This window comes from Cytophagales bacterium, from assembly GCA_033344775.1.
In the GTDB taxonomy this organism is placed as follows: domain Bacteria; phylum Bacteroidota; class Bacteroidia; order Cytophagales; family Cyclobacteriaceae; genus JAWPMT01.
Map to the genome: position 1 here is coordinate 2053946 of JAWPMT010000005.1, position 56055 is coordinate 2110000.

The window sequence follows — 56055 nt, forward strand, 5'->3', positions numbered from 1 at the left end:
TCCTCCAGGATTTGCTCGAAGGCACCGTTGAACACCCCATAGGTTAATTCACCCGCATCGTAATTACTGACCAGATAGAAACCATCCAAAGCGGAAATCTCAAAAAAGGCATTGGACAGTTGATGATTCCCTTTTCCATCGATCAATCCATACTTCAGTTGATTGGACAAGGAACCCTTGGAGCTTACCAGAAAAAGCCCCGAAGAAAAAGGCTCGATGCTGTAGTACCTGGGAGTTGTGAGCTTCTTACCTTCGATATTCATCAGCCCCCATTTTCCGGACTGCCTGTAGCCCAACCACTCACCAATGGGTTCATCTGTGTTCGGGTGCCAGCCTAGTGCTTGAAATTTTGGTGAGATCAGTACGTCACCGAAGCTGTTTTTAAGTCCGAATTGACCATTTTCCTCAAATACTTCATTGGCAGTTTGCGCATGGAGTAGCAGGCCGGAAAACAAATAGCAGATGGTAGAAAAAATGAGCCTTTTAATAGTCCCGTAATTAAGAGTATATGCCAAAGTTAATCAGCGGTACACAGGACCAACGGCATTTTTGATGAAAGGGAATAAATCAGGATTTTGTGACCTCTTCCTGCTCCAGATTGAACAAATCGTTGAGGCTTTCGACCAGGGTTTCCGCCTCACCTCTCTTGCAGGCAGCCTTCAGCTGCAGCACCGGCAAACGCATGACTTTCTGAATGATCCCTTTCGTAGCAGAATCCAACAGTTTCAATTCTGACTCAGAAGCCTTCTTCACGTATTTCGAGATCTCCTTTTGACGGATTTCTTCGAGGGCATTCTTCAATTTCTGGATGGTTGGAGAAACTTCCATCTCCTGCGCCCAATTATGGAATTCATCTACTGAATCCACCAGAATTTGTTCTACAGCAGGAATGGCATTTTTTCTTTCCTGTACAGTTTGCGTGGTTTTCTCCTCGATCTGGTCCACATTGTACAACAGCACATGTGGTAACTCGTCTACTTCAGGTGCCACACTCCTGGGAACCGACAGATCAATGACCAGCTTTTGACCGGATAACTCACTGTCCAGATGCCCTTTGGTAATGATCGGATCATCTACCGCAACTGTTGAAATAATAGCGTCAAAATCTGAAACATTAGCAAGGGCCGCTTCTAATGACAAGGTGTGGTAACCTAATCGGGAAGCCAGGGTTTCTGCTTTTGAAAGCGTCCGATTCGCCAGATAAATGGCTGCCTCTATACCTTCTAAGTTTTCAGCTATATTTTCACCAATCTCTCCTAACCCGAGGAGCAATACCTTAGGCTGTTCGAAATTGGGGATTACTTGCTTCACTAACTCTACTGCTGCGTATGAAGTAGAAGCTGTTCCATCTCTAAATGCTGTCTCCTGCACTACGCGCTTGTTGGCATAGAAGATTGCGTGCATCAACCGGTGAAGAAATGGCCCGGCCATGCCTTCGTCTGCCGAATACTGGTAGGCCTTTTTGACTTGATTAGAGATCTGGATATCGCCAAGTACTTTTGACTCTAATCCCAGAGAAACGCGATATAAATGATTGATGGCCGCATCTCCTGTATAAGACTTGAAATGCGATCTAAAATCCTGAAACTGGAACAAATCTTTCTCAACGCTCAACAAAGACAAGATTTCTTCATCTCTATTACCCTCCGCACTGTAGTAGATCTCCGTACGATTACAGGTAGAAATGATGATAGCCTCTCCAAGGCCGAGTGTATCGCTGAGTACTTTGAGAAACTTGCGATTGGACTCCTCTTCGAGGGTTACTTGCTCCCGCAAATCAACCGGGGCTGACTTGTAAGAGATACCTAAAGCGCGAAAAGTTTGATGCATTTCAATTAGAACGTCTGCAAAATTAAAAAATTCAATGTTTTAATGCCACGATAGTTTCCCAGTATTCTTCTCCCTTGACGGCAATTTTTCCATTTTGGTTGCCTGACCTATATTTAAGGCAACAACTACATGAAACGCTTTAGGGTATACATCATTAACCTGATTGGCTTTAACAAAACAGAGGCCAACGCTACGATCATACTTCTTAGTATCGTCTTACTTGCCGGGATATTGCCCAGGAAATATTTCCGCATGTCGCACTCCACAACCTCTACCGAGCAACAAGACAAACAGTTGCTTAGCGATTGGCTTTTAGAAATTGATAACAGCCTGAAAGCGAAAGATAGTTTTAAGAAACAGCAAAAAAATACTCCAATCTACGAGCCCTTCAAGTTCGATCCTAACCTCGCCTCCGACGCGGATTTGAAAAAACTCGGATTTAAACCATACCTCGCTTCGCGCATCGTTAACTATCGTAAAGCGGGCGGCAGCTTTAAATCGCCGGAAGAATTATTAAAAATTTTTGGGATGGACTCGGCATTGGTCCACAGACTGACGCCCTACATTGCTATTGCTCCTCCTGCGAAAAAAGAGAAAAACCTTTCGACCCCAATCGCCTCCGTAGAAAAGAAAAAAACAGAAAAGAACGCGCCAAAAATCTGGATGGATCTCAATTTGGCAACCAATGAAGAATTACAGGAAATAAGAGGCATTGGGCCTTTTTATGCCAAAAACATCCTGGCGTATCGGAATGAATTGGGTGGGTTCTATTCATACTTACAACTTACTGAAGTCTATCGAATGAAACCGAACGTCATCGATCTGCTAAAAAAACACACCTATATCAGCGAGGCACCTACTCAGAATCTCCCCATCAATTCAGACTCCATGAAGCACCTGGCCAATCACCCGTACCTCAACTGGAATCAGGCCAGGGTCATCGTAAATTACCGCAAACAGCATGGCACATTCACCGATGCGGAGGAGTTACTCAACATAAAGATCATCGACGATAGTCTTTATCAGAAAATATCTCCCTATATTTCTGTGGAACCATAGTTGCTTCATGCATCAAATTCTCCAATCCTACCTCAGACGCCTGACCAATCTCTCCGGGAGTAATAGATCTTTACTGCTTCTAAGGCTGGTTTCCGAACAATGCATTGACCTTCATGATTACAATTTTGCCCTGAATGAACCCAGCTTCAACATCATTAAGCAACTCATCGGGCATGACAGCACCATTGATCTGACGCAGGAAATAGATAGCAGAGACGCGGATGCGAATCGGTTGGGAAAAAAATTGAAGCGGCTGGAAAGAATTGACAAGTTCATTTTCGAGGAGCGCGGAGCCAAAGACCTTTATGTAGGTTGGCCATTTGTTCGGGGAAAGTTTTCCGACGACACCCTGGTACGTGGGCCATTGCTTTTTTTTCCCATCGAATTGATCAATAAGAATAATCTATGGTCACTTAGGCTTAGAAAAGATGTCAACATCACTTTTAACAAGTCTTTTTTACTGGCCTATTCCTTTTTCAACCAAACGCCACTGGATGAAGAGTTGCTAGAGACCACATTCAATGATTTTGATCGGGACCCAACCGTTTTCAGAACCCAGCTGTATGAGCTATTGAAAAACAGCAACCTGGAGATCAATTTCAATCAGGACAATTTCATGGATGAGCTCAAGCCTTTCAAGGACTTTAAGCGAGCTGACTATGAATCACAGGAAAAGACCGGAAGCCTCAAACTCTTCCCGGAGGCTGTGCTGGGAATTTTTCCTCAAGCAGGATCTTACCTTGTTCCTGATTACATCGATCTGATCGAAAATGATAAGATCAAAGACCTTGAAGACTTCTTTTTTCAGCGCCAAAGAGAAGACCTGGAAGACGAGGGTGACACCCGGTTTTCAGACCGTTTGTTAGAAGAAAACACCTTTACCCCTTTTGAGCTGGATGCTTATCAGGAAAGGGCACTCGGTTTGATCAAAAAAGGGAATTCCATGATCGTGCAGGGACCTCCGGGAACCGGAAAGTCCCAGTTGATCTCGAATCTAATCTGCGACTACATTGCCAGAGGCAAAAACATCTTGCTGGTCTGCCAGAAAAAGGCGGCTTTGGATGTCGTGTACGAGCGCCTTAAAAGTAAAGACCTGCACAACTCCATTGGCCTGGTCCATGACTTCAAGAATGACCGAAAGGACATTTTTCAGCAGATCGCAACTCAGATCGATCGAATTGACGAATACAAGCAAAAGAACAATGGCCTGGATGCCATTCAGCTGGAAAGATCCTTTCAGCAAGCCAGCCGAAAAATCGACCAAAGCGTTGAAGAGCTGGAGGAATTCAAAACCATGCTTTTTGATGTGTCAGAATGTGGAAAGTCAATCAAGGAGCTTTACCTCAGTTCTGATCCAACCACGCTGGCCATTCCGCTCAATCAGGAATATCGATCCTTCCATTATCATGATGTTGAGGCCTTCAAAAACAGATTGTCCCTATACTTGAAATATTACCGCGAATTTGAAGGTAAAAAGCACTTTTGGATCGGAGGAAAATCTTTTGCGCAGCACTCGGTAAGTGATCTGGTCAACATCAGGAATACCGTTACCGAGGTGGTAAGGTATGCGGTAGAAATTGAGCAAAAGGCGCATGAGATCATTCACAAACCAGTTGATTTTGAATCTGCCCAACTACTGGCTGATAAGCCTGAAGAATTGGAACGCCTGATCTCGAATCTGGATAACGAACGTGCTTATCGGTATTTTCAGCACATTGTCACTGAAGCGCCAATTTCCAAGTCGGAATGGCTGGCCGAACAAGAACGTCGCATGATGCAGTGTTTCAAAGGCTATGGGCCAGAAAATTCGCTAAAGGCAGCTGAACTAGGTAAATTTCAGCTAGCCCTGGAACACGCCATCAACGCGCAAAAAGGCGTCTTTAGCTGGCTACGCTGGAAGTTATTTTCCGCTGACAGGAATTTCATCAGACAGGTACTGCAAGCGAATGAGCTCAAAGCAAACCGGGAAGGGTTTCAGGTATTGCTCGACAAGATTGACAATCGGTTGAACTACGAGCATGTACTCTCAGAATTACAACAGACCAGATGGCTCAGTGATTTCCCTCAAAGTTTGAAGAAGACAGAGACGCAGAACTGGTTCTTCTATCAGAAACTGGCACTTAATACCTACGAGCTTTTGGATCAACTGCGACCATTGGAGTCGCTCATTCCATTTCACAAAAACGAACGCAAATCCCAACTGAGTACGCTGGCGCAGCTCCAGACATTGGTCAAAGAAATTCCCGTAAACCGAGCCCGTTGGGGTACTTATCTATCAGACCAGCAAATTCGATCCCTCACGTTGAAAAAGGTATCAGTGAATGAAGTGGTTACTGCACTGAACAGGGATTTTGATAAGATCTATGACTACCACGGTTTACGTGATGGATTCTCTCAGATAGAAATGAAGATCATCGAAGACCTGCTGGACGCTTCGAGTGAAGATCTGAATCCGGAAACGATCATGGTACTGTTCAATAACAGCCTGGCACTGGCCTGGATTGACCACATCGAAACGAAGTATCCGATCCTGCGGTCTGTTTCCTCGCATCACCTGGAAACGCTTGAAAAAACCTTGAAAGATGCGGTAGAAGACAAAAAACAAGTCAGCTCCGACATCCTACTCCTGAAATCGCGCGAACGCACCTACGAAGACCTTGAATATAATCGCCTCAACAATCTGGTCACCTACCGCGACCTGTACCATCAGGTGACCAAAAAGCGACGCATCTGGCCTATTCGGCGTGTCGTGACCAACTTCAGCGAAGAGCTATTCAAACTATTGCCTTGCTGGATGGCTTCTCCGGAATCCGCTTCCGCCATATTCCCGATGCAGGAAATGTTTGATTTGGTGATTTTCGATGAAGCTTCTCAGTGTTTTGCAGAAAAGGCCGTTCCGGCGCTGTATCGTGGCAAGCAGGTAGTCATTGCCGGTGATAGCAAACAGTTGAAACCCTTCGATATGTATCGGGTCCGTTGGGAAGAGGAAAATGCGGACGATGTGCCGGAATTGGAAATTGATTCGCTGCTGGACCTTGCCCAACAGTTTTTACCTGACACCAGCCTTGCTGGCCATTACCGCAGCCAATCGCTGGAGCTGATCGACTTCTCTAATCAGCATTTCTATGACGGCAGGTTACACATGCTCCCAGCTTTTGAAGCTCTGAATCAGGCCGAACCAGCCATCTCTTACATGAAAGTTGAGGAGGGGATTTGGGAAAACAACATCAATGAAGCGGAGGCTCTGGAAGTGGTCAACATGATTTTTTCTATTCAGGAAAATGATCCGAAGCTATCTATTGGTGTGGTAACTTTCAATGCCCGTCAACAAAGTCATATTCTCGACCTCCTTGAGACCCGAGCCATAGCACTGGAAAAATCGTTGCCTGACAATCTGATCGTGAAAAACATCGAAAACATCCAGGGCGATGAACGGGATGTGATCATTTTCAGCACGGCCTACGCGCCTGACAAAAAGGGGAAACTGCAAATGCGGTTTGGTCCATTGAATCAACAAGGAGGAGAAAATCGATTGAACGTTGCTGTCACCAGAGCACGAATAAAGATCTATGTCATATCCAGTATTCTTCCTGTACAAATACGCGCCGAAGACACCAAGAATCCCGGACCTCTACTTTTCAAAAAATTCCTGGAGCATGCCTGGTCCGTCAGTAACAAGGATTGGCAACCTGGGGTGACGATGTTTGAACAACACGCTGATCGCTGGTATTTAAGAAATCGCCTACAGTTGCCCCAATTCCACGGCTTTCCTCAATTGGAATTACAAAAAACCTATCAATTTGCAGATCTCACCATTCAAAATGGCCCGGACAACAAAGGCATTGTCCTCACGGATGATGAGGTATTCCATGACAGTCCATCGGTGAAGGATGCCTTCGTTTACTTCCCCAATCTACTGGCCGATAAAAAATGGCCGTACTCCCGTATTTACTCTAGGGCCTTCTGGCTAGACCGGGACACCATTCAGGAACGCATGAAAATGTTTTTGAATCGGGTAGCGGAGGATTAGTGACACCTTAATTTAGATAGAGAAGGTTCAATGATTAATTTCTGGATACAAGCTCAGGAGTGCTTGATCGTTTATGGTTATTAAAGTTTTTGGTTGAGTAAATGCTAGTAGGCGAGGCTTCAATTATCTCGGTAGGTTTTAAATCATCCTAAAAAATTGAATTGAGCCAACCTAATCCTTCACAAATTTCTTTAACATTCCCCCGCCTCCTGATTTATAAAAAGTGTCTCAGTCCCACTTTCCAAAGGGGGTGCCTGAAAGGCGGGGGATTTTATCTATTCAATATAAAATCCCAGTTGCCAGTTTTATTACCAGGTAGGTGCCCTGAGTTTATCGAAGGGCAAAAAAAAGAGCAATCCGATAAAAATCAGATTGCTCCCAAAACAACTAAAGGCTGTAGCCGAGCGGCTACAGTACTGTAAATATATGAAAATTTGACTTATTACGGGTCACGAATTAACATTTCATGTACAGTTTGCATCATTTTACGGATGTTTGTGTGGTAAAAAGTCCTTTCACAGAAGCGCAAAAACACCTAATAAACCTCACCAGATGGCACTTTCCCTACAAATTTTAGCTAAAAACGGGCAAGGAGCCCGATGCAGATTTACCCAAAACGGATCGATTCTTTCCTTTCGGGAAGTTTTGAATCTTTGGCAATTTTCTGTGGAAGCAACCAAGAATTACGTGCAGCAAATCAAAAACCTGGGCTTTGATCAATGCTACTGGGAACACCCTGCCTTAACGCAGGCCACAATGGACTTTCCTTACGAATGCATGATCTTGAAAACAGAGCAGTTCACCAGACGCCAGGTGGACACAGAATCTTTTTCGGCTCATTTGCATCAGGAGAAATCGGTGGCAGTGTTTGATAACCTTGGTCGCAATGCTCGTTTGGTGGTCCCGACGTTAAAATCGGACAAGGAATATTACAAACACTTTGGGATCTTTCTGAACGCTGCCCCTGAAAATCAAGTACTGGCAGTTTTACAAGCCGTAGGAGAAAGTGTGCTGGAAGAAGTAAATCGAGGTAAATGCATATGGCTCTCTACTGCGGGATTGGGTGTCATCTGGCTACACATTCGACTCGATACTGTACCCAAATATTACAAAACAAAAACCTACAAATCCGCGTCGTTCCTAAGTCAATCGCATAATGCAGGGTGAGTACTCCAATTGTCTACTCCATTCGTTTTCGATTCTTGGGATTTTTCCAGACATTTGAATAGGACTTCAGTTCTATGCTTCACCGACTTGCCATTTTATTGCTTACCTGCTTTTGCGGGGTAACTCTTGTCTTTGCCCAAGAAAAGGTTTTCGATATTCCTATTGAAACCCCCAATAAGGAATTCTCTTCCCATTATGTTCAGGACCGAACCCTTAATCAATCTTACCTGCTTCGAGTGGCCTACGATGAAGTAGATGTTTTCGTACTGAATGATTCCATGAAAGTCCAGTTCAACAAGACTTTCAAAATCGGACTCAAAGAAGAAAAATTCTACCTTAACGAATTACTGGGTTTTACAGCTGAGAATGGCGTAATTCACGGCTATTATACGAATTACAATGTCACCATTCCCGGCTACTTGCAATTCAACATGCGTGCCCGCGGGGTAAAGCGAGGACAATTGCCCTTTGATTTGGACAAAAAGGATGAGTACTTATTCCACTTCATCAAAGATGGCGTCTTCTACATGGCGTCGGCCACCCGCAAAAGCAGCGTGATGAAGATCTACAAGATCATGACCCCTAAAAATATCAAGAGGTACTTGTACCGCGTAGACGAATACCGCGACTTCCACGACATGTTCAAAGTCTTCAGTGATCCGAAACCTATGGACGTTGCTGTTATTTACGAGGATGTTCCCTCTGACTTATCCCTGGCCACCAAGAAGATCAAGGCTTATGTTCGTGACGAAACTCTGGACGTGACTTTCGAAAGCAACCTGGGAACGGAATTGATCTCTTTTGATCTTGACAGTGCCATCTACACGGAAAAAGTGATCCCTTACGTAAAGTTGAAGAGCAAGGGATACACGAATAATTCGAATTCATTCATTCATGGAGATCTGCAATTTGTTGCCCGATCTTCTGGCAAGGAAGTATTCTTGTATGTCAAGGAAACAGATGACGCAAGAATCCTGTTTGAAAATCGCTTCACTGCTGAAATGAAAGAAATCCCATTTACCAACGAGTTACCAAGTGGTGAGACCATTTTTACCAGTTCCAGCTTCTATAGAAATACACCACGGGATTTTCTACGCGTGTTGGCCAATCGCAATGTCGGGATTGTAGCAACGGACATGGGAGACCATTACCTGCTTACCCTGGGCAATTATGAAGAGTTGAAACAACCATTATCCAACCCCTACAGCAGTAAATTATCCGGACGTCAACCAGGCACATCTTCTTACATCCAAACCAAGCTTTCAAAGGATTTTGAATGGATGGATGATACGATCAAAAAAATCGAAGAAAATTCATTTGATGACTGGTTTGACGAAAAAGACATCAAAGCAAGATATGTTTACGCCTTCGAACATGCAGGCGAAAAATATGTCAGTTTCCTGGACCGAAAGAAAAAGACTTACAACCTATACGTTTATTAAGGCAACTGGCCTTTTTATAGCAATTCTTTGCTTCATTAGTTGTTCCAGTACTGAAAAGAAGACCGTTGCGCAGATCACCGAGTTGGACTATGCCACGCAATTACAAATTACTGAAAGTACAATTACCGTACAAGAGGCATGGCCGGGAGCATCACCAAAACAATACAACATTCCGAACAAAACACCAGAGCGCATCATTTGTACCTCAACGTCGCATTTATATTGCCTGGAATTATTGGGTCTGGAAAATAAGCTGGTCGGTTTTCCGAATGTGAAGTACATCTCCTCATCCAAGATCCGTGAACAGGTGGAAAAAGGAGAAGTTTCAGACGTTGGGAAAGACGGAAACCTCAATTTGGAATTGATCATTGGGCTTCAGCCTGATCTTGTGATCGGATTCGACGCTATTGGAAACTCTGATGACCTCCAGCGAATATCAGCCGCTGGTATTCCCGTCATTCTGAATGCGGACTTCATGGAAACTTCCGCTTTAGGAAAAGCAGAATGGATCAAGTTCTTCGGGGTGCTCGTAGGCGAAAGTACCCTCGCAGATTCGATATTTGGCCAAATCGAACAGGACTATCAGGCCTTACAGGCATTGACTAAAAATGTCGCCAATCGCCCAACCATACTTAGTGGAAATGTTTATGGTGATACCTGGTTTTTACCCGGAGGCCAAAATAATATGGCGAAGTTTTTTGAAGATGCCGGTGGTAGCTACACCTGGTCCGAAGACAGCACTACCAGCTGGCTGGAGTTGAGCTTTGAAAGTGTCTTTGAAAAAGCCCGGGAAGCCGATCTCTGGATTGGCATGGGGTCGTTCTCTTCTCTGGAAGAAATCGCTACACAAGATGCCAGATACATAGATTTTACAGCCTATCAAAAAGGCAAGGCTTTCAACTACAATAATCGGCAGATTCCCGATGGAGGCAATGATTTCTTCGAGTCCGGCTACATGCGACCCGATCTGGTATTAGCGGACCTGATTCACATCATTCACCCCGAATTACTGCCTGATCACGAGCTTTACTATTTTCGTAAGCTCCCATGATAGAAAGCTATCTTCAACGATCCAAAAAACGCTGGACAATCATTTTTGTCTTGCTCATGCTATTGGTCGTTGTGCTATTCATCACCAATCTCAGTTTAGGGTCAGTTTACATTCCTTTTTCCAATTTCTGGCAATACTTCTCTGATTCGGGAACGGGCAAGGAAAGCTGGGACCTGATCATCCGTAACTTCAGGCTACCCAAAGCATGGACTGCCGTTTTCACGGGTGCAGCACTAGGAGTAAGCGGGCTACAAATGCAAACCCTGTTCCGAAATCCATTGGCTGGACCATTTATTCTGGGCATTAGCTCCGGAGCAGGGCTGGGGGTAGCACTAGCCATCTTCACAGGGATCTATTTCGGGTTCTTTTTTGACCTCACCGGACTTGGGAGAAGCTGGACCACTGTCATTGCTGCTGGTGTCGGAAGTTTTCTGGTGTTGATCACTATTTTGCTCGCCTCCTCGAGGTTGAAAGATGGTGTCAGCCTATTGATTGTAGGTCTGATGTTTGGTACCATCGCCAGTGCAATCGTTGGGATCTTACAGTTTTTCAGTCAGGCCGAAAACATCCAGGCCTATGTGATCTGGTCATTCGGTAGTCTGGGTGGGGTTTCGCAACAGGAGCTCATCGTATTTCAATGGATCATATTTGCCGGACTTATCCTTGCGATGGCATTGTCCAAGCCACTCAACGCCCTGCTCTTGGGTGAACAGTACGCAGCCAGTATTGGACTGAACCTAAAACGGATCCGGTTTCTCGTCATCCTGAACACCAGCTTACTGGCCGGTACAGTTACTGCTTTTTGTGGCCCCGTGGCCTTTATTGGCTTGGCCGTTCCTCACTTAGTTCGGATGCTGTTCAATACCTCGAATCACCTCCAATTGACACCACTGATCATCTTGTTTGGCAGCGGACTGGTTTTGATTTTTGACATCATCAGTCAGGTTCCCGGCTCTGATCTCACACTTCCGCTAAATGCGGTAACAGCTCTATTTGGCGGGCCATTTGTCATTTGGGTATTGCTAAAAAAACGCACCATCAATTTTTCGGGATGAGTTTGCTTTCGACACATGATCTAGCCATTGGCTATCCCGGCAAACCAGCCCTGCAAAAGGATTTGAATCTTGCTGTTAATCAGGGGCAGATCATTTCATTGATGGGGCAAAATGGCGTGGGCAAGACCACCTTCCTGAAAACCATCAATGGACTGCTCCCTGTAATTTCCGGAGAAGTACGCATGAACGGCCAGAGCCTGGAAAAACTTTCCAGGCTGGAGATCGCCAAAGACTGTGCGCTGGTATTGACCGAAAAACCTGCCAATCATCAACTGTCGGTAATCGATCTGGTGGCCATGGGTCGGCACCCCTACTCCAATTGGCTAGGACTTTTATCACAGGAAGATAAAACAGCAGTGGAATCGGCCATTCATCAAACGAAGATCGATTACATCGCCGAACGAAAAATCGGAGAACTGAGTGACGGTCAATTACAAAAAGTGATGATTGCTCGGGCGTTAGCTCAGGATACGAACCTCATCATTTTGGATGAACCTGTCGCCCACCTGGACCTGAACAATAAAATTGAGGTGATGCGACTGCTTCGTGAGATCGCAAAGCAAGGAAAAGGTATTCTGATCTCGACCCATGACATCCAGGTTACGACACAGTTATCCGATGAGTTGTGGTTGTTTGGTTTTGGCACGCAAGTTCAAACGGGCATTCCTGAAGACCTCATCCTCAATGGACAGTTAGAAAAAACCCTCTACCTCGAGCATCACCACTACGATTTTGTGCACCATCGTCTCCTCAATGTAGCATCCGGGCCAGCCATCCAACTGACTGGTGACGAAGATGTGGCATACTGGACGGAACAAGCGTTGGTCAGGGCTGGTTATCAGGTTGGAGCATCAGAAATAGTGGTCGAATGCCAATCAACATCATGGTCCTTACAGAACGAGGATTATTCGACGATTGCAGGATTAATTGAGGGGGTGAGGGGAGTTAGAAACGCGGAAATTTAATGGGTACTCGATGCAATCGAGGGTCACAACCGTAATAAATCCAAGCACCCTAAACCAACCTCCGCTTCATGGCTTCACATCCATCCCGCACTCTTGAGTCGGTTCATGAATGCTTGCTTGTAAGTCTCACCTATCGGCAGGGGCACCTCACCAATGATCACGCGGGCCTTTTCGATTTCTTTGATCTTATCAATTGCTACCACGAATGATTTATGAATGCGAATGAAATTTTTGGCCGGGAGCTTATCCAGCAGGTCATTGAAGGACATGAGTGTTAATACGCGTTCGGCAGTCGTGTGGATGGCCAGGTAATCCTTCATTCCTTCGATGTACTGAATGTCCTTGAGCGCGATCTGTTGCCATTTAAACTCCGTCTTTACGAAAATGAAGTCGTTTTGCTCCGTTTTAGGGGCCGGTGCGGAAGATTTAGCCGTCTTCCCGTTAGAAGCTCTTTCCAGGGCCTTTTGCGAGGATTTCAGAAAACGTCCAAAGGAGATCGGCTTCAGCAAATAATCCGTAATGTCCAGTTCATAGCCCTCCATGGCATATTCACTGTAGGCCGTGGTAAAGATGATTTGAGGCTTTTGCTTCAGTACCTGCACCAATTGCGTCCCCAGTAATTGCGGCATTTGAATGTCTAGAAACAACAAGTCTACTTGTTCATCTTGCAAGAAGGACAAGACTTCCATCCCATCGTCAAACTTGCCTTTCAACTCGAGAAAAGGTACTTGCTCGATATAATCCACAATTTTTTCGAGCGCCAAGGGCTCATCATCAACAGCTATACAGGTTAACTTCATCCTTCTTTAGTTTGAGGTGCTTCAGGTTCTTCCAAATTTACATTAAGCGATACGGTATAATAGCCATTTGCTACATGAGTATTTAACGCGTATCGGTTTTCATACAACAGATCCAGTCTTCGTTCTACATTCTTCAGCCCTATACCCCCTACTTTATCCTTTTGCTCCAAATGATTGGGATCATATGAATTTCTACAATTGAATCGCAACAAAGAATCTTCCATTTCTATGGACACTTCTATGACTCTGCGTCCATCAATGATATTTGCGTGCTTAAAGGCATTCTCCACAAAAACAATGAACAACATGGGTGCGATTTTCTGCCCGGCTACTGGCCCTTTACATTCGAAATTGACCACATCTGTGGCTTTCATCCGAATGCGTTGCAGGTCGAAATAGCTGGACAGGTATTCGATCTCGCTATTCAACAGCACGTGGTTGGCATTACTATCATACAGCATGTAGCGCATGATGGCCGATAGCTTATGAACTGCTTCAGATCCTTCCGGAGACACTTTATAGATCAGTGAATCAATGCTATTCAAGACATTGAACAAAAAATGTGGGTTTACCTGGTTTCGAAGCAAATCCAATTCGCCTTGCATTCTTCTTCTTTCAAGCTCCTTCTTCATTTGCTGATTCTTGAACCAGTCTACGGTGATCCGTACGGCAATCGAAAAAGGAACGAGTCCTAAAATTGTATTGAACCTGCGTGCAAGCTCCTGCCAATGCAAATATTCATGATCCTCTTCCAGGCTGAATTGAACAGAAGGCAAGGATTTTATAGCAAAAAGACTATCAAACCCATATTTCAATGGTGGATAGACCAGCATCAGCAAAATCACCACACCTATAAAAGACCAGGTTTTGCGTCCCAGCCAATTGGGGACCAGATAAGAATAAAAGGTATAGAAGATGGCCAGCTTGACAGGTACATTGATCACCAGCCATCCCAGGTATTCATGCAACTGCATTTGGTCCACGCCGACCATGAGCACACCGATCATGACAAAATAAAACGTCCACCACAGGATATGATAAATGCCCGTTTGTCGGTTTAGCCTGGAAAAAAGGCGATCTCTTAAATTTTCTAATCGATTTGCCATTGATCAAATGTACGTGGCTTTTCAATTCAGGTCGAACACCTGCGCAGCTTCTCGACCAATATGGTGATTGTATCTACCAACAGGGGTATTGAACCGCCCACCTGTTTGAAAGGATAAAAAAGGGTGTTGGTAGATTAGTTTCGGAGGTTTATCCATTCCTTTTTTTAGAGTGTGCAACGATATCTACTTTAGTTTCATCATTTGACTATTAATCAAATGCAATTAGTAAAAATGCCAAAGGTCAAAAACACATTTTTCCTATTTCTATACCTGGTGTCCGCAGGGTTGGTCGCCCAGGATACCAGGTTACTTTCAGGTACCATCTATGACGCGGCTACCGGAGAAACACTCCCCTTTGCCACCGTCAGTCTAAAAGGAACATCGTTAGGTACCGTGTCAAATTCCCAGGGAATTTACAATTTCAGAATTCCCTCTCGATCTCAATATCCTTTAGTTGCCAATTTCATTGGATACGAACCTTTTGAAATTGCGATTGCCGACATCAAAGAAGATCGAATGGACATCAGGCTCAAAAGTTCTTCCATTGAATTAAAAGAATTGACGATCCGTCCACTCACTGCAGCCGAGTATGTGAAACTGGCAGTATCCAAATTCCCTCAGAATTACGCCAATGAACCGTTTCAGACACAAGCTTACTACCGCGAGAAATTCGCTGAAAATGGCAATCCGTTGAAATACACCGAGGGCTACTTCAAAAGCCATTATCCTAACTATGTCAGTGGAGATTCCACACAACATCGATTGCTTCTATATAATGAGGTTGATGATCCGGCTGAACTGGCTTTCATGCTTAGAAAACGCAATAAGAAGGAAGCCAAAAAACGCAAAAAGGCCGAAAAGAAAGGTGAAGAATATGAAGCGGATGAAGGTGGTGAATTGATTCAGGCTTCATTCGGAGGCCCTTCCAGCATCTTATCCGATGATCCTATCAGCTCTACTGAAGACTATCTGGACACGCTGAAATTGCACAAAAAGTTCAAATTTGAATACACCGGAGCAGCCAGCTACCTGGGTCGTCAATTGCTCATTGTTTCCTTCAAAAGCAAGGGCAAAGTGGACCATGTCAAAATGGTCGGTAAAATTTATTTCGACTATGATAGCGATGCCATCGTAGCCATCGAATCATCCGGAAAGATCGTGGTGCCTGCCTGGGCAAGGCCCTTCCTTTTCGCTTTCGGACTGGCCATTAACGAACCTACATTCAAACAAACCATCCGATATCAATTGAGAGGGGAAAAATGGTATCCTGAAAACTTCTTTACTCAGGCCAATATTGGCTTGACCAAACGATACATCATGGCGAAAAATGAGCGGTCAGATTTCGAATTCCAGCACTTGTTGTCTATCCATCAACTTGAGATCAAGGACACACCTATTTTAGAAAAAAATCGATTTGATCCTGACGAAGAAATGAAAGAACAGATCAAGCCGGAAGACGGTCTTTCCTGGGAAAAAGTAAGTACGCTTGTCCCGGAAAGTATTTCAGAAAAAGCGACTGAAATCGAAGAAGAATAAAGAATAAGTTAACCTCTAAGAGAAATGAAACTTTCCATTCAAAATTTATCGAAAACCTACGGTAACGGGGTACAGGCACTGAAAGATGTGAACCTGGAAATTCCGGTAGGCATGTATGGCTTACTGGGCCCTAATGGTGCGGGAAAATCCTCACTGATGCGAACCATCGCTACGTTGCAGGAACCAGATACAGGATCAATCACTTTGGGTGAGTTGGACGTACTGAAGCAAAAGGATGAAGTACGAAAGATCCTGGGCTACTTGCCTCAGGAATTTGGTGTGTATCCTAAAGTATCTGCCGAAGTATTGCTTGATCACCTGGCCGTATTGAAGGGCATTTCGAATAAAAAAGAAAGGAAAGAGCTGGTACATGCCCTGTTGCACAAAACCAACTTATGGCCAGCAAGAAGAAAAAACCTGGGAGGTTACTCCGGAGGAATGAAGCAACGATTTGGGATCGCACAAGCGCTGCTTTCATCTCCAAAGCTCATCATTGTGGATGAGCCAACAGCAGGGCTGGATCCTGCAGAAAGAAACCGATTTCTGAACCTTCTAAGTGAAATTGGAGAAAACACGGTCGTGATTCTTTCCACACACATCGTGGAAGATGTGGTGGAATTATGTACTAACATGGCCATCATCAATAAGGGCGAAGTGTTGTTAAAAGGTAACCCGCTTCAAACCATCGCCGATATCGAGGGCAAAGTCTGGAGCAAAACCATCAATAAATCGGAATTGGAAGATTATCGAAATAATTTCAATGTGATCTCAGACAGGCTGATCGCCGGAAAACCACAGATACACGTTTTCGCGGACCAGCAGCCTGATCCTTCGTTTGATGGCGTCGCTGCGGACCTGGAGGATGTCTATTTCTCTCAAATATTTGCTAAGCAAGAAGCTGCTTTGTCTGCTGCTTAATTGTCCACGATAAACTTGAATACTATGTGGTATCAAATATTCAAATTCGAATTAGAGTACAGAAAAAAGCGGCCGGCAACCTATATCTATTTTGGTATCCTGCTCGTCATGGCTGCTGTGACCATGTCGACGGATGTCATTCAGATCGGTGGAGCTTCCGGGTTGGTGAAAGAAAATTCGCCAGCTACGGTAGCCAACATGATGGGTATACTTACTGCGGCTATGGCGATGATCACTTCCGCCGTGATGGGAGTAAGCATCTTGCGTGATTTTGAGCACGGTACGGAATCCATGATGTTCACAACGCCCATCACCAAGGGTGACTATCTATTAGGTCGTTTCCTGGGTTCGTTCATTGTAGTGGTCCTGATTTTCCTGGGTGTTCCGGTAGGCTTCATGATTGGAGACGTCATTCAACAAATGACTGACCCGGACAAAGTATTGCCATTCAATACCTGGACATACTTACATCCATTCATTTACTTCGTGATCCCCAACCTGTTTTTTACTGGAGTATTATTCTTTTTCACGGGTGCACTTTCACGAAAAATGCTCATTGTATACGTACAGTGGATGATCCTGTTTGTTTTTTATCAAATCGCTCTGACATTAACCAGTGAAGTAGATAATCAAAACATAGCGGCAGTTTTAGATCCGTTTGCTCTTACTACCATTGGGAACACAACGCAATACTGGACCGTAGCGGAACAGAACTCTCAGGTCATACCAATTGAAGGTGTGGTACTACAAAACCGCTTATTATGGATTGCTGTAGGCATCATTTTCGGTATCATCGGTTATTTCGCATTCAGCTTCAATGTGGTTCGAAATAGTTGGTTTAAAAAGAAAAACAAACAAGCGGATGAAGTCTCTGACACTTCCATTGAGCTTCCGAAAGTGAGTCAAAACCTGGGGATTGGCACCTATTTGCAACAAATTTGGACACAAGCCCGATTCTACTTCTGGTTTGTCGTTAAAGGCATTCCTTTTCAGGCCATAGCCTTATTTGGATTCGTCATACTTATTATCAATTCTTTCTTTATCGGAAGAGTTTTTGGAACCTATACGTACCCTACGACTTATCTCATTTTACAACTGATACAAGGAGCCTTTTCACTCTTCTTTATCATCATTGTGGTGTTCTACTCCGGCGAATTGATTTGGCGTGAACGTGATGTGAAAATCAACCTCATTCAGGATTCCTTGCCTTCTCCTGATTTTGTCGGGCTCATCAGCAAGTTCCTGGGGTTGATTCTGGTTTATGCATCGCTCTCCGTCTTATTGATCATTTTCGGAGTACTCGTGCAAGCATTCAAAGGGTTCTATGAATTCAAGCTGGGCCTTTATTTCACAGCCATGTTTACCGAGACCTTCTCGTTCCTGTTACTTTTCACGCTGTTGGCCTTCTTCATTCAGGTCATGGTCAACAACAAGTTCCTGGGACATGCACTCCTCATCTTGTTTTTCATCACCATGGGTGTTCTGGATTCATTGGGATTAGAACACAGTCTCTTCCAGTTTGGAAGTGCAAGCCTCGGTACATATTCAGAAATGAATGGTTTCGGCCATTTTGTGACTGGCTTCAGCTGGTTTGACCTTTATTGGTTGGCGTTCTCCATCTTCTTATTCGCCGTTTCTGTGATGTTCGCCGTAAGAGGTTCGGAAGCTGCCATGAAGTGGCGTTGGAAAGTAGGCGTGCTACGCTTGCAACGACCCTTGATCACTTTTGGGATCACGGCCTTCATGGTATTTGGATTGTCAGGATGCTACATCTATTACAATACCAACGTCCTGAATACCTATGCCAACTCAGAGGACATTGAAGCATTCCAGGCAGACTATGAACGTACCTATAAGAAGTATGAATTCGTAGCTCAGCCTAAGATCACAGACATGAATTTCCGGGCTGAGCTGTACCCAATGGATCGGAACTACAGCATGGAAGGATACTACATGTTGGTGAACATGGAAGATCACCCAATCGACAGCTTGCATATCCAGTTAGATTTCCAGGATGATTTCAAACATGAATACCTTAAGCTGGACAAGCCATCTACAGTAGTCCTGAATGATGAAAAGTTCAAGTACCTCATTTATGAATTTGATCAGCCACTGCAACCAGGAGATTCTCTGAAGTTCAGCTTTAAGCAGGAATACACCTCGACCGGATTCAAAGAATCAGGAAGCAACACAAGCATCGTCTTCAATGGCACCTTCCTGAACAATATTTCATTGCCTCAGATAGGGTATAATGCCGGGTCCGAGCTAGGAACTGATAATACCCGGAAAGACAATGACCTGGAGCCTAAAGAGCGATTACCTGAACGTGATGACCCAATAGGTCTTAGTAGAAATTTCATTTCAGATGACAGCCATGGGATCAATTTCGAGATTGTAATCGGAACGGAGAAGGATCAAATTGCTGTGGCTCCTGGTTACTTGCAACGCGAGTGGATGGAAAATGATCGTAAATACTTCCATTATAAGATGGACAAGCCCATGTTGCCTTTCTTCAATATCGTTTCTGCACGATATGAAGTAATGAGGGATAAAACCACGATCAATATTGATTCTGCTACTACTCAGGAAATAAACCTGGAAATCTACTACCACGAAGGGCATGAATACAATCTGGAAAGTATGATGAAAGGATTAAAGAACTCTTTCGCCTACTTCTCCGAAAACTTCAGCCCTTATCAGTATCGTCAAATGCGAATCCTGGAATTCCCAAGATATAGCTCGTTTGCTCAGTCTTTTGCGAACACGGTGCCTTTTTCTGAGGCCATCGGATTCATGGTGAAAATTGAAGAAGAGGATGATGTAGATGTGGCTTACTTTGTTACAGCGCATGAAATTGCACATCAATGGTGGGCACATCAGGTGATCGCTGCCGATGTTCAGGGTAGTCAGGTACTATCTGAAACATTGTCTCAATATTCTGCCTTGATGGTGATGAAGCATGAGTACCCAAGAGAGCACATGCAAGAGTTCCTCAAAGAAGAACTCAACCGATACCTGAGAGGAAGAACCAGTGAACAGAAGAAAGAATTACCTCTGGCACTGGCAGAAAATCAGGCCTACATCCACTATGGTAAAGGCGCGAACATCATGTATGCGTTGCAGGACTTCATCAGTGAAGACAGTGTGAATGCTGCATTGAGAAGACTTGCCACAGATTGGCAAGGGCGTCAGAATGGACGCTATCCTACCACGGTGGACTTCATGGAATACATCCGAGCAGTAACACCAGACAGTTTGCAAAATCTGGTAACGGATATGTTTGAGAAGATCGTCCTGTATGAGAATAAAACAGACGAGTCTTTCTATAACAAAATAAGTGAAGATGAATATCTGGTGACCTTAGATCTGGATGTCAAAAAATTCGAAGCAGATAGCGTGGGTAACACCAATGAAGTAGCCCTAAACGAATGGATTGATATCGGAATCTACACAGAAGATGAAGAAGGAGACGAGAAGCTGATCTACCTCGAAAAGCACCTGATCACAGAGCAAGACACGAAGCTCGAGATCAAAGTGGACAAGAAGCCAATAAAGGCTGGGGTCGACCCTTTGTACATCTTCATCGATAGAAACCCGGATGACAATATCGAACCCTGTGAAGAGAAATCTGCGACGTAACGCACGCAAAAAACACAGGTCAAAAATCTCTTTGTAAATACACTACTCTATCGAAAAGACTGGTGCTTCCGGCACCAGTCTTTTTTTTTGTTGCAGTAATGCGGTTACTCCCAGTAACCGCATTACTTACTTAAAGTAATCTGATTACTTACCCTCGCGGAGCTTCGCGATCTGCTGCGTTGCGTTTTCGTTGAAACGATCTAGTAGCAGCACTTTTTCGTAGAACGCCTGTGCCAACTCCTTTTCACCATTCGTCGCTAGCGCCTCTGCGTAGCTATCGTACACGTTGTGCTCGTGCGGAAATAGCTTTGTGTTCAACTCGAAGACTTTTAACGCTACGTCTAGCTTATCCGCTGACAGATATACATACCCCAATGTGTTCAGTTCCGACGAGCGTTGCACATGGTACCTTAACCCTCTTGCAAACTGATCCACGTTCCAGTCGGGGCCTTCACTATTGGAAAAATATTCCATCAGATAATTGGCGGCTCGGTAACTCGGTGTAGACGGAAAACCAAGTGCTATCTGAGCAATATCGGTTTCCAAATCATTAACCGGTTCCTCTACAATCCGTGCAAATTCCTCTCCATCTCTTTCGAAAATGAATGTAGGTACCCGGTGGATCATCCGGTCCTTTTCCTCAGCCTTGGGACCTTGCTTGTATTTACCCTCCTGGCCATGGCCATAGAGCCCTACAAACTTCAATTGATTGGGAGACAATCCTGCTTGTACCCACGCGTGGACAAACTTGGGCACATAATTCTTGCTGTCGCCACACCAGGTTCCCATGTAAATAGTTACTTGTGCATCTTTCAGTCCTTTAGCCCATTTAGCCTTCTCGTCACGCAATTCAAATTTCTCATAAGAAGCACGGTACCAACTGGCGTAGGTAGCATCTTCTTCCAAGGTTGCTAAAGGAAATGGCCCAGCGAGGTGCTTTTGCCCACGGTTGTTTTCATAAAAATTTGGCACCTGTGCCAGGATTGAAGTACAAGAAATCAGTAAAGTGATAAGCGGTAGAACGGTTCGCATTTTTTGTTTTCAAAGGTGGATCAACCGCAGACAGTTCTGTGTTAATGACCTCCAAAACAATTGTTAATGGAACGTTATTATGCTATAAGACACCCTTTATGGCCAGGGTAAACGACTAGCAGTGACTTGAAAATTGTCAATACTAAATGCACTCACGGGCAGACCCCCTCATCAAATGGCAACTCGAATAAGGCCGGCGCATAATGCTCCGTGCACAGTGTCGTGACTCCTATAGGAAAGACAGGAATTTCAAATTGTACCGGAATTCCATCACGACTATAGCAATATCGAGTCATGTCTTGTGAATAGGCGTGAAAGTAGCCCAACACTGCTTCAGTAGGATCATTGACATTTCTGATATTTCCTATTACCGGTGCAAAAGGTGGATCGAATATACCTCCTCCCCTATTCAGCTGGCGTTTTGCCTCCGACCAATAGGCAAACGCCTCGCTGGTCATACTATTCGCCACCACTTCCACCACGTAATTCGTTCTGAATTGAATAGGTACATTGGCGACCTTCGTCTCATAAGTGTTTCCTGATATTCCAGCATTGGTGGCTAAAATGACATCTCTATTGATCGGGTTTTGGAACTGCCAGCAATCGAGAGGGCCTGCCGGTACCAATTCATAATCCACCAGCACTTTTTCCCAGCCGGTTGTTTCAAATCGTACAAAGTGTTGATCCAAAGTATTTTCAAGCGCCGTAAATACATCATGGAAATATGAAACAAAAGGAGTGCCATCATCAGTTGTCCCCCTTGTTTCAATTAATTCCTCCTGCGTCAGGCCAATTGAAACTGGATTTGGCAAGGTTTCCATGGTTGACTCATACATGCGGCCATCTCCTGACTCGATGTTAAGCTGGTACGATTCTCCCACCACTCCTCTCACTGATTCCGAAAGGGTTGCATAAACGCCGGGAATGGCCTCCTCCAGCAAAAAGATCTCTCCGGAACCTGTGGAAATGGTTACTCTGGCGCCCCCGCCCAGCGTATTTTCTCCTACTCCATTGATGGTACTGGTACTCAGCCGAACCACCACCAAATCATTAACATCATCGATCCAGCCTTCTACGACCAGCTGTCTGGTAACATCCTGATCCAGTTTCACATCGATGGGATCAACACAACCGAAAAGTGACAGAAAAAATAAGAGGATTAAACTTCGGTTTCTCACAATCATATCGGACATAGTCCCTCTGTTTCGAAGGGTAACTCAAAAACTGCCGGCGCCCAAAAATCTTCGCAGGTGGTCAGACAATCTAAAACGGGTATGTTCAGCATCCCAGGAATACCCGTGCGATCAAAACATGTTCTGATAAAAGATTGGGAATAAGCGTGGAAATAACCCAAAACGGGCTCAGCATCACCATCTGTATTGATCACATTGCCTACAACAGGTGGAAAAGGTGGATCAAAAATTCCTCCATTTCGCTGCAACTGTGTCTTTGCCAACTCCCAATAAGCGAATGCTTCTAAGGACATACTGTTGATAAATAATTCCGTCACATAGCCCGCCCGAAAATCAAACGGAACAACCACTGCAGATACCTGATACATATCCGTGTCAACTCCAATATTGGTAGCGGTATTGATATTTGATTCAATGGTTTCTCTGAATTGCCAGCAACTCAACTCTCCGGGAATACCAAAGCCACCCAATACCTCGTCGCAAAGCCCATAATCCACGAATAACTCAATCCATCCCTGCGATTCGATCCGCACATATTGTGGACGTTCAGAATTCTCGAAATCCACCAGCACTTCGTGCGCATAGGTTACAAATGGGGTACCATTGTCCAGCGTACCACGTTCTTCCAGCAATTTCACTTCCGTATTGGAAACGGGTATCGACTCGGGAATAGTAACCGCATCAGACGCATACGATTGACCATTGGCCAGTACAATATCCAAACGATACGATTGGCCAATGATGCCCTGCAATTCCCAGGGTGTTGTTTCATAACTGCCTGGAAAAACTTCGTTGAGTGTGTGTGCTTGATCACTGGCAAGATCAGTGATTGTTACCCGGGCATTCCGACCCAAAGTATTTTCGCCAACCCCATCAAATGAACTTGTCGAAAGCCTCACCACATGAACGCTATCGACATCATTGATCGATCCTTCTACGACCAATTGTCCTCCCCCAAGATTATTCGCCAGATCAATAGGCTCCGTGCAGCCAATCAACAAGACAGCTATCAGCACCAGCAATCGAGTAGGTCTAATTACAGAGACTGTCATCATCAAATGGTAATTCAAAAACAGCAGGTGCATAAAAATCTGTACATAGTACGGTAGCAGGCAGAATAGGTATTTCAAAATTCCCTGGGATGCCTAAGCGGGAAAAACAATAGCGGGTCATGGTCCGGGCATACGCATGAAAGTAACCAAGCACTACTTCGTCAGGATCATTCACATTGCGGATATTTCCTACTACCGGAGCAAAAGGCGGATCGAATACGCCGCCACCACGTTCTAATTGCCTTTGCGCTTCTAACCAAAAAATAAAAGCTTCTGGGGACATGGCATTCGCATAGAGTTCAATGATGTAATTCATCCGAATGTCTACAGGCACATTGGTCACTTCAATCTCATAGGTATCCACATTCACACCCGTATTATTCGCCAGAATAATTTCTCTGTTCACAGGATCGCGAATTTGCCAGCATGTCAATGGCCCCGGAGCTTCTAGTTGGTAATCAACTCTTAAATTGGCCCATCCTGACGTTTCGATGCGCACAAAATGCTCATCCTCTGTATTCTGAAGCTCGGTGAATATGTCATTGGAATAGGACACAAATGGCGTCCGGTCGTCGGTAAATCCACGATTTTCTATCGGTACGTCCCTCGTTGACCCAAATTCAACTGGCTCGGGAATGGTCACTATCTCGGAGATATAAGAACGGTCATCTTTAAGCGTGATATTGAGGGTATACGATTCACCAACGACGCCTACTAACTCGTTGGATGCTGTCGAATAGAGACCAGGAAAAACTTCATCCAGCAAAACCATTTCGCCAGTCCCGCTTTCGATGGTTACGATCGCACCAGGACCTAGGGTGTTTTCTCCGATGCCATCAGGTGTACTCGTACCTAAACGGACCACCACCATCTCATCCACATCATTGATCCAGCCTTCTACAATAAGCTGGCTTTCGAAATCATCTAGAGGATCAATTGTGATGGGCTCTACACATCCAATCAAGGCAAAGAAGAAGCTAAATATGACCCAACGACCATTCACTAGCGTTCAAGATCAGGGCAAGAGTCTTCCAAATCAAAGGGCAGTTCAAAAACTGCGGGTCTGAAAAATTGCGTGCAGGTAGTCAAGCAATCGAGAATAGGAATGTTCACAAATGCGGGTGTTCCCGCCCGGTCAAAACACACCCTGGTGGAAGTTCGCGCATAGGCATGGAAATACCCCAGTACAACCTCATCCGGATCATTAACATTCCTGATGTTGCCTACTACCGGAGCAAAAGGCGGATCGAACAATCCCCCAGCCCGCTCAATCTGTAATTTGGCCAGTTCCCAATAGGCAAACGCCTCGGGAGACATGGCGTTGGCAAAAAGATCTGCGACGTATGCATCTCTGAAATCAAATGGTACATTATCCGCCAACACTTCGTATTCACTCCCGGTCACTGCCTGATTAGTGACAGTATTGACCTGGCTGGTGATGGGATTTCTTCTGGACCAACAAATTTGAGGTCCCGGAGGCCCTGTTGATCCACCATCAAATCCTCCACATAAAGGATAGTCAACCTGAACCCTTGCCCAACCAGCAGCGGTTACCCGTACAAAATGATTCTCTGAAGTATTCTCCAACTTTGCATAGACATTGTGTGAATACTCTACGAATGGAATACGATCATCAGATACGCCTCGTGTTTCCAGGGCTTCTGCTCTCCCCTGTGAAATATTGACCGGTTGCGGAATCGTTTCCATCGTTGACGTGTAGCTTTCACCGTTGGCTAATTGTATTCTTAGCGTATAAGATTCCCCTACTTGCCCTAGCAATGCCGCCGTATCTGTACGATAAAGACCAGGAGAAATTTCATTCAGATGGGTGATTTCGTCGGCACCGGAAACAATCTGAACCTGTGCATTGACCCCTAAAGTATTGACAGAAACCCCCTCGAAACTACCGGATGTTCTCAATCGCACGGTAACGACCTCATCGGCATCATTCACGGAACCTTCCACCACTAATTGCTGCGTGCCATTAACATCTATTCCGATATCAAATGGCTGAACACAACTCAAGCTAAAAACCAGGGCCAGTACTGGTAATTGCATGTAAGCTGATCGCAGCATAGAAATAATAAATGACCTCATAGAAGTAGCTGGTTATTTTGGGGCTTTTGATAAGTTGATTACTTCATACCTGGTAATTACCCTCCCTGTGCTTGTAATTCCCATGACTTCCACACCTACATTGGTCCCGTAATCAGGAACGAGAAAGTCAATAGATGCATTACCGTTTTGGTCAACAGGAACATCCGCCTGCCAATGCACCAATGCCGGGAAATAAGGCACGCCATCTACTTTTTCCGGAGCTTTAGGAGCCTTGGATTTGAAGTAGCCTTCTACTTCTATGCTTTCTAATTCGTTAGGGAAATCAAACTGATCTTTCATCACGATCGAAACAATACCTCCAAGTGCAAGATTCCCATAAGGAGCAATCGTAGAGAGCTTATTGAGCACCTGCACTGAATGAATCTCCGTTGGCTGTAGCCCCATGACGATCTCTTCATAAGGAACCGGTACCCCGTTGATAAGAATCAGAGGTTTGGGCTTGAAAGACTTCTTTTGGTCCACCGAAAAGACCCCTATGCCTTTTTTAGTCATGAAAACATATGGAATGATCTCCTTGATCACTTCTTTCATGGTACCGAACTCCACATAATCACTCAGGAGAATGGTGTTATCGGCATCATTGAATAAAGGCTCAGGTGTATAAATAGCCTTACGTGTTGGCAGTTCTCGAAATTGCAAAAACCGCTCGGCCACTTTTCGATTCAAAAGCCTCAAACGCACCATTTCATTTAACTCGTCAGCTGTTGTCGCATAGCTAGCTGCGCAAACCGGGAAAGGAGAAACCAGGAACGAGCGTGGTGGAGCAAATTCAAATTTTGCCTGAGCGACACCTTCACCAGTTTGACTTAGATACAAAGTTTTGGTTCCCTCAAAATCCAGGTTGTAAAAACCAAATCGACCTTGCTCGTTAGAGGCGGTATATTTCAAATCGAAATCATCTTGCGGGTTGGACATGATCAGCCGTTGATCAATGATCTTAGTCCCATCAGCGGTATTGCTCAATGTCCCGGTAAGCTGAAAACCTCTCAACCAGGTCTTTAAACCTACATTGAGACGGCTGTGATTAGGCAACTCTTTACAATTTGAGGTTGCATCATTGGGAAGTATCGGGTAAGCATTCTTTGCAGGGCTTTGACTTAAATCAGTCACCGATACGGAAACCTGCTCCATGGGCTCGTCAAATCGCAAAGACATGTTCAACGCGCCACCATTCTGCTGGCTTTCGAAACTAAGCCCGCGATCAGTAATGGACTCACGAACATTATATACCCGGAATAGCTCATCTCTTACACTGACCCGAACGTCAGTAGCAGGTTTGGTTTCAAAAGTATGTGACTCCCCTGGATTCACCGGAACTGGCTTTTCACCGCTACCACCTTGTAATACTTGTGCGGTATACTTGATCGAATCGGTCGTTTCGAAAAGCATTACATCCAAAGCATTCCCTTGCTTAATCACGGTCCCGATCTGACCAGCATCAGGGGCCGTATCTAATGCACTTCCATTTTCCGGATTGACGATCCATACTTCCTCCGCATGGGTGATCATACCATTTTGATAATTGGACAACTGTAAAGTGTACTTACCTGTACCGAGCTCTTTATCCAGTGGCAGGAAAAACTCCACACCAGTTGCGGGCACCCAAACGATCTTATTAAAGGACGCATTTCCATTGTCATCAAACAATGAAAGGTGATAGGCATAGGGCACCAGGGCCGCTTCCTGAAAATAGGCCACTCCCTGAACCGTATCTCCCGAAAGATACAGGGTTTGGTCAAGGTGCAGGTTCTGCCCAAAAAGTGACCATGACAACAGGCAGCAAAAGCCGAATAATACCTTTCTCATTTGAATTGGAAATTATAAGTGAATGAAGGAATAGGGTTGCCAAACACGGTCAGGCGAAAAGTCCTGGGGATTGTGTTATCCAGGGCCTGCGCAAAGACTGAAAACGGATTATCCCGGCCATAGACGTTGTATACTGAGAAAGTAAAGCTGTTTCGCCATCTGGAATTTCTTCTGTTGTTGCCTTCCAAAGTCCAGGAAAGATCCAACCGGTGAATATCCGGTGTTCGTACATTGTTACGTTCGTTGACCGTGAACAGACGTACACCCCCGACAACATAGGAAGAAACGGGTATGGTAACTGGACGACCCGTGTTATAGACGAAGTTCGCCGACATGGTCCAAAGCCTGCTAAGTTTCATACTGGTCGAAAAGTTCAGGTTATGCGGCCGATCGAAATCAGCTGCAAAGAACTCTCCATTGTTAATGCGATCTTCCCGGAAATTAGACGCTACCCGGTTTCTGGTACGAGAGTAGAAATAACTCAACCAGCCAGTTACTTTACCGCGATTCTTTCTGATCAAAAACTCCGCACCAATCGATCGCCCCGTTCCTTCTAGGATATCTGCTTCCAGTACATCTTTCAAAAGCACATTAGCCCCGGTTCGAACCAGGTTCAATCGCTCAAAATCTTTGTAGTAAAGTTCAACTGAAGTTTCCCAGAGGTTCTCGTTGAAATTCCGGAAGTAACCCAGTGAAAATTGGTTGGCAACCTGCGGACGAATGGTTTCACTACTGGTTCGCCATTGGTCAGTGGGCAGTGAAGCAGTGGAATTCGTAAATAGGTGCTCATACTGCACTGACCGGGTATAATTTCCTTTCAAGGAAGATTCCTGACTGACACGCAGGTTAAACCCAAACCGTGGTTCGATATTGTTGTATAGGTTTTTGAAGGAACCTAAATCCAGGGTATCTGTGATAGAAAAGGCCGATCGGGCCTGCTCCTCCGAAAAGACGAATTCCTGATTGGCATTGAGTCGATTAAAGCTGGATAATCTTATCCCCCCTGTCACATTCAAGGATTCATTGAGTTGGAAATTGGTTTCCCCAAACAGCGCCAACTCCATTGATTCCTCTTCTCCAATCTCCTTAAATTCAATTTGAGAATCCGAACCATCTGGTGTCCGTCGCCCCAGGTCAATCTTGCTGGCCTTTGCTTCAACACCGGCTCGCATGGTGAAATAGTCATTTGGATGATAATCCACCATGGATTTTAGTCCTGTGGATTGAATACCATTCTCGGTGATCGCCTGTCGGTTGGTGGTCGCATCCTGCAACTCCGCATCGTAATCGGAATGATAGATGGTCGTTTGTGTAAACCACTGTTCGTTGATATCAGAGACCCAGTTCATACCGAAAGCCTTCGAATCGTAGGCATAGGCTGAGTCACGACCCAGGTCATAAAAATCGGTGCTTAAATACGAGGTGAACTCAACAACATTCTTTTCATTGATCTGGTAACGCAGCTTCACATTGCCATCAGAAAACCGTGCGGAACTAGCACGTACGTCTCTGTCCGGCACATTGTTCAACAACCAGCTAGGGTCACTGTACCTTCCTCCCAGTCGCACGGAAAGTTTTTCAGAAATCGGAATATTCGCTGAAAGCTTGTTAGAAACCGGTCCTACACCGCCAGATAATTCAAACCCCTCTGAACTTGGGGTAGACATTTCTACGGCAATCACGCTGGATAACTTACCTCCGTATTCTGCAGGTATACTTCCTTTGAGCACTGAGAAATTGCTCACCAGATCGGGGTTGAATACCGAAAAGAAACCCAGTAAGTGAGATGAGTTGTAGATCGGAATACCATCCATCAACACCAGGTTCTGGTCAATGTTTCCTCCTCGAATGTTGAAGCCTCGGGCACCTTCTCCTACAGTCTGCACACCAGGAAGTGATTGTACAATTCTGGAGATATCAGGCTCACCCATCAAGGCGGGTAGTTTTCGGATACTTTCCAACTCCATGGATACCCGTCCGGAACGCGTATCGCTGATATTTTCATCAGCACTTCTGCCTGAGATCACGATATCATCCAGTTCGAGGGTCTTTGAGAACAGTTCAATGTCCATTTGTTGGTCCTGGGTAAAATCCCGAACCTCACTGATCTCGCTATTGCCCACGGCTTTTACCTTAAGCAAATAACTTCCGGAAGGTACCTGTAGGGCATAATTGCCCTGCACATCCGTAACCGTCCCCAACTCCAGCTCCGGAAGCAGGACAGATGCGCCAATGACGACCTCTCCGTTATTGGCATCCCGCACGGTTCCTCGGATACTTACGGTATACGATTGTTCCTGAACGGCCTGCTCGTCAAACAGCACATACAAACCATTCTTTATTTCCTGAACAGATAGTGTTGTTCCTCTCAACAAAATAGAAAGGGCATCCAGCACCGTCTTATCTTCCAAATTTGAAGAAACGGTGACCCCTGCAACCCATTCAGGTTTCACGTACACTGTGGCTCCGTATTCATTGTTGAGTACTTGAAGTACTTGTGATAGGGAAACATTATTAAAATTTCTGGTAATCCTTACTTCGCCATTTTGCCCAAAAAGACTGCAGACAGAAAACACAAAAGCAAGAAGGAGGGTGATTCTGATGTTAGTCATTCGGATAGGTTAAAAAGGGATGTTTTGGAGTGTGACATTCCACCATTCATGGAAGGCCAACTGGTCCTTGATTGCATGCTGAGAATTTAGAAAATTAAACACATTGGCTACTCGCCATGAACAAAATTACCTTGGAGGGGAAAACCCTTATCCCAGGATAGTGACAGTAGATTATTTTTTCATTACCAATGGTCAACCGACACTTTCGCTGGTCATTTAACCTGGGAAAAACACAAAAAGTTATGAGAAATAAATACGCCTTATCGAGGAGCGCGTACCGTGATCTTGTAAGAAAGTTGTTGGAGTGACAGGTCAGATAACCTACGATCCTCCAACCAACGCTCAAAATCGAAAGCATCCATTTCCGGAGGGTAGGTGAAGTTTTCCATATCATACGCATTATCCATCGGCGGTGTAGGAATCTTTGACTCACTGAACAATACATACATGGTATTACTCTCTTCACCTTGCGTAAAGTCTGTCCAGACCTGAAGCGGCAATACGAATTGCGGCAGGATATTCAAGGTTTCGACAGAGCTATGCCTGGGATCATAAAAGATATAATTCTCTCCCCCTTTTACAGTCATACCACCGCTGTATTTGGGCGTATTCAATTGAGGGTAAGGCATGATTCGACTAACGGACCTGGCCGATCGAAAAAAGATAGCAACGAAACCATCTATGGCAGGCTGAAAATGAACATACATTGGCTCTCCAGATTCAAATACTTCCTTTTTCGAATCTTTGTAAGGTGCACTGAGCGGACTGGCTGCAAATTTTAAGGGATCATTTTTCACCTCGCGGATCAAGCCATAAACCGTACAGGTGTATTGATTCACTTGTTCGCCTTTGCTTTCCACAACCTTGGCTTCACACTTGGGTTCGCGCTCATGCTTGATCCATATGCCTCTTACCTTCTTGTTGCTCTTCATCACGTAATCGACGTTGCCATCTTTGATCGTGGTGATGGTTTCATCTTCAATCAGATAAGGGAATGCTTTCTCAATCGCAGCAACCTGCGCATCCTCTATGCCGCGTTGCTGGGCTGATTTAGGGGACTCGTAAGGATCCTGGATGACGATGGCCTCCCCTTTTTGTACTTTTTCCTCTTGTGCGAATGCGTACTGCAGGGTAAAGCAAGCCAACAAACTAACCGCCAGTATTCTCAAGTGCTTCATCGGACAAGCCAAATTCTGTTTTCAATTTCTCTTTATCATTTGCCGGCAACAAATTCCAGAAGTCACGCATCGCACAGCTAACCACTGTCTTGAATTCGTATTTACCACCTTGCTCCCGGTAGATGGTCATGACCGTATTGCTTCTAAGGCTAGCGGAAATTTTTACCACTGATTCGCTTAAAAAACCCTCTAATGCCGAACTCTGGCTGGATTGGACGAGCGATGATACGGAACTGGCAAATAAGCCCGCCAGATTTCGCTGAGCAGTCATTTTGGAACCCTTCATCGCTGCTTCGAAAACAGCAGTAGATGCGCTTCCTTCACTGACCAGCACCCTGGTATTGGACCGGCTCCTCAATTCAAGAGAACTGGCCAACTGTTCAGCCATTGGCTTATCTCCCGGCAAAATTTTCCAGCCTTCTTTTACAAGGGCTTTCTGTTGCTTTTTGGCTTCTTTCTGATAATTCTGAGCACATACATTGATGGTGCCCAGCATCAAAAATATCCCTACAAATAGTCTAATCATTGATCAGAATTTTCTGCTTACTTCGGTAGGTTCCCGCTTCAGAAGACAATTGTACTTCAAGGAAATACAAGCCAGATCTCAATCGGCGATCAATGGCAACTTCCATGGTATTTACTCCTGTAGTGGTTAGCATTTCTTCCGCACCGAGTATTTCCTTACCATTCAGGTCGAAAAGGGTGATACTAACTTCAGTGCCCACCTGTCCTAAAAGATTGATCCCTATCAGGTCAGTAACCGGGTTAGGGTAAACCTGACCAACAGCCATAATCTGATTTGCCATGATCTCTTCTTTGAGGTCTTCGGGGCCATAGAAGAACAGCAACTCGTTTGCGCCTTTTGCCACTGAAACAGAGGTCGAACCTTGTGCCTTCATATCGATGAAGCGCACGCCTACCGGATCGAACAGATACAAGGATCGGGCCAAACCACTCACTGATTCATGATCCCATTCCAACGCGATCCTTCCATCCCGAACTGCGTGTAGCGAAGTATTCCATACATTGACCAGTTCCGGTGCTTTAATTGCATTTCGGATCACAGTCAATTCTTCATCAATTTCATGTTGCAATCGGATATAGTTTCCTGGCGCCGGAAGCACATATTGATCATAGATATCTTCTCCGTTAGCAGCATCTTCCTTGATACCAAAGCCCCCTAAACTCAATTGATTACCCTGCTTGATGGTAAGGTCCAGTCTCCAGCTATCCTCATCGACCACCTCATCCCAACGTGTCAGTTCTATACGCCCACCTGAGTTAGAAGGAATTTCATCGTTCATTGGAAACTCGAAATTGGATACGCTTTCAGTCACACGAATAAAGGCTCCGTCAAATCGTTCCATAGTAGATGGATTCGTAACGAACTGGCCATTTTTGAATAGTCTGAAGTCATTGATCACACTCGCATCAGAAATGTTTCCTACCGCGAGGTTGTAATCCCTAATGGATTCAATACTAATCGGGAAAAGGTACGGATTACCGATCATGTTCCATCCGGCGCTCAATGAAACAGAATGAGGGTCATCGCTGGACGCTTCGACGGTCTCAGCAGACACTACCTGAATATCTGCTTCTTTCACTCCCACAATCAAGTAATAACCAGCACCAGGGTTGAAGGTACTACTCAACGTCAGGTTTTGGAAGCCAGAAGCATCTGTAGCTCCATTTCTTAATCCCACGATTCGATACTTGGTATTATCGTCTCCAGCAAAGAGTTCTGCCAAACCACCATGTTCCGCATTTTCCAATCCACTCAAAACATCACTGAACCTTCCCGACTGGAATGGGAAGGCAATCAGAGAATAATCGGTCACCGATTCACCTTCGAGCTTGATATTGGCTTCGGATTTGAAATCGATCGGATCCGTGCTATCAAAGAAGATTCCAATGGACCTTACTTCCGGATCGTTGGTATTTCCATCCAGGTCCGTAGCAGCAGCATAAAATTCAACTCCGACGCTTCCGATATCGGTGGCACTGAATTCAAAACTGTAGGTACCATTGGCAGTGACTGTCTGAGCAACTTGCTGGAATGAACTCTCTGCCAGTTTTCTCCAGAAAAAATCAACTTCTGTGATCTCTGACTGATCCTGAACTGTAAATGAAACGGAATGTGGACCAGAACCTTGTCGTACATTTTCTTCGAAACTATCATAACGTACCGTAGGAGGCACGAGATCGAAAAAGAACGTGTATTCCGAAGTAGTGAAATCTAAGGTATTCAGCTCCGTACTTGAGAAAGTAAGATCCGCCGGACTGTTCAATGTCAAGGTGATCGCTGGTGTGCTCTGACTTACGGTACTGACAATATCCGCCACAACGAAATAAAACAGATCTGTACCTGATCCTGGTAGTGCGGAATTGAATTCAAGACTCATTGCGCTTTCATTAATCATGAAAGTGCCTAATTCCGTATCTGCTCCAGACAAGGAATTATCTGTCGAGCTAAACAATCGGATGTTTTCAAATCGATCACTGATCGCCTCACTTGCTGCAATATTTACCCCTTGTAGACTTACACCTGGAACATTGGCATTGGCACTAAACACCATGATCTGCTGGTTCTCTGTCGATGCCTCAAAATTGGTATTTGAAACATTGCCCGGAGTGTAAGTAGTCACTGCATTTCGAATACTGATCAATGGACCCGTTAGACTCCCTGCTTCGTTTACAAAGCCAGTTTCTTGTATGAAAACATTGGCAGCATCCAACGTGACTTGAAACTCTCCTGCAGCGGCAACAAACTTAGCTTGAGCTACCAGAAAGAAATACACTTGCTGCTGAGACAAAGAATTGCTCAATCCTGAAATGGACAAGGTCGTCCCGTCAGAAGAAGCCTGCGCATCTACTACCTGATCCTCCGGAGACAGGTCCGGATTTGCGTCTACGGACCTGAACAATTTGAGCGTCGATTCTTCAAGGTATTCACTGTAGTCTCCATTTAAAGTAAATGCCAGGCTATCTAAAGTACTGCTATTAGTTGCATTGATCCCAAAGGAGAAAAACACAACATTTTCGGTACCTCCATCAATTTGACCGGAAGCAATCGCCGGTTGATTATTGAATATTTTCACCGTATCCGGGACTGTAAGTGGGTTGACCGGACTGAATTCAGACCCTTGACCATTCGCATCAATGGCCTGCACCGTCCAGGTATATTCGCCAATAGGCAAATCAACAGGATCAAATAGCCAGGTAGTATCCTGAATGGCTCCGTAACCAGTAACTTTTCTAAAACCATTATCAGGATTGGCGCTCTGGTAGGTAAGGTTCTCAGTTTCGCTTTGGATCAGAACATTGTAAGTCAGCTGATTAGTAGCAGTCTTATCATCTGTGGACGGATCCCACTGCAACTGCCAATTACCATTCGGAAAGGTAATATCAAGATTAGTTGGAGCCGTTGGTGATTCATTACCTGTGTCATTGGCATTACTCAATAGACCAGCATCTTCGGTATTGGTAGTCGTTACTCCGCTGTAAAGCAAGTCCACATCTCCATCTTTATCATAATCTCCAATGGCAGTAGCAGCATTAGAAACACCACTGATGTTGATAATTAATGCTTCTGTATCTGTCAGCACCCCATTTGTAGTATTACTGTATACTTCCATGGCTTCGGTGCCGATAAGCATGACATCCAGGGTACCATTATTATCACCATCGATCACTTCTATTTTGGGTGCACCACTGGATTGCGTGGTTACATCAAGGTCAGTAATTTCCTCAAATTCCAGCGCTTCATTCGTGCTGTAGATCTTGATGAAACTACTACCACCAGTGGCTCCGGAGTAAATAACATCAGGACGACCATCGCCGGTCATATCTTCCAGTTTCAAATCGACATCACTGAGGAAATCAAAAGTTAAGGATGTCCCAGCAGTGAAAGTGCCCGATTCGTTGATGTATAAAATAGCCTCCGTAGTACCCATGATCAGGAGGTCCAGATCGCCATCCAGATCAAAGTCGGAAAACTCCAGATCTCCTTGCGAATCCGCTATAAACGTCTGACTAGAAGCATCAAAGTTGGATCCGTTGTTGATCAGCAACTCTGTTTTTATCGTGCCATCAGCCTGGCCCATCAAAATAACATCCACATCTCCATCATTATCAATATCTCCCGAAGCAATATCCGCTTCAAGGAATTGGGAAGAGTTTGTCACCGTTTCTGTGAACGTAGCGCCATTGTTTTGATAAATGGTCGTTCGACCTACACTAAACAGTGTTCCTGTTACGAAAATGTCCTGATCACCATCATTACCAAAATCAAATACTTCCATAGAAGTTGAACTTCTGGAAGACATAAAATTGATGGCCGAGGCAGATCCGTTTAACAGGACAAATCCACTGGTGCCATTCGATGCAACAACATCCAGATTATCATCATCATCAAAATCTGCCATCGCAAGCGACTCATAGGTATCATTTGTCAGACCACTAATTTCAGAAGCAATGAAGAGCGAAGAAATAGGAAGGATTACCCTGATCTCATTTGAAGTATCGGATTCAGTCGCTGCGTTAATGGCTTTAACCGAATAGCGATAGTTCCTATTACGCCGGAGGTTATTGAAACGGAAAGAATTTTCATTTGTACCGAATGTACCTACAGTCACCAAGGTCTCTTCACCTCCAATGATCTCTTCACGGATCAGCGTCACTGCAAAGCTGTCAATTGCCGTTTGATTATTCCAGTTGGCCGTAAAACTGCTTGTCGCAAGATTGGTAGGCTCGGTTGCAACAGGAGTGAAAGGCTTGCCAAAGAAAAAGTTTTCAATTCTACGGAATTCCGATCCTTTTGAAATGCTATTGATTCGCTGTACTCCGACACGGTAAGCCGCGCGTTCTGCATTGTTCACTTCGTAGGTGGCATTGCGGATCCTGGCTTTTTCAGGATTTCTGACAAAACCTGTTAGTCGTCGCGAGTCCGCCGACCTGATCACCTCAACATTTTCTAAACTATCAGTTTTTACGACGATGACTTCATACTGGGCACCAGGTAAAGAATCCCAACCAATCACAATCTTTGAATCCATGAAGGACAGGCCAATACTATCTGGTTGAGCTACTTCAGAAACAAAACCGGAAAACAAAGCATTTTCATAGATCGTGGTTACAAAATTGGCAGTGCTGTCCACTCCATTGATGACAAGATCAAGATCGTCATCACCATCGATATCTCCATAAGAGATATTACCATTGGACAATCCTAGCAGATTACCATTTTCTGCAACTGTAAACGTAGCATTGTCATTGATCCATATAGATGCTATAGTATCTGTACGGGCAATCCCGGTCTCCACCAGATCCTGATCACCATCGCTATCTACGTCAATCCACTTTACGTCGCCAGCATAAACACTATCCACGGCCAAAGTCGAGGCGGTAAAAGACCCATCTCCGTCATTTGAATAAATTACGGATAAGATATTATCACTGGTTCCGTCTACGGTTCCGCTGACGACCAGGTCCAGATACCCGTCTCCGTTATAGTCGCCAAAATCTGCCGCACTTTGCGATACGGCCGTAAAGGTAGAAGTAGTACTCTCCTCAAATCCTGTTGAATCACCCAGATGTAAAACGGCCACCGGATTACCCAAAGAATCTAATCCTGTTAAGAATACATCCAGGTCACCATCATTATCCACATCTCCAATTTCAATATCCCCGCGAATGATCGGGTTCATGGTCAGTGAATCAATGACTGTATAATCATTTGAACCATTGTTTTGGAAAATCCGGATTTTGTAATTCGCTGCATCCGTATCTTCCTGTCCGGACATGATGATATCGAGATCGCCATCTCCATCAAAATCGCCAGTAGCTATGTCACCAAGAATGAGGTTGCCACTATCTGCCGCAAAGTCCTTGATGTTATTCAGATCATTGTCGTAAAGTGTTCCTCCATTACTGTCTGTGGCAAAACCCTGTACCAACAGATCAATTTGGCTCAGTAAATCATTATCAAGATCACCTGCCGCCAATCGCACAGAATCCTTGGCCGTTCCGAAAGCTACTCCTGCAGCAAAGACCCCATTTGTGTTGGTAAAATATTTTAAGATGTCATTTCCGTCATTATCTGTACCCGCAGCAATTATATCGAGATCGTCATCATTGTCAATATCCACCAATTTCGTTTCACCATAGGCCACACTGTCTATGGTCCCCGCCTGTATGGGTGAAAATGCAGCATTGGTAAACGAAATATTACTACCGGTCAATGTGGTTTCAACGACTGTTGATCCTGTAATGGTCAGGTTACTTGATGCCAGTTGAAAATTGATGGCATCCGTAGTATCTGCCACCTCATTCGCTAATCCCTGAACAAAATAGTATACCTCTTCTATCACAAACAAAGTATCAGCAATACCTCCGAAGGATACCAATGAATCCGAAACAGCAATCGTGTCGGGAGCCAACATCGTACGATCTGAACCATCTGCTTTAGTCCCGGCCCATAAGGTAAAATCAATCAGAAGAGAATCAAAATCATAGGAACCCGCTATGGTAAGGGAATCAACTACGGTCGTATCTGTACCGGCAGTAGCTAACCAGGAAAACAAGGTCACGCGATTACCATTCAATGCGATATCTGCAATTACGTCATTATTCTCCGACAATTCCATTTCCAAAAACAGGTCACTGCCGGCGGTGTAAGAAATGCCCAGATTCGTATAATCAGAACCTGTTGTTGTTGCTACCTCAGAAGCACGGGATGATTTGAATGCTTCATCTGCAAAAGCTATGGCGATGTTATCGACATCATTGATGGTATCATTGTTGATTGCGTTGCCTGTATAATCAAGGGTAAGAATACTTCCCGAACTTGAAATATTGATATTTGGATCAAGACCAAGAGGAACTTCAGAAATTTCAAGTTGTTCTGATTGTGTAAAAGATCCTCCAGCGTTATTAAATACATCACCTATGATCCTCGCGATTAGTTTTCCCTCCAGCAGACCATCATTTGCAGACGATTCAATGAAGGCCGCTACTGGGAAAGAATATTCAAAAATTTTGTCTGCAGTATTTCCAGTGATCAACAAGCGTTTACCATCTCCTGATAGCTGTATTGCCGTAGGAGTCGAAAGATTCGTTGCGATGCTAACATTGATCAGCTTAGCCGTAGCGGTACTGATATCAAAAGCAGTGGAAAGATCAAATTGATAAAAACGGTCCTGCAGGTTGTCCACTACAAAGAAGGACGACCCATCCTGGGTAAAAGAGAACCCTTGAGGCCCCGTTACAGAAGTCCCGAGCGAAAAGGTTGTTTCTAACACTGCCGTAGTGGGATCAAATGCGGTAGACAAGAAGTATTCAAAGATGCTATTATTCGTATCTCCTAATAAATACATTTTCGATCCATCATCATTGAAGGCGATATCAGTAGGCGCCGTATCATCTGTGAATGTTGTGATCACTGAATCAAAACTTGCGGTAGACAGATCATACGCCAGAGAAAAGCGGAACACATTGATTTCGCGTGTGCCTCCGATCACATACAAGCGGGTCCCAATATCATTAAAAGCCAATCCTCTACCCGCTGTTTCCTGTAGGGAGATGGAAAAAGTGAAGTTCAGCGTGGCAGTACTAATGTCATAATTCGTCGACAGTAAATATTCATCAATCACACTTGTTCTCAACGCATAAAGTCTTGAACCATCATTATTGAAAATAAAGCCCTGCAGGTCTACAATGTCCAATGATTGGAACACCGTATCACTTACATTGCTGATATTTGGCAGCTTGGAATAGCTGATCAAAGGCTCAGGAATGTTCGAACCTGCCGTAAAAGAAATTTCTAATCCTGTCTGAGATTCTGTAGCATTGATCACTTCTGCAGCCGTGAAGTCCTCGAAAGCCCCATCACCAAACGAAATTTGAATATCCGATACAGAATTACCTGCGTCATTACTCTTAGTTTGGCCTGTTAATGAAATTTCGATATGCTGTAGATCATCACCGAGTGCTACGGATGGTGTAAAACCGGAAGGAATTCCGACAATGGTCACATCATCTGAGGTAATCTCACTGTTAAAATTGCCTCTGACCACCCTTGCAATCATGGCGCCTTCCAATTGCCCATCGTTATCTTCTGTTTCGTTGAATGCCACCGCCGGTAACGTATATGCATCCATCACCCGTGAAGAGTTCAAGGTTACTAAACCAGTCAGGCCCGGATTGAACCGGAAAGACAAATAATTACCTGAAACCGTAGAGAGCGGCAAGGTACCAACACTGGTCACCCCCGTCACGCTGTAGGGCGTCGTTAGGTCATATTGTATAATAGAAGATGTGGTTCCAACATAAAATGACTTTCCGTTCGCCGAAAATGAAATGGTGGTGTATGTATTGGAAGTGGTGAGCGTCAAGGTTGAAGAAGAACTAACCGAAGCAATATTGTAGGCACCAGGTAAGTTCAACTGATCAATCGTACGACCTCCATTTCCAACCAGGAATATGCGATCTCCTGAGCCACTAAAAGCGAATCCCGCCGGAGACGAATCATAAATACCAACAGACAAACTGGTGCCTGAATACGACGCTGTAGAAATATCAAATTCCGACGTTAGATCATACTGGAAGATGGCATCATTCACGTTTCCTAGTACGAAAAGACGTCTGCCTGTGGCGTCAAATTGCAGCGCCTGAGGAGTCGTATCTTCACTCCCTACATAGAAGGAAATATTCGCATCAGAAGCACTTGAGATATCAAAAGCGACAGAGAGATCATATTGATGAATAGAATCACTGGTACCCAACAGGAAGAGTTTTGAACCATCGCCAGAATAAGTGAAATCCTGGTAAAATGAATCATTCGTCGGACTGATCGAATTTCCGGACAAAGTAGCTTCAGTAATAGTGGGTTCAATACCGTAAAAAACCCGAGGCTGGTTGAAGCCCGCATCTAAATTGATCCCCAAATTACTCTCCGCCGGCCCCGTGGCATTGGTGACATCTACAGCATTTGAAGTGACAAATGCCGTATCAGCGAACGTAAATTGCACACTGCTAACATCCAGTGTATCCTGATCGCTCGTTGTTCGGCCCGACAAAGAAAGGGTAGCCGTTAAACCACTGGCGTCTACACTCAAGACTGGGGTGAAATCCGAGATCAGATTGTTGATGGAATATTCCGTATCCGCCACCAGTGCTTCCCCTTTTCTGATTAGCGTATCTCCGACTACCGTAACGATAATCGAACCATCTAGTGTCCCATCATTTTCAACCGACTCTTTAAAAGCAATTTTATCAACAGTAAAATCTGTAATTGAGCTGGAAGAATTAATCATAGCAACTCTTGCAAAATCCTTGGAAAAGGCAAATCCTGTATTGGATGAAGAGTTTGACAGATTCATCTCATTGACGAAAGATGCACTCGTAAGCTGATGAGCGGTGCTCATCCCGTATGTGAAAATGTTATTACTCGTCGCATCAAGCACGAAAGCATATTTCCCATCCGGAGAAAACTCCAGATCGCTAGGGTTAGACGATTGTGAGGAAACAGATAAAAACGAACTATTGTATGATGCAGTAGTCAGGCTAAAAGGCGTCGACAGATCATACTCATAAATATTATCTCCCCCTGCCCCAAGGATATACATTTTGTCCCCTGCAGGGTTGAATTCTACTCCTGTCGGAGATGTATCCTGTGTCGAAATCGTGAAACTAACGCCGGTCTCAATCGCCGAGCTCAGGTCAAAAGCCGTGCTTAACTCATATTCATGTACCGCACCGGAACTTGAACCGACCATGAACATTCTGGAACCATCCTGATTGAAAACAAACCCTTGTGGGTTAATATCCTGGCCTCCTACATAAAGTGAAAAACCGGAATATGAAGCTGAAGTGATAGAGAAAGCCTCTGAGAGGTTATATTCATACATGGCATCAGTAGAGCTACCGAGGACGAATAATTTAAGACCATCATTGCTGAATTCAATATCTGTTCCCAATGACTCTTCTGATAAAGAGATAGACAAACTACTCTCTGTCGCGGAACTAAAATCAGGGATCAGGGAGTAATAGACGGACTGAGCCTTCGCGAAAAGAATAGTGACAAAAAGTAGTGTAGTAAGTAGAATTCGTTTCATATGCTACCTGGCAATTTTTTAGTCGAATAGATTATTGTGGAAATTGGGGATCTGGCAACTCATCGGGCGCTATGGCCTGATCATATAGGAAAGCTCCTCCTCCAATCACCGCTACACCAAGCAATACCCGAAGAAAAATCGGGAATTTACGTGCCACTTTAAATTCAAGCGTTTCATAGGATTGTCCACGGTGGGTGATACGCATCTTATACGTACCCACATCCTTTTTACCGATAGTCCAATCCATCGTTCCATCATTCAGTAGATCCGTATTGATCTCTGAGGCACTCCCTTTACTGTCAACCAGCTCCACGAGTACTTGTTCTTTGGAAATACCACCCTTCCAGTTGATTTGATAAGTCTTACCAACTTTAAATTTCTGACCACCAAAAGGCGAAGGATTGATGAATCGTATCGGCGTATAAGTCTGTTCGGCACTGATGATAAAATTGACACTTTGATCAAATGAAGATATTTCATTGGCCGCCTGCCAAATGACACGCTTATTGGTCCCAGGCTTCTGATCAGGACCAATCTGACTGCCTTGATCAAAAGCGGTAAGCCTGCGGCGTTCACCCGAACTAAACAGAATGTCCAGGTCTACCGTATATAAAGCATCTGGCTCTTTCGAATAGAGCTGGTATTCTATGATCACATTTGCCGGATCTACCGGATCCTGGTCAATTCTGTTGATCTTGACCCAATATTCCTCTTGTGCCATGGATAGGAATGGGACGATCATTAGACAGATAAGTAAGATCTGTTTCTGCATGTTATCGGTTTTAGTTGGCGGTTGCGTTAAATTATTCCATTTGACTGGTTTAAACAAAGCAAGTCCTCAAGATTTAGCTTGTCAAAGCATCATAGGTTCAAATCCCTATTGAACAGACACCTGATCACCCGGTAAAGTGATGAATGAGCCTGTTTGATTCGCATAAATCCCGTAGCTATTATAGCCTACCTCATCGAACGCATCATGTGCGATGAGACTCCCTGCATCATCAAAAGTCAATAGATGAGTAGTCTTATTTTCGTCAGTCACTGGCACCTTTACCTTCGAGGCGTAAGATAGCTGTCCTTTAGACACTTTAAGAAAAGCAAAATCCGAATTGGTCAATCTTACATAGAGATAGGTGTTATCACCAACAGAAGATTGATATAAGATTTCATTCCCACTACTGCGTATCCGCGCTACGGCCTTTTGATTGATGCTATTAGTTTCGTTGGTTGGATCGAGAAGTACCTTTGGTCGGTCTGAAACCAGCGATTTTCCTATAGGTGCACCGATATAGGTGGGGTCGGCTACATAATAGCGTTTACCTGCCGAAGAATAGTACCTGCCCGGATATTGTTGTTCAAGAGCTACCGCAACGGCAATATGCTGTGGATAATCCAGCGCACACACATCAAACCTGGTAAATGCTTTGACGAGATAGATCAATAAAGCCGATCGATCCTCGCAATCTGAAAATTCGTAATGGAAAATTTCTTCAGGCCAATAGAATTTTTCATAGCCAAAGTGTTCATCATCCGTCTTGTAAGCAAAACCCTGCTGGACCAACTCAAGAAGAAATGCTACTCGTTCGTGAGCATTCATGTCATCAAGCACCTCACCCAATTGAGAAGCGACAGATTTTTTGAAGGTAGCCGATCCTTCCGCAAATAGATAATTGTTATATGGAATTCGTGGCAAGCGCTCGTAATAATCAATGGCATTCAAATCATAAGAAAAATCAAAAGAATACGGCTGGTCATTGAAGTTGAATGAAACTTTCTTGCTGCCTACTCGGACATTTTGAAAATCTAAAGGGCGCATTTGACTGAGATCAAAATGTCTTTGGGCCAAAGCATGGGAGTTTTTGTAAGTCTTAAGTTTTTCCTCTTGTCGGGTTTCGAATATGTAGTAATTAATCCCTTGAACTTTAACATATCGCGTATTGTAGACAGGCTGCAACGTTGGTAAAAGATGAAACAGTCCCTGTGCATCATTGGCCAATTTTATGTTATAGCCCATTTTTAACAAAAGGAACCAACTCACCACTTTTTGGTGGTTGGCATCGAGTCCACTTCCTTTCAGCAACTGATTGATCGCCATGTACAAACCGTAATCATTGATCTGTAGCTTGGATTTCATATTGAACAAACCAAAAATACTGGCACTGTAATCCGTTTTACCCAGGTCCTTCCAGGCTTGAGAAATGCCCTTCTCTTCAGTTGAAGTCAGCCGGAATTTGAAAATCTCTTCATCAAAATCTACTTCAACAGACTGGCCAAAAAAGGAGGTACGTTGTTTTTGATATTTCACATCAAAATCCTTGGCAGACTCCTTGGTAGGCATTTGAAACTGTTTATGATTCGCCGGGCTTTCCAGCACCAAATCATCCAGACTACCAAGATCTTCCTCAAGTAATTCATCATCTGCTTCAACTTTTGGCTTAGGCTTTGGAGGGTCTGGCAATACCTTAGGTTTAGGCTTGGGCTCGGGTTCTTCTTTCTCAATGTTTAGGAATTCATCCCAGGCATTGGCCAGAAACTCGCTGAACGACTCATCAATTTCCTGACGATAGTCTTTGAAGCTCTGGGATTGCTCCTTTTTGAATTGTTGAAATTCCTTTTCAAAATCCTGCGCCTGACTAACGCCCAGCGTGCAGAACAATAAGAACAACAAAAGAGAAAGTTGCTTATTCCAACTACGGCACATAATCGATTTCATTTTCTTCCAGGTATGATTTGCTGAGCTTAAGGTCCACGCTGGCGAGGTATTCATTGGTTTGACGATTAATGATCGACACACTCAAAGTCACCACTTCTTTGTCATAATCCCAATAATTGCCAATGAAGTGATAGATCGAATTTCGAGAAGTCAGCTTGAAGCCCGCCTTCTTGAGTTCTTCTGCTTGTATTTGCTGAAAGATCTCTGAAAACTCTGACGTTCCATCCTCTCCTTTGTAGCGCAATGATGTCATGCGAATTTGAAAGCCTTTGTTCTCAATCTGATCCTTGAAAATAGTTGAGATCAACTTCGCTCCATTTTTCAGATCATACTGATCGGTGAGGACATCTGATATTTTTTCGGTCACCGTCAGACGCAGCGACTTCATTTTAGTCCGGTTCTCCTCAGAGAGAGCACCACCGGCAGCGTTCAATATGAACACTGAAGATTCAATTTCTTTAATGTAAGGAAGCAAACGGTAGTAGATCCTAAGTTCCGTTTTTACATCTCCTTTTTCCTTGAATTGTTTAGCAATCCCCAATGCGTTATCCACCTTTCCGAACTTTTCCTGGATCAGGTTATCGTAGGTGGCCACCACATTGGCCTTTTCTACATAAGCCAGAGCAAATGCTGCATTATTGGCTTCGTCCACATGTGTCTTGTAGGTAATCCCACTGACTTCAATATTGGAAGAAGAAATCGTCAACCGCTGGAATTCGTCCCTGGCATAGCTGTTTGAATTATAAATTTCGTTTTTGGATTGGCTCTTGATCGATACCAATACATTTTCACTCAAAGCCGCACGAGCACTCTCTTTGAGTTTGCTTTCCAGGTCATCATCCGCGTAAGACGAAATTTGAGTCAATCGGGCAAAACCTGAAAAATAAGTAGCAGCAGGATATGAACGCAACCTCTGATCCTGATCAATCCAATCGACCTGAGCCATCATTGGCTGTGCCAAAAGGAAAAGAAAAATCAGTATCAGAGGTAGCTTCATCACTTATAAAATCTCAATTATTAAAGTCCTAATAGTTTCTGTAACTCAGCGTCGTTAGCTTCCAGGTCATCTTCAAGCTCCTTTTTAACCAGGTTTTGCGCCACTTTACGTGCCTGCTCAAAAGAATAGCCCAACACGACTCTACGTTCGATCACACTACCTTTCTTTTTCTCCGCTTTCACCACAGGATTGATCATGCCAAGCTCCGCATTCACAAACGTCTGACTGCTCGACAAGAACTTGTCAATGGTCTCAAAATCCTGATCAGAAAGTTGAGTAGAAGCCTTGTTTGTTTTGATCAGGTTAGCCACCTGAGAAGAAATCAAACCAGCCAACTCAACCCTGGCATTGTCCATGGCATTCGTGGCAGCTGCTGCACTGGATTTAGAAGAAGCAGTTCCTGTAGAAACTAAGAACTTAGGCATGTTTTGATCATCAAACTCATATTGCATCTCAAAACTTCTCTGAAGTTGCTTTTCCAATGGTAAGTCACCAGGTAGGTTCAAATACCCATCTTTTTTCAGCCTTTTGGCTTCTTTCTTCGCATCTTTATCAACCTTCTCTTTGGCTGCTTTTCTGGCCTCCTTGCTATACTGAGCACTAGCATCAGTGAATAGTAGCAAGCCAAATACAATAATTGAGAATCGTAGAATTTGGATTGTTTTCATAATTGTGATATTTGATGTGTTCATTTCTGTTTAAATAAAAAGTCCCCTCCTTCTTGTGTCAAAGAAGGAATATCTCCATACAAAGGCGTGTTTTCAGTATTCAACATTACCTCGTCACGAAGTGAGTTGAATAAAAACTCTGCTCGGAGGAATTTTTCATCATTCTCCTCCAGGCGCTTGATCAGGTAATACAGAAAGACGCTTTCGTCAGGAACTGTCTTTAGGCTGCCGGAAGTCATTGCTTTTCGACTCTTCGACGCATATAGCGACTGCAGTTCTATGTTGAAGTCAAGATCTCTGCTTTTGATCAGGCTGCCACTGTAGCAGGCATCGGCGATTACCAAGGTGTGTCGTGTATTCAGGCCGTTCAGGAGTGTTTTTAATTCATTATTCGAAAGCCAGGAAGACCGATTAGAAGGCACCGCATCGCTAAGCAGCCAATATCCCGCATCGTATTGTTTGTCCCAATAACCGTGGCCAGCATAGAAGATCAGTAGGTTATCATCAGGACGAATGATCTTACTGATGTTATCCATCACTGAATAGAATTTCTCACGATCAGGGTCGGTAAGTAGAAATACATCCGAAGGCGCAAAACCGTACTTTTCGGTCAACACACCACGAACTTTTTTCGCATCAATGATCGGTTTAGCTAAATCAGAAATACCATAATCAGCATAATTATCTACTCCGATAAGCAAAGCATAGTATCGATCATTTACGGAAACCTTCGGAGTTTCCGGCTCTGGTTTCGCTACATATGTTGATTTTACAGTAAAATTCGTCTGGCTGGTAAGTCCGCGATTGTCTTCGCAACTCACTTCAATTTCATTATTCCCTCGCTCCAGAGAAATGTCAGTTGAAAAGTATCCATTATCCGAAAAGGAAACAGATTGACCATTGATTTGTAATGATTTAATGCCATTGGAACTCTTCACTGTTCCTTCCACCCAAAGGGTATTTTCGTTTACTTCAAAATCTGCAGCTTTCACCACATTAAATCCCCTCGACTTGCTTAATACCGGATTGGTCAAAATAATCTGCGGCGGCACATTGGCCTCAGATTGCTCCCGAAAAGCCTTGAGTTTATCGTAAACGATCTTGTAAAAGGGATCAAAACTTTCTGTAAGGTCCAGCGCCTTTAGCAAGTGCCCCTCGACAACATCCAGGGCTCCCAGTGACTCCTGAGCTAATGCGAGATAATAATGCGATTGATTGTAAGTATCATCGTATCGAATTGCCGTATTGGCACTTTCTCTACCCTCAGCATATCTATTCAGATTCCAAAGAGCAAAAGATTTGTGGGCGTGGGCATTGGCATTGGATACTTGAAGTTGGATGGCATTATCGGCATGAGTAAGTGCCTCCTGATAATTACCTAACTTATTTTGGAGAGCTGCTAGGTTACTGTGAGTTGAAGAAGAGTCTTGCGTAATATTTAGCGACTGCTCATAATAATCCGAGGCCTGCTCGAAATTTCCAAGCTTGGAATTCAGCAGTCCCATTTGGTTATAAGCCATCCACTCACTACGATCTTGCTCTAAAGCAGCCTCATATGAATTTCTCGAATTGGTATAATCCCCGATCATCAATTGAGCGTTGCCAAGCCAGATCAGCTCCCAATAGGAGCCATTCAACCGTACGGCCTGCTCAAAGTCGTTGCGAGCTTCCTCATATTTTTCCTGTTGATATTGAGCAATGCCTCGCTGCAATACATACTCACTTGAGTTCGAGTTGAAAGAAATAGCCTTATCGAAGCTATTGATAGCAGACTGGTAACTTTTCCTATCAAGATCAATCCTTCCCAGAAAATACCACGCCACATGATTCTCTGCATTGACGCTAGTAGCTTTCGCAAAATCAAGACTGGCATTGTTGTAATTGCCGGAATTGTAGTAAGCCATCCCACGTCTGGTCAGTACCGTTGCGGAATTGGGTTGTTTTTTCAGGATTTCAGAAAAGACGTCTATCGCCTCATTGTATTTCCCTTCACTGGAAAGCTTGACGCCTTCGTTCAACTGCTCTCGAAGGCTTTGAGCAGACAAAGCGCCAATTGTCAGGGCGAATACGAAGAACAGGAGAACTTTTCTCATGGTTAGATATGTTTAATTTTCACAAACAGGGGGACAATTGCGTCCGACTTGTTTGATTCGGCTGAAAAATTAGCTTCGGACTTATCGTAATCTATGGACGATGGGTCCAGCAATCTTTCGCCGAGAATCTTATAAACACGATCTCTTAGTTCTCCGCTGGAGTTGGACAGGTTTGAAAGTAACCCTTTCAGATTAATTGGTCTGGAAGAGTACAAAACACAAAACGTATCTTCTCCTTTTTGGTTGTCTAATTCTACGAAATGATCTTCATCAGGGAAAATAAGATTGCTATTTTGATACCCTAAATAGGGGCTAATTCCTTCCTCAAAAGGGAATATTTGAAAGATTTCGCCTGAATTGTCCGAGCCAATCACATACATGTAAGCAGCTTCCTGATTATTGACTGTAAACTGGAATTGCGTACCAGAAAGGTAACCTTTTTGGGTTCTGTAGACTTGATCAGTCACATCAAAATCTAAAGGAAAATCATCTTCCTGATCGAAATTGAAGGTGATAGAGCCTCCCAATGAAAAACTCTCCCCTGGATAGTCAATCATTTCTGCCGCAAAAAGAATGGCATATTGAGCATCATCGTACTTGATCCATAAATAACCACTATCACCCCAGCCAGCTCCCCAGCTGTTCAGAATACGAAATGCACCACCATATTTATCATCATCATACCCGACGATGACCATCGCATGTCCACCCCTTTCATAATCTTTATCCTCCGGCGTACGATTCCATACGTCGCTGTAATAGGCTCCGCTGGAAAAAGAGGGTACGGTGTACATACCAAAAATGACCGGGTTATTATTGGCAAGGCTTTTCTTAACCAACTCAACCTTATTCTGATCTTCCTGGTAGCACAAAATCTTATAATCCAGAATTTTGTGATCATCTGCATTTGCATGATCAGACTCATTTGGAATCTTATCACAATCGAAAGCAAACTCCGACAAAGTAGGTGTTCCTTTTGTTTTCAGCACTTCCAGTGCCTCGTTTACTCTTGTACCACTACTACAGGTGTTGTTGTACCGTATTTGATTATAAACGTAGGATGGGGAAAAAGCCGCTCTTGTAATGGCCGCCTTATCTGTCATGCCATTTCGAAACGCAAATGAGATCGTTCGGGCATGATAAACAGAAGACCATGCCGTACAGGTACCTGTTTGGCCCTGATTACCTACATTCGGAGCATACTTACTCAGGTCAACTTTTCTGGGCAATGCCGTAAAGTCCCTCGTAGCAAGCTGTGCTGTTTTCGGAATGGCATGGATAGCCTCATCATCAAAGACCAATCCAGTACCCTGCCCAAATAGGGCATGATTAAACAAAAACGCACCCAGTAAAAAAATCAAGGTGCGAAATTGTCCTTTTCTAATTTCTGTCAACAAGTACCTTTTCGAAGTTTTTCCCGATGAATGTAGGTGTCTGTTTTCCATCTTGATATAGTTTTTCAGCATCTCCAGACACATTATTTCTCAAATAGTTGATAAGTTCCGCAGAATTGATCTGTCCATCCTTATCCACATCCGCGTACCCTTTCAGGCCAGCAGCAAGATAGTAGGTAAACAATCCCGTTCCTGTCACATCATTCCCTAGAGAAGTTTCCCCAAAAGAAGATGAAGTGAAAATCATAAAGTCTTTATCATTTTGCCAATCTCCCTGAAGCTTCGGATTCACAAAGCGAACACCACCTTTTTCTCCAGTGATATTTTGTGTTTCATAAGCACTTGAACCCCTGGAAGCACCACTAAAGCAAGCATCCATAAAGACGGTAACACTGTTTGTATTCAAAGCAGATAGACCCGTGTAAAACTCATTCAATTCCACCCCAAACTGGCTCAGGTTTCTGATGTTTCCATCACTGGGGAACAAGTAAACCTTATCATCATTTTTACCCGGTATCCCATGACCACTGTAGTAAACATACAAATCGGTAGATCCATCTACTCCCAGAATGGTGTTGCGTAATTCGTTCAGATTCTTGAGGTAGTTGATGAAAAACGTATTGTTCGCTTCACTATCAGTTACTCTCATGATTCGGTCTTTGCTCACACCAAACGCACGATGCATATATTCTTCCATGATCTTTGCATCTTGTGCGGCATAAGGCGCATCAGTCAGCGGATCATAATCTTCAATCCCGATGATAAGGGCCGCCGCATTTTCATTGATAGGCACGGCAGGAGGAAATTCAGCAATCGCAAGTTCGTCTTTCTTTCTTCTCCATCGATCGGAGAAAGTCCCACCTATATTTCTTTTTTGATCTTCGCCCGCAATCACCTGTGGAGGCTTAGGCTTTGAATCCAGATCAATATCAAGATCGGTATCGATAATACTTGTATTGAGTCGCGAAGCAAGACCAGGTACACTATACAAACTATCTGTAACCTGCATTCTAATTGGCAGTCTCGACGCCTCACGATAAGCACCTGTCACCCGAAGGTTGAACTGGATCGTATCTACTTCATAGGCCCCTAAAGTCTTCAAAGAACCTCGTAATTGACGCCCTTTACTATTGTCATAATTCCCTTCATAGATCAGAACATTTTCATTATCAGAAAGCAATCGGAAATTAGGCGAGAAAGCACGGCTACTACTGGCATTCTGTACAATCAACCCAAGGTTTACCTCTTCGTTTCTTTCAATTCTGTTATTGGTACTTCTTGAAGGCTCGCTATTGATCACAAATCCTCGATATTGAAGATCAGGATTATAGGCTCTGGACTGGATTACGTATTCCAAAGGAGGCATATCGTATCGCTTTCCATTCTCTTTCACGAAAATGGTAATAGTCCTGTCTCCATCATCCAGCTCCACTCCTGGCGTAATTTTGAGTTCGATCACTTCACGAGCTCCTGGATCAATTTTTGCGATTTTTTGATGACGACCCGTATTGATCACCGGACGTCTGGAGTTAGCAGATTTCGAATCTTCAACGTAAACTTCAAGGCAAGTGGCCCTTCCATCTCCATCGTTGATCACTTCAAATTTGAAGGTAAATGGCTCCAGGGGTTCCAAAACACTGTTGTTTCCATCTCCCACATAGATCACTTCTCCTATTGGAAAAGGATTACGATCATCTTGAAGTGATTGACAATCAACATTTAAAGAACTTAAATCAAATGGAGGACTCTGATCAGAAACCCTTTGAGAAAGGAGTGGCAGGCTGATCAGTAAAAGAATCAGAGTGGCGGAATATGTCTTCATGGCATTTTTTGTGAGACAGTCAATAGTCTATTGCGTCTTCAATTTAACTTTTCCCAAATAAATACCCAAATTTTACAACTAAGACCAAACTTAATAGCACATCCAAAGCAGCTTAATGATTTAATTAGAAGAAGCGTACAGATAGAAGTCAAAAAAGAAGTGTTTGCCCCCTAAAACCTGGTGTTTGCAGAGATTAATTTGTCAAGAATCACGCAGATAACACTTTTGGACTATAAAAAAAAAGAAAATGAAAATCATGTCTGCACTGAAAACTATAGCAAAACCATCCACACTGTTTGTATTGGTCATGTGTCTATTATCTTCCTGCGTATACTCTCTTTTCCCAATCTACACTGAAGATACAGTCATTTTTGAAGCAGCCTTGCTCGGCACCTGGGAAGATAGCGAAGGGTATAAAATCACCTTTCAGCGCTTTTCAGATGACCCATCTGATGTATTTGAAAAAAAGGACGAAGAAAACGATGCTCAAGAATACGCATTATCTGGTGCCGGTTGGCACATGCAGTCCGACGAACCCATCTCCATGGAAATTGGAGGAAAACTAGTGTATGATACGGTAAAAATTTCCGCACATATGGATTCCTTGGTACAAGGACTAATCGTAGAAGAAAAGGGAGAGACAGAAGAAAGTAAAGTAGCAGAAGAGGAGGAAAAAGAGAAGTCAAGCTCAGCAAGATGGCTCCTAAACCAAACTTCATTTGACGGATCTGTTTCTGTAAGCACAGACAAGTCATACCGTATGATCGTGCAAGACAATGATGAAGAAAGCTCTGTTTATAAAGTGCACTTGGTTAAAATATCGGACAATTACTTCATAGATCTATATCCCATCATAGACACGAAAAGTGGTTTTTTCTCAGCGAATGCATTCCCGGTCCATACCTTTATGAAGGTTAACTTTTCAAATAATCTTTTTGAATTAATTTCCTTCGACCTGGATAAGTTGAATGACATGTTTGTAAAAAAACTAGTACGGTTGCGTCATGAAGATGTAGATGGTAACATTTTGATCACAGCTCAACCGGAACAAATCCAGAAATTCCTGGAAGTATATAGTGACAATGAAGAAGTTTATGAAGATCCGATCACTTATGGCAGAGTACCTTTAAAATGATTGGTCTAGTGAAAGTATTTAATTGGAGACCGTTGCCGCACTTACTATTCTGGGCGGCATCCCTTTATTTCATCGCCTATTACTTCTCTATTTCAGGTGCATTAAGCTCCATTGATGTGATATATTCTATCAGTTTTCATGGTTGCCTGATCCTGCTGGTTTACCTGAACCTGGGACTACTTATTCCGAAGCTACTGCAAAAAGGACATTACGTAATCTATTTATTGGGATTGATGTTTATCATAGCATTGGCCATTGTCGCGCACTATATGGTGTTCGAGATCATGATCCCGATAGTTTTAGTCGACTATTATATAGTCTCGTTTGTAGACACACTTTCACTCGTCCTTGTATTTTCAATTTATTTAGCACTAACATCCTTATTGAAGTTTTCCAAATCCTGGTTTCGGATCCAGCAACTGGAAACAGAGAACATGAGGTTCCAATTGAACTCATTAAAAGAGCAGTTAAATCCTCATTTTCTCTTTAATGGGCTCAATAGCATCTACGCTCTGGCTATACAGAAAAGCGAAAAAACACCTGAAGCCATTTTGATACTATCAGAACTCTTGCGATTCTCATTGTACGAGATCAACAAAGAGAAGGTCGAGCTCAGCCAGGAAATCAAAAACATGGAACACTACCTGGCGTTGCAGAAACTGCGCCTGAAGGGTCCCCACCTAATTAATTTCCGCGTTATTGGTGACCCAAAAGACATCACAGTACCTCCAATGATTTTCCTCCCTATCTTAGAAAATGCTTTCAAACACGGTGATCTTAAAAAGGCCATTAAAATCTCTCTGTTAATAAGCGAAACCATTCAATTTCATTGTGAAAATCAAATTGACCATAGGGATCATCCTGAGCTGCGTCAAGGAGGGATTGGACTGGAAAATATTAAAAAGCGCCTGGACCTACTCTATCCTGACGCCTCACTTGATCTTAATAATGAAGAGAATCTGTTTATTGTACAAGTGAAATTTACGATTCCATGATCAAATGTCTAATCATAGAAGACGAACCATTAGCTCAGGATCTGTTAAGACAATTTGTGTCGGACCATCCAGAATTGGAATTGGTAGGATCATATGACAATCCAATGGAAACGATATCACTTATAGAATCCTCAGAAGTAGATCTATTGTTACTAGACATAAATCTTCCGAAAATTTCTGGGATTAATTTTTATAATTCCTTATCTAGAAAACCACTGGTAATATTTACCACCGCCTATACAGAATTTGCAGTAGAAGGATTCGAAATAGACGCCATAGACTATTTGGTAAAACCTTTCCCTTTTGAGCGCTTCCTTAAAGCTATAACTCGTGCAAAAGAGAAGCTGAGTCAAATACCAAAAGCGGACAGTCAAATATTGGTCATAAAAGCTGATAAAAAAATCTACAGAATTCCTCATGATCAACTTCACTTCATAGAGTCGCTTAGAGATTTTGTTAAAATCCACACGAACAGCGGTGCAATTATCAGTAGCGACACACTACGTAGCTTGAATGAATCCTTACCTGGAAATAGTTTCCTTAGAATCCACAAATCCTATATTGTAAACCTGGATAAAATAGAATTCATGGAAGGCAATCAGGTCAGCATTAAAGGAAAAAAATTACCCGTTGGACAAGCTTACAGAGATGAAATAGCGAAGAACTTTCGTAAATGAATGGTATTCTTCCTAATAAGGTTAAATGCCCACCTTTGGAAGATCAGCAGAGGAATTCCTACAGAATCGCTTAGAAGCCCAATTGCGGATCAATCTTTCTTACTTCATTCATCGTTTCGTTGAACATCATCAACGCTTGACTTTCAAACAGCAGACCATTCGGACTATAGGGCAGTATTAGGGATCAAGCATTATTTCTTAGGTCCGTCTTTAAAAAGTGAAAATCCCAATTTAGAGGTCCAAACCACTCAGTTATCATAAAGCGACCAAATTAGTTTGGCAGAACCAAGAAATCATGAGTTCAAAGAAATCTTTAGAACTCGATATATGATTTGGAAGAACTCTACATCCTATAAGTCATATTTGATCCGATGTAACAATCCATCGTGGATTGTATCGAATGTAGCCTTTACGTTCAGGCATAAAAAAACCCATTCAAATTAATGAATGGGTCTTGTTAAAAGCTGGCAACGACTTACTCTCCCACCTGTTACGGCAGTACCATCAGCGCTGAGGGGCTTAACTTCTCTGTTCGGAATGGGAAGAGGTGGACACCCTCGCTATAATCACCATAAAGTCTTTAGCAACTTAGAACGGGTGTCAGACACCCTCGGACTAGCAGTCCGTCTATCATCACTATAAAATCTTAGTCTGCTGATACTTCTTATCAGCACACATTAATATCCTTAACATGTTGTCAGAGTAAAAGATTCTGATCATTAATCGTTTTACAAGTATAGTCGCTTAAAGAAAGCTTACGGGTAATTAGTACTGCTCAGCTTTGACATTACTGCCTTTACACCTACAGCCTATCTACGTCCTCGTCTAGAACATCCCTTTAAAGAAGTCTCATCTTGTAGTGGGTTTCGCACTTAGATGCTTTCAGTGCTTATCCCTTCCCAACGTAGCTACCCAGCAATGCCCCTGGCGAGACAACTGGTGCACCAGCGGTTAGTCCAACCCGGTCCTCTCGTACTAAGGTCAGATCTACGCAAACTTCTTACGCCCACAACAGATAGGGACCGAACTGTCTCACGACGTTCTGAACCCAGCTCGCGTGCCACTTTAATGGGCGAACAGCCCAACCCTTGGGACCTTCTCCAGCCCCAGGATGTGACGAGCCGACATCGAGGTGCCAAACCTCCCCGTCGATGTGAGCTCTTGGGGGAGATCAGCCTGTTATCCCCGGAGTACCTTTTATCCTTTGAGCGACGGCCCTTCCATACAGAACCGCCGGATCACTATATCCTAGTTTCCTACCTGATCGGCTTGTTGGCCTCACAGTCAAGCACCCTTATGCTATTGCGCTCTTCGCATGATTACCAAACATGCTGAGGGTACCTTTGAAAGCCTCCGTTACGCTTTTGGAGGCGACCACCCCAGTCAAACTACCCACCACACACTGTCTCTGTCTCCAGATTAGGCATCAGATAAACAAAGGGAGGTATTTCACCAATGACTAACATACGCCTGGCGACGCACGATCAAAGTCTCCCTCCTATCCTACACATCATTTACCCAATACCAATGTGAAGCTATAGTAAAGGTTCACGGGGTCTTTCCGTCCCGTTGCGGGTAAACGGCATCTTCACCGTTACTACAATTTCACCGAGCTCATGGCCGAGACAGTATCCAGATCGTTGCACCATTCGTGCAGGTCGGAACTTACCCGACAAGGAATTTCGCTACCTTAGGACCGTTATAGTTACGGCCGCCGTTTACTGGGGCTTCAGTTCAGAGCTTCGCCGAAGCTAACTCCCCCCCTTAACCTTCCAGCACCGGGCAGGTGTCAGGCCTTATACTTCCTCTTTCAAGTTCGCAAAGCCATGTGTTTTTGATAAACAGTCGCCTGGATCGTTT

34 protein-coding genes and 2 rRNA genes (2 of these 36 only partly in view) are annotated in these 56055 nt (G+C 43.9%); 13 read left to right on the plus strand and 23 right to left on the minus strand.

Annotated features, from left to right (window positions below):
- Positions 1-515, minus strand: the 5' end (the start) of a protein-coding gene (locus R8G66_26375) for a WG repeat-containing protein (protein MDW3195929.1). The gene continues 1669 nt to the left of window position 1, outside the view; only the first 515 of its 2184 coding nucleotides appear in the window; its start codon is at positions 513-515; its stop codon lies off the left edge, out of view.
- Positions 516-567: 52 nt separating this feature from the next.
- Positions 568-1830, minus strand: a complete 1263-nt coding sequence (gene hemA, locus R8G66_26380; GenBank protein MDW3195930.1) for a glutamyl-tRNA reductase — start codon at positions 1828-1830, stop codon at positions 568-570.
- A 129-nt stretch (positions 1831-1959) separates the two neighbouring features.
- Here hemA and R8G66_26385 point away from each other — a divergent pair, with 129 nt between their 5' ends.
- The 7 genes from R8G66_26385 (at position 1960) to R8G66_26415 (ending at position 12599) form a co-directional block, all read left to right on the plus strand.
- The gene (locus tag R8G66_26385) at positions 1960-2889 is read left to right on the plus strand and encodes a helix-hairpin-helix domain-containing protein (GenBank protein ID MDW3195931.1); all 930 of its coding nucleotides are present in this window, start codon (positions 1960-1962) and stop codon (positions 2887-2889) included.
- Between the two features lie 7 nt (positions 2890-2896).
- A complete protein-coding gene (locus R8G66_26390) occupies positions 2897-6919 on the plus strand; it encodes an AAA domain-containing protein (GenBank protein MDW3195932.1) in 4023 nt (1340 codons plus the stop codon).
- A gap of 552 nt (positions 6920-7471) precedes the next feature.
- On the plus strand, positions 7472-8086 hold the full coding sequence (locus R8G66_26395; protein MDW3195933.1) for a hypothetical protein: 615 nt from the start codon (positions 7472-7474) through the stop codon (positions 8084-8086).
- 74 nt (positions 8087-8160) lie between these two features.
- Complete coding sequence (locus R8G66_26400) at positions 8161-9528, plus strand: hypothetical protein (protein MDW3195934.1); 1368 nt, start codon at positions 8161-8163, stop codon at positions 9526-9528.
- Positions 9476-10579, plus strand: a complete 1104-nt coding sequence (locus tag R8G66_26405) for an ABC transporter substrate-binding protein (protein MDW3195935.1) — start codon at positions 9476-9478, stop codon at positions 10577-10579. Before R8G66_26400 ends, R8G66_26405 begins: the two co-directional genes overlap by 53 nt.
- A complete protein-coding gene (locus R8G66_26410; protein MDW3195936.1) occupies positions 10576-11634 on the plus strand; it encodes an iron ABC transporter permease in 1059 nt (352 codons plus the stop codon). The genes R8G66_26405 and R8G66_26410 overlap by 4 nt, the downstream gene beginning before the upstream one ends.
- On the plus strand, positions 11631-12599 hold the full coding sequence (locus R8G66_26415) for an ABC transporter ATP-binding protein (protein MDW3195937.1): 969 nt from the start codon (positions 11631-11633) through the stop codon (positions 12597-12599). The genes R8G66_26410 and R8G66_26415 overlap by 4 nt, the downstream gene beginning before the upstream one ends.
- Before the next feature lie 74 nt (positions 12600-12673).
- Here R8G66_26415 and R8G66_26420 read toward each other — a convergent pair whose 3' ends face one another.
- Both R8G66_26420 and R8G66_26425 read right to left on the minus strand, forming a co-directional pair.
- A complete protein-coding gene (locus R8G66_26420; GenBank protein ID MDW3195938.1) occupies positions 12674-13399 on the minus strand; it encodes a LytTR family DNA-binding domain-containing protein in 726 nt (241 codons plus the stop codon).
- Positions 13396-14505 carry a histidine kinase gene (locus tag R8G66_26425; GenBank protein MDW3195939.1) on the minus strand — a complete coding sequence of 370 codons (1110 nt, stop codon included), beginning with the start codon at positions 14503-14505 and terminating at the stop codon, positions 13396-13398. The genes R8G66_26420 and R8G66_26425 overlap by 4 nt, the downstream gene beginning before the upstream one ends.
- A 216-nt stretch (positions 14506-14721) precedes the next feature.
- Here R8G66_26425 and R8G66_26430 point away from each other — a divergent pair, with 216 nt between their 5' ends.
- The 3 genes from R8G66_26430 to R8G66_26440 are packed head-to-tail and all read left to right on the plus strand — an operon-like array spanning position 14722 to position 20598.
- The gene (locus tag R8G66_26430) at positions 14722-16041 is read left to right on the plus strand and encodes a carboxypeptidase-like regulatory domain-containing protein (GenBank protein ID MDW3195940.1); all 1320 of its coding nucleotides are present in this window, start codon (positions 14722-14724) and stop codon (positions 16039-16041) included.
- A 24-nt stretch (positions 16042-16065) separates the two neighbouring features.
- Positions 16066-16959: an ABC transporter ATP-binding protein gene (locus R8G66_26435; protein MDW3195941.1), complete on the plus strand. Its 894-nt coding sequence runs from the start codon at positions 16066-16068 to the stop codon at positions 16957-16959.
- 24 nt (positions 16960-16983) lie between these two features.
- Positions 16984-20598 (plus strand): M1 family aminopeptidase, encoded by a 3615-nt coding sequence (locus R8G66_26440; protein ID MDW3195942.1) that lies wholly within the window; start codon positions 16984-16986, stop codon positions 20596-20598.
- A gap of 144 nt (positions 20599-20742) precedes the next feature.
- Here the strand turns inward: R8G66_26440 and R8G66_26445 are convergent, their stop codons facing one another.
- From R8G66_26445 to R8G66_26525, 17 genes are all read right to left on the minus strand, one after another.
- Entirely contained in the window at positions 20743-21630 is an 888-nt protein-coding gene (locus R8G66_26445) for a hypothetical protein (GenBank protein MDW3195943.1), read from the minus strand.
- A gap of 152 nt (positions 21631-21782) precedes the next feature.
- Entirely contained in the window at positions 21783-22823 is a 1041-nt protein-coding gene (locus R8G66_26450; GenBank protein ID MDW3195944.1) for a DUF4249 domain-containing protein, read from the minus strand.
- Positions 22811-23878, minus strand: coding sequence for a DUF4249 domain-containing protein (locus tag R8G66_26455; GenBank protein ID MDW3195945.1), 1068 nt, complete (start codon positions 23876-23878; stop codon positions 22811-22813). Before R8G66_26455 ends, R8G66_26450 begins: the two co-directional genes overlap by 13 nt.
- Entirely contained in the window at positions 23856-24878 is a 1023-nt protein-coding gene (locus R8G66_26460) for a DUF4249 domain-containing protein (GenBank protein ID MDW3195946.1), read from the minus strand. Before R8G66_26460 ends, R8G66_26455 begins: the two co-directional genes overlap by 23 nt.
- Positions 24878-25972 carry a DUF4249 domain-containing protein gene (locus tag R8G66_26465; protein ID MDW3195947.1) on the minus strand — a complete coding sequence of 365 codons (1095 nt, stop codon included), beginning with the start codon at positions 25970-25972 and terminating at the stop codon, positions 24878-24880. Before R8G66_26465 ends, R8G66_26460 begins: the two co-directional genes overlap by 1 nt.
- 12 nt (positions 25973-25984) lie before the next feature.
- Positions 25985-27799, minus strand: a complete 1815-nt coding sequence (locus R8G66_26470; protein ID MDW3195948.1) for a hypothetical protein — start codon at positions 27797-27799, stop codon at positions 25985-25987.
- Complete coding sequence (locus R8G66_26475; GenBank protein ID MDW3195949.1) at positions 27796-30411, minus strand: carboxypeptidase-like regulatory domain-containing protein; 2616 nt, start codon at positions 30409-30411, stop codon at positions 27796-27798. The genes R8G66_26470 and R8G66_26475 overlap by 4 nt, the downstream gene beginning before the upstream one ends.
- Before the next feature lie 260 nt (positions 30412-30671).
- Entirely contained in the window at positions 30672-31589 is a 918-nt protein-coding gene (locus R8G66_26480) for a hypothetical protein (GenBank protein ID MDW3195950.1), read from the minus strand.
- On the minus strand, positions 31561-32115 hold the full coding sequence (locus R8G66_26485; protein ID MDW3195951.1) for a hypothetical protein: 555 nt from the start codon (positions 32113-32115) through the stop codon (positions 31561-31563). Before R8G66_26485 ends, R8G66_26480 begins: the two co-directional genes overlap by 29 nt.
- Positions 32108-41701 carry an FG-GAP-like repeat-containing protein gene (locus R8G66_26490; protein MDW3195952.1) on the minus strand — a complete coding sequence of 3198 codons (9594 nt, stop codon included), beginning with the start codon at positions 41699-41701 and terminating at the stop codon, positions 32108-32110. The genes R8G66_26485 and R8G66_26490 overlap by 8 nt, the downstream gene beginning before the upstream one ends.
- A gap of 31 nt (positions 41702-41732) precedes the next feature.
- Entirely contained in the window at positions 41733-42473 is a 741-nt protein-coding gene (locus R8G66_26495) for a hypothetical protein (GenBank protein ID MDW3195953.1), read from the minus strand.
- A 105-nt stretch (positions 42474-42578) separates the two neighbouring features.
- Positions 42579-44414, minus strand: a complete 1836-nt coding sequence (locus tag R8G66_26500; GenBank protein MDW3195954.1) for a hypothetical protein — start codon at positions 44412-44414, stop codon at positions 42579-42581.
- The gene (locus R8G66_26505; protein ID MDW3195955.1) at positions 44392-45411 is read right to left on the minus strand and encodes a hypothetical protein; all 1020 of its coding nucleotides are present in this window, start codon (positions 45409-45411) and stop codon (positions 44392-44394) included. Before R8G66_26505 ends, R8G66_26500 begins: the two co-directional genes overlap by 23 nt.
- A 20-nt stretch (positions 45412-45431) precedes the next feature.
- Entirely contained in the window at positions 45432-46079 is a 648-nt protein-coding gene (locus R8G66_26510) for a hypothetical protein (protein MDW3195956.1), read from the minus strand.
- 20 nt (positions 46080-46099) lie between these two features.
- On the minus strand, positions 46100-48172 hold the full coding sequence (locus R8G66_26515; GenBank protein ID MDW3195957.1) for a tetratricopeptide repeat protein: 2073 nt from the start codon (positions 48170-48172) through the stop codon (positions 46100-46102).
- Positions 48173-48174: 2 nt separating this feature from the next.
- Positions 48175-49566 (minus strand): C1 family peptidase, encoded by a 1392-nt coding sequence (locus tag R8G66_26520; protein MDW3195958.1) that lies wholly within the window; start codon positions 49564-49566, stop codon positions 48175-48177.
- Positions 49553-51388: a caspase family protein gene (locus tag R8G66_26525; protein MDW3195959.1), complete on the minus strand. Its 1836-nt coding sequence runs from the start codon at positions 51386-51388 to the stop codon at positions 49553-49555. Before R8G66_26525 ends, R8G66_26520 begins: the two co-directional genes overlap by 14 nt.
- Before the next feature lie 256 nt (positions 51389-51644).
- On the opposite strand from R8G66_26525, the gene R8G66_26530 reads away from it, so the two are divergent.
- The 3 genes from R8G66_26530 to R8G66_26540 are packed head-to-tail and all read left to right on the plus strand — an operon-like array spanning position 51645 to position 54195.
- The gene (locus R8G66_26530) at positions 51645-52523 is read left to right on the plus strand and encodes a hypothetical protein (GenBank protein ID MDW3195960.1); all 879 of its coding nucleotides are present in this window, start codon (positions 51645-51647) and stop codon (positions 52521-52523) included.
- Between the two features lie 8 nt (positions 52524-52531).
- Positions 52532-53518 (plus strand): sensor histidine kinase, encoded by a 987-nt coding sequence (locus R8G66_26535; GenBank protein MDW3195961.1) that lies wholly within the window; start codon positions 52532-52534, stop codon positions 53516-53518.
- Complete coding sequence (locus tag R8G66_26540; protein ID MDW3195962.1) at positions 53515-54195, plus strand: LytTR family DNA-binding domain-containing protein; 681 nt, start codon at positions 53515-53517, stop codon at positions 54193-54195. The genes R8G66_26535 and R8G66_26540 overlap by 4 nt, the downstream gene beginning before the upstream one ends.
- Before the next feature lie 462 nt (positions 54196-54657).
- On the opposite strand, the gene rrf is transcribed toward R8G66_26540, so the two are convergent.
- Both rrf and R8G66_26550 read right to left on the minus strand, forming a co-directional pair.
- Positions 54658-54769: ribosomal RNA gene (gene rrf / locus R8G66_26545) — 5S ribosomal RNA — on the minus strand.
- A 170-nt stretch (positions 54770-54939) separates the two neighbouring features.
- Positions 54940-56055: ribosomal RNA gene (locus R8G66_26550) — 23S ribosomal RNA — on the minus strand (it continues 1748 nt past the right edge of the window).

Bases quoted from the DNA above. Each gene is read 5' to 3' on its own strand.
- hemA (MDW3195930.1), bottom strand. From the start codon at position 1,830: ATGCATCAAACTTTTCGCGCTTTAGGTATCTCTTACAAGTCAGCCCCG.
- R8G66_26385 (MDW3195931.1), top strand. From the start codon at position 1,960: ATGAAACGCTTTAGGGTATACATCATTAACCTGATTGGCTTTAACAAA.
- R8G66_26390 (MDW3195932.1), top strand. From the start codon at position 2,897: ATGCATCAAATTCTCCAATCCTACCTCAGACGCCTGACCAATCTCTCC.
- R8G66_26395 (MDW3195933.1), top strand. From the start codon at position 7,472: ATGGCACTTTCCCTACAAATTTTAGCTAAAAACGGGCAAGGAGCCCGA.
- R8G66_26400 (MDW3195934.1), top strand. From the start codon at position 8,161: ATGCTTCACCGACTTGCCATTTTATTGCTTACCTGCTTTTGCGGGGTA.
- R8G66_26405 (MDW3195935.1), top strand. From the start codon at position 9,476: ATGTCAGTTTCCTGGACCGAAAGAAAAAGACTTACAACCTATACGTTT.
- R8G66_26410 (MDW3195936.1), top strand. From the start codon at position 10,576: ATGATAGAAAGCTATCTTCAACGATCCAAAAAACGCTGGACAATCATT.
- R8G66_26415 (MDW3195937.1), top strand. From the start codon at position 11,631: ATGAGTTTGCTTTCGACACATGATCTAGCCATTGGCTATCCCGGCAAA.
- R8G66_26420 (MDW3195938.1), bottom strand. From the start codon at position 13,399: ATGAAGTTAACCTGTATAGCTGTTGATGATGAGCCCTTGGCGCTCGAA.
- R8G66_26425 (MDW3195939.1), bottom strand. From the start codon at position 14,505: ATGGCAAATCGATTAGAAAATTTAAGAGATCGCCTTTTTTCCAGGCTA.
- R8G66_26430 (MDW3195940.1), top strand. From the start codon at position 14,722: ATGCAATTAGTAAAAATGCCAAAGGTCAAAAACACATTTTTCCTATTT.
- R8G66_26435 (MDW3195941.1), top strand. From the start codon at position 16,066: ATGAAACTTTCCATTCAAAATTTATCGAAAACCTACGGTAACGGGGTA.
- R8G66_26440 (MDW3195942.1), top strand. From the start codon at position 16,984: ATGTGGTATCAAATATTCAAATTCGAATTAGAGTACAGAAAAAAGCGG.
- R8G66_26445 (MDW3195943.1), bottom strand. From the start codon at position 21,630: ATGCGAACCGTTCTACCGCTTATCACTTTACTGATTTCTTGTACTTCA.
- R8G66_26450 (MDW3195944.1), bottom strand. From the start codon at position 22,823: ATGTCCGATATGATTGTGAGAAACCGAAGTTTAATCCTCTTATTTTTT.
- R8G66_26455 (MDW3195945.1), bottom strand. From the start codon at position 23,878: ATGATGACAGTCTCTGTAATTAGACCTACTCGATTGCTGGTGCTGATA.
- R8G66_26465 (MDW3195947.1), bottom strand. From the start codon at position 25,972: ATGAGGTCATTTATTATTTCTATGCTGCGATCAGCTTACATGCAATTA.
- R8G66_26470 (MDW3195948.1), bottom strand. From the start codon at position 27,799: ATGAGAAAGGTATTATTCGGCTTTTGCTGCCTGTTGTCATGGTCACTT.
- R8G66_26475 (MDW3195949.1), bottom strand. From the start codon at position 30,411: ATGACTAACATCAGAATCACCCTCCTTCTTGCTTTTGTGTTTTCTGTC.
- R8G66_26480 (MDW3195950.1), bottom strand. From the start codon at position 31,589: ATGAAGCACTTGAGAATACTGGCGGTTAGTTTGTTGGCTTGCTTTACC.
- R8G66_26485 (MDW3195951.1), bottom strand. From the start codon at position 32,115: ATGATTAGACTATTTGTAGGGATATTTTTGATGCTGGGCACCATCAAT.
- R8G66_26490 (MDW3195952.1), bottom strand. From the start codon at position 41,701: ATGAAACGAATTCTACTTACTACACTACTTTTTGTCACTATTCTTTTC.
- R8G66_26495 (MDW3195953.1), bottom strand. From the start codon at position 42,473: ATGCAGAAACAGATCTTACTTATCTGTCTAATGATCGTCCCATTCCTA.
- R8G66_26500 (MDW3195954.1), bottom strand. From the start codon at position 44,414: ATGAAATCGATTATGTGCCGTAGTTGGAATAAGCAACTTTCTCTTTTG.
- R8G66_26505 (MDW3195955.1), bottom strand. From the start codon at position 45,411: ATGAAGCTACCTCTGATACTGATTTTTCTTTTCCTTTTGGCACAGCCA.
- R8G66_26510 (MDW3195956.1), bottom strand. From the start codon at position 46,079: ATGAAAACAATCCAAATTCTACGATTCTCAATTATTGTATTTGGCTTG.
- R8G66_26515 (MDW3195957.1), bottom strand. From the start codon at position 48,172: ATGAGAAAAGTTCTCCTGTTCTTCGTATTCGCCCTGACAATTGGCGCT.
- R8G66_26525 (MDW3195959.1), bottom strand. From the start codon at position 51,388: ATGAAGACATATTCCGCCACTCTGATTCTTTTACTGATCAGCCTGCCA.
- R8G66_26530 (MDW3195960.1), top strand. From the start codon at position 51,645: ATGTCTGCACTGAAAACTATAGCAAAACCATCCACACTGTTTGTATTG.
- R8G66_26540 (MDW3195962.1), top strand. From the start codon at position 53,515: ATGATCAAATGTCTAATCATAGAAGACGAACCATTAGCTCAGGATCTG.